This is a genomic window from Flavobacterium sp. NRK F10, from assembly GCF_024054235.1.
GTDB classification, from domain to species: domain Bacteria; phylum Bacteroidota; class Bacteroidia; order Flavobacteriales; family Flavobacteriaceae; genus Flavobacterium; species Flavobacterium sediminis.
This window is the reverse complement of record NZ_JAMXLC010000001.1, coordinates 1368911-1426581: the sequence shown is the minus strand read 5'-3', so window position 1 is coordinate 1426581 and position 57671 is coordinate 1368911. Positions and strand designations below refer to the sequence as shown.

General features: G+C 35.1%; 57 protein-coding genes (1 of these 57 cut by a window edge). 39 read left to right on the top strand and 18 right to left on the bottom strand.

Annotated elements, in window-relative coordinates; genetic code table 11:
• On the top strand, window positions 1–179 hold the 3' end of the coding sequence (locus NHF50_RS06480; protein ID WP_109568931.1) for an aldehyde dehydrogenase family protein. The gene continues 1390 nt to the left of window position 1, outside the view; only the last 179 of its 1569 coding nucleotides appear in the window; its start codon lies off the left edge, out of view; it ends in the stop codon at window positions 177–179.
• A gap of 85 nt (window positions 180–264) precedes the next feature.
• Here NHF50_RS06480 and NHF50_RS06475 read toward each other — a convergent pair whose 3' ends face one another.
• The 3 genes from NHF50_RS06475 to NHF50_RS06465 are packed head-to-tail and all read right to left on the bottom strand — an operon-like array spanning window position 265 to window position 2101.
• Window positions 265–837, bottom strand: a complete 573-nt coding sequence (locus NHF50_RS06475) for an alkylphosphonate utilization protein (protein ID WP_109568930.1) — start codon at window positions 835–837, stop codon at window positions 265–267.
• Between the two features lie 7 nt (window positions 838–844).
• Entirely contained in the window at window positions 845–1336 is a 492-nt protein-coding gene (locus NHF50_RS06470) for a DUF6646 family protein (protein WP_109568929.1), read from the bottom strand.
• A 39-nt stretch (window positions 1337–1375) separates the two neighbouring features.
• Window positions 1376–2101, bottom strand: a complete 726-nt coding sequence (locus NHF50_RS06465) for a metallophosphoesterase (protein ID WP_252775434.1) — start codon at window positions 2099–2101, stop codon at window positions 1376–1378.
• Between the two features lie 161 nt (window positions 2102–2262).
• Here NHF50_RS06465 and NHF50_RS06460 point away from each other — a divergent pair, with 161 nt between their 5' ends.
• The 5 genes from NHF50_RS06460 to NHF50_RS06440 all read left to right on the top strand — a co-directional run bounded on the left by NHF50_RS06460 (window position 2263) and on the right by NHF50_RS06440 (window position 5790).
• The gene (locus tag NHF50_RS06460) at window positions 2263–2502 is read left to right on the top strand and encodes a hypothetical protein (protein WP_252775433.1); all 240 of its coding nucleotides are present in this window, start codon (window positions 2263–2265) and stop codon (window positions 2500–2502) included.
• Between the two features lie 23 nt (window positions 2503–2525).
• A complete protein-coding gene (locus tag NHF50_RS06455; protein WP_252775432.1) occupies window positions 2526–2711 on the top strand; it encodes a hypothetical protein in 186 nt (61 codons plus the stop codon).
• Between the two features lie 40 nt (window positions 2712–2751).
• Complete coding sequence (locus NHF50_RS06450; protein ID WP_252775431.1) at window positions 2752–4779, top strand: sensor histidine kinase; 2028 nt, start codon at window positions 2752–2754, stop codon at window positions 4777–4779.
• Window positions 4772–5449: a response regulator gene (locus tag NHF50_RS06445; protein ID WP_252775430.1), complete on the top strand. Its 678-nt coding sequence runs from the start codon at window positions 4772–4774 to the stop codon at window positions 5447–5449. Before NHF50_RS06450 ends, NHF50_RS06445 begins: the two co-directional genes overlap by 8 nt.
• A gap of 113 nt (window positions 5450–5562) precedes the next feature.
• On the top strand, window positions 5563–5790 hold the full coding sequence (locus NHF50_RS06440; RefSeq protein WP_109568923.1) for a hypothetical protein: 228 nt from the start codon (window positions 5563–5565) through the stop codon (window positions 5788–5790).
• On the opposite strand, the gene NHF50_RS06435 is transcribed toward NHF50_RS06440, so the two are convergent.
• Both NHF50_RS06435 and NHF50_RS06430 read right to left on the bottom strand, forming a co-directional pair.
• Window positions 5787–6926, bottom strand: a complete 1140-nt coding sequence (locus tag NHF50_RS06435; RefSeq protein ID WP_252775429.1) for an ATP-binding protein — start codon at window positions 6924–6926, stop codon at window positions 5787–5789. The genes NHF50_RS06440 and NHF50_RS06435 overlap by 4 nt on opposite strands.
• Before the next feature lie 11 nt (window positions 6927–6937).
• Window positions 6938–7801: an aldo/keto reductase family oxidoreductase gene (locus NHF50_RS06430; protein WP_252775428.1), complete on the bottom strand. Its 864-nt coding sequence runs from the start codon at window positions 7799–7801 to the stop codon at window positions 6938–6940.
• A gap of 181 nt (window positions 7802–7982) precedes the next feature.
• Here NHF50_RS06430 and NHF50_RS06425 point away from each other — a divergent pair, with 181 nt between their 5' ends.
• The 8 genes from NHF50_RS06425 to NHF50_RS06390 all read left to right on the top strand — a co-directional run bounded on the left by NHF50_RS06425 (window position 7983) and on the right by NHF50_RS06390 (window position 17043).
• On the top strand, window positions 7983–8987 hold the full coding sequence (locus NHF50_RS06425) for a MoxR family ATPase (RefSeq protein WP_252775427.1): 1005 nt from the start codon (window positions 7983–7985) through the stop codon (window positions 8985–8987).
• Between the two features lie 88 nt (window positions 8988–9075).
• Window positions 9076–9942 (top strand): DUF58 domain-containing protein, encoded by an 867-nt coding sequence (locus NHF50_RS06420; RefSeq protein WP_109568919.1) that lies wholly within the window; start codon window positions 9076–9078, stop codon window positions 9940–9942.
• A gap of 41 nt (window positions 9943–9983) precedes the next feature.
• Entirely contained in the window at window positions 9984–11672 is a 1689-nt protein-coding gene (locus NHF50_RS06415) for a BatD family protein (protein WP_252775426.1), read from the top strand.
• A complete protein-coding gene (locus NHF50_RS06410) occupies window positions 11665–12672 on the top strand; it encodes a VWA domain-containing protein (RefSeq protein WP_252775425.1) in 1008 nt (335 codons plus the stop codon). Before NHF50_RS06415 ends, NHF50_RS06410 begins: the two co-directional genes overlap by 8 nt.
• Window positions 12673–12676: 4 nt before the next feature.
• Window positions 12677–13708, top strand: coding sequence for a VWA domain-containing protein (locus NHF50_RS06405; protein ID WP_109568916.1), 1032 nt, complete (start codon window positions 12677–12679; stop codon window positions 13706–13708).
• Between the two features lies 1 nt (window position 13709).
• Window positions 13710–14516: a tetratricopeptide repeat protein gene (locus NHF50_RS06400; RefSeq protein WP_252775424.1), complete on the top strand. Its 807-nt coding sequence runs from the start codon at window positions 13710–13712 to the stop codon at window positions 14514–14516.
• A 1-nt stretch (window position 14517) separates the two neighbouring features.
• Window positions 14518–16275 (top strand): BatD family protein, encoded by a 1758-nt coding sequence (locus NHF50_RS06395; RefSeq protein WP_252775423.1) that lies wholly within the window; start codon window positions 14518–14520, stop codon window positions 16273–16275.
• Window positions 16276–16278: 3 nt separating this feature from the next.
• Window positions 16279–17043: a tetratricopeptide repeat protein gene (locus NHF50_RS06390; RefSeq protein ID WP_252775422.1), complete on the top strand. Its 765-nt coding sequence runs from the start codon at window positions 16279–16281 to the stop codon at window positions 17041–17043.
• Here NHF50_RS06390 and NHF50_RS06385 read toward each other — a convergent pair.
• Window positions 17040–18242, bottom strand: coding sequence for an MFS transporter (locus NHF50_RS06385; RefSeq protein ID WP_252775421.1), 1203 nt, complete (start codon window positions 18240–18242; stop codon window positions 17040–17042). The two genes, NHF50_RS06390 and NHF50_RS06385, sit on opposite strands and share 4 nt — an antisense overlap.
• A gap of 162 nt (window positions 18243–18404) precedes the next feature.
• On the opposite strand from NHF50_RS06385, the gene NHF50_RS06380 reads away from it, so the two are divergent.
• A complete protein-coding gene (locus tag NHF50_RS06380; RefSeq protein WP_252775420.1) occupies window positions 18405–19781 on the top strand; it encodes a hypothetical protein in 1377 nt (458 codons plus the stop codon).
• A 240-nt stretch (window positions 19782–20021) separates the two neighbouring features.
• Window positions 20022–22589: an adenosylcobalamin-dependent ribonucleoside-diphosphate reductase gene (locus NHF50_RS06375; RefSeq protein WP_252775419.1), complete on the top strand. Its 2568-nt coding sequence runs from the start codon at window positions 20022–20024 to the stop codon at window positions 22587–22589.
• Between the two features lie 39 nt (window positions 22590–22628).
• On the opposite strand, the gene NHF50_RS06370 is transcribed toward NHF50_RS06375, so the two are convergent.
• Window positions 22629–23204 (bottom strand): CvpA family protein, encoded by a 576-nt coding sequence (locus NHF50_RS06370; RefSeq protein ID WP_252775418.1) that lies wholly within the window; start codon window positions 23202–23204, stop codon window positions 22629–22631.
• Window positions 23205–23350: 146 nt separating this feature from the next.
• Here NHF50_RS06370 and NHF50_RS06365 point away from each other — a divergent pair, with 146 nt between their 5' ends.
• From NHF50_RS06365 to NHF50_RS06340, 6 genes are all read left to right on the top strand, one after another.
• A complete protein-coding gene (locus tag NHF50_RS06365; protein WP_252775417.1) occupies window positions 23351–23707 on the top strand; it encodes a hypothetical protein in 357 nt (118 codons plus the stop codon).
• 13 nt (window positions 23708–23720) lie between these two features.
• Window positions 23721–24683: a bile acid:sodium symporter family protein gene (locus tag NHF50_RS06360; protein ID WP_252775416.1), complete on the top strand. Its 963-nt coding sequence runs from the start codon at window positions 23721–23723 to the stop codon at window positions 24681–24683.
• Window positions 24684–24772: 89 nt separating this feature from the next.
• Window positions 24773–25792 carry a phenylalanine--tRNA ligase subunit alpha gene (gene pheS, locus NHF50_RS06355; RefSeq protein ID WP_252775415.1) on the top strand — a complete coding sequence of 340 codons (1020 nt, stop codon included), beginning with the start codon at window positions 24773–24775 and terminating at the stop codon, window positions 25790–25792.
• An 87-nt stretch (window positions 25793–25879) separates the two neighbouring features.
• The gene (locus tag NHF50_RS06350; RefSeq protein ID WP_109568907.1) at window positions 25880–26287 is read left to right on the top strand and encodes a hypothetical protein; all 408 of its coding nucleotides are present in this window, start codon (window positions 25880–25882) and stop codon (window positions 26285–26287) included.
• Between the two features lie 46 nt (window positions 26288–26333).
• The gene (locus NHF50_RS06345) at window positions 26334–26645 is read left to right on the top strand and encodes a GIY-YIG nuclease family protein (protein ID WP_109568906.1); all 312 of its coding nucleotides are present in this window, start codon (window positions 26334–26336) and stop codon (window positions 26643–26645) included.
• Between the two features lie 214 nt (window positions 26646–26859).
• Window positions 26860–29664, top strand: coding sequence for a GH92 family glycosyl hydrolase (locus tag NHF50_RS06340; protein WP_252775414.1), 2805 nt, complete (start codon window positions 26860–26862; stop codon window positions 29662–29664).
• A gap of 20 nt (window positions 29665–29684) precedes the next feature.
• Here the strand turns inward: NHF50_RS06340 and NHF50_RS06335 are convergent, their stop codons facing one another.
• From NHF50_RS06335 to NHF50_RS06325, 3 genes are all read right to left on the bottom strand, one after another.
• Window positions 29685–30662: a TerC/Alx family metal homeostasis membrane protein gene (locus NHF50_RS06335; RefSeq protein ID WP_252775413.1), complete on the bottom strand. Its 978-nt coding sequence runs from the start codon at window positions 30660–30662 to the stop codon at window positions 29685–29687.
• 158 nt (window positions 30663–30820) lie between these two features.
• Window positions 30821–31816, bottom strand: a complete 996-nt coding sequence (locus NHF50_RS06330) for an NAD(P)H-dependent glycerol-3-phosphate dehydrogenase (RefSeq protein ID WP_109568904.1) — start codon at window positions 31814–31816, stop codon at window positions 30821–30823.
• Window positions 31817–32087: 271 nt separating this feature from the next.
• On the bottom strand, window positions 32088–33248 hold the full coding sequence (locus NHF50_RS06325; RefSeq protein WP_252775412.1) for an iron-containing alcohol dehydrogenase: 1161 nt from the start codon (window positions 33246–33248) through the stop codon (window positions 32088–32090).
• A 118-nt stretch (window positions 33249–33366) separates the two neighbouring features.
• Here NHF50_RS06325 and NHF50_RS06320 point away from each other — a divergent pair, with 118 nt between their 5' ends.
• The 8 genes from NHF50_RS06320 (at window position 33367) to NHF50_RS06285 (ending at window position 39731) form a co-directional block, all read left to right on the top strand.
• Window positions 33367–34050: an NUDIX domain-containing protein gene (locus NHF50_RS06320; protein WP_218925788.1), complete on the top strand. Its 684-nt coding sequence runs from the start codon at window positions 33367–33369 to the stop codon at window positions 34048–34050.
• Between the two features lie 68 nt (window positions 34051–34118).
• On the top strand, window positions 34119–34940 hold the full coding sequence (gene prs, locus NHF50_RS06315) for a ribose-phosphate diphosphokinase (protein ID WP_252775411.1): 822 nt from the start codon (window positions 34119–34121) through the stop codon (window positions 34938–34940).
• 3 nt (window positions 34941–34943) lie between these two features.
• Window positions 34944–35894: an ADP-ribosylglycohydrolase family protein gene (locus NHF50_RS06310; RefSeq protein ID WP_252775410.1), complete on the top strand. Its 951-nt coding sequence runs from the start codon at window positions 34944–34946 to the stop codon at window positions 35892–35894.
• A complete protein-coding gene (locus NHF50_RS06305) occupies window positions 35878–36408 on the top strand; it encodes an NADAR family protein (RefSeq protein ID WP_252775409.1) in 531 nt (176 codons plus the stop codon). The genes NHF50_RS06310 and NHF50_RS06305 overlap by 17 nt, the downstream gene beginning before the upstream one ends.
• Before the next feature lies 1 nt (window position 36409).
• Window positions 36410–36913 carry an O-acetyl-ADP-ribose deacetylase gene (locus NHF50_RS06300; RefSeq protein ID WP_252775408.1) on the top strand — a complete coding sequence of 168 codons (504 nt, stop codon included), beginning with the start codon at window positions 36410–36412 and terminating at the stop codon, window positions 36911–36913.
• 11 nt (window positions 36914–36924) lie between these two features.
• The gene (locus NHF50_RS06295) at window positions 36925–37569 is read left to right on the top strand and encodes a DUF4291 domain-containing protein (protein WP_252775407.1); all 645 of its coding nucleotides are present in this window, start codon (window positions 36925–36927) and stop codon (window positions 37567–37569) included.
• 1 nt (window position 37570) lies between these two features.
• Entirely contained in the window at window positions 37571–38113 is a 543-nt protein-coding gene (locus NHF50_RS06290; protein ID WP_252775406.1) for an RNA 2'-phosphotransferase, read from the top strand.
• Between the two features lie 169 nt (window positions 38114–38282).
• The gene (locus tag NHF50_RS06285) at window positions 38283–39731 is read left to right on the top strand and encodes a nicotinate phosphoribosyltransferase (RefSeq protein WP_252775405.1); all 1449 of its coding nucleotides are present in this window, start codon (window positions 38283–38285) and stop codon (window positions 39729–39731) included.
• A gap of 38 nt (window positions 39732–39769) precedes the next feature.
• Here the strand turns inward: NHF50_RS06285 and nadD are convergent, their stop codons facing one another.
• The 4 genes from nadD to NHF50_RS06265 all read right to left on the bottom strand — a co-directional run bounded on the left by nadD (window position 39770) and on the right by NHF50_RS06265 (window position 42497).
• Window positions 39770–40351 (bottom strand): nicotinate (nicotinamide) nucleotide adenylyltransferase, encoded by a 582-nt coding sequence (gene nadD / locus NHF50_RS06280; RefSeq protein WP_109568896.1) that lies wholly within the window; start codon window positions 40349–40351, stop codon window positions 39770–39772.
• A 68-nt stretch (window positions 40352–40419) separates the two neighbouring features.
• Window positions 40420–41001 (bottom strand): guanylate kinase, encoded by a 582-nt coding sequence (gene gmk / locus NHF50_RS06275; protein WP_109568895.1) that lies wholly within the window; start codon window positions 40999–41001, stop codon window positions 40420–40422.
• Between the two features lie 32 nt (window positions 41002–41033).
• Window positions 41034–41894: a YicC/YloC family endoribonuclease gene (locus NHF50_RS06270; RefSeq protein ID WP_109568894.1), complete on the bottom strand. Its 861-nt coding sequence runs from the start codon at window positions 41892–41894 to the stop codon at window positions 41034–41036.
• Window positions 41895–42146: 252 nt separating this feature from the next.
• Window positions 42147–42497: an arsenate reductase family protein gene (locus tag NHF50_RS06265; protein ID WP_109568893.1), complete on the bottom strand. Its 351-nt coding sequence runs from the start codon at window positions 42495–42497 to the stop codon at window positions 42147–42149.
• 98 nt (window positions 42498–42595) lie between these two features.
• On the opposite strand from NHF50_RS06265, the gene NHF50_RS06260 reads away from it, so the two are divergent.
• Genes NHF50_RS06260 through NHF50_RS06250 form a run of 3 tightly spaced genes read left to right on the top strand, consistent with a single transcriptional unit; the run spans window position 42596 to window position 44685 of the window.
• Complete coding sequence (locus NHF50_RS06260; RefSeq protein WP_252775404.1) at window positions 42596–43033, top strand: thioesterase family protein; 438 nt, start codon at window positions 42596–42598, stop codon at window positions 43031–43033.
• Between the two features lie 8 nt (window positions 43034–43041).
• Entirely contained in the window at window positions 43042–43503 is a 462-nt protein-coding gene (locus tag NHF50_RS06255; RefSeq protein WP_308219308.1) for a DinB family protein, read from the top strand.
• Between the two features lie 33 nt (window positions 43504–43536).
• Window positions 43537–44685 (top strand): cystathionine gamma-synthase, encoded by a 1149-nt coding sequence (locus NHF50_RS06250; RefSeq protein ID WP_252775403.1) that lies wholly within the window; start codon window positions 43537–43539, stop codon window positions 44683–44685.
• A gap of 76 nt (window positions 44686–44761) precedes the next feature.
• On the opposite strand, the gene NHF50_RS06245 is transcribed toward NHF50_RS06250, so the two are convergent.
• A complete protein-coding gene (locus NHF50_RS06245; protein WP_109568889.1) occupies window positions 44762–45541 on the bottom strand; it encodes a glutamate dehydrogenase in 780 nt (259 codons plus the stop codon).
• A gap of 224 nt (window positions 45542–45765) precedes the next feature.
• Between NHF50_RS06245 and gdhA the strand changes: the two genes are divergently transcribed.
• The 6 genes from gdhA to NHF50_RS06215 all read left to right on the top strand — a co-directional run bounded on the left by gdhA (window position 45766) and on the right by NHF50_RS06215 (window position 54991).
• The gene (gdhA, locus tag NHF50_RS06240; protein WP_252775402.1) at window positions 45766–47115 is read left to right on the top strand and encodes an NADP-specific glutamate dehydrogenase; all 1350 of its coding nucleotides are present in this window, start codon (window positions 45766–45768) and stop codon (window positions 47113–47115) included.
• 120 nt (window positions 47116–47235) lie between these two features.
• Window positions 47236–49521: a T9SS type A sorting domain-containing protein gene (locus tag NHF50_RS06235; protein WP_252775401.1), complete on the top strand. Its 2286-nt coding sequence runs from the start codon at window positions 47236–47238 to the stop codon at window positions 49519–49521.
• Between the two features lie 11 nt (window positions 49522–49532).
• Window positions 49533–50243: a DNA repair protein RecO gene (recO, locus tag NHF50_RS06230; protein WP_109568886.1), complete on the top strand. Its 711-nt coding sequence runs from the start codon at window positions 49533–49535 to the stop codon at window positions 50241–50243.
• Between the two features lie 145 nt (window positions 50244–50388).
• Window positions 50389–53790 (top strand): isoleucine--tRNA ligase, encoded by a 3402-nt coding sequence (ileS, locus tag NHF50_RS06225; protein ID WP_252775400.1) that lies wholly within the window; start codon window positions 50389–50391, stop codon window positions 53788–53790.
• An 8-nt stretch (window positions 53791–53798) separates the two neighbouring features.
• A complete protein-coding gene (locus NHF50_RS06220; protein WP_109570624.1) occupies window positions 53799–54179 on the top strand; it encodes a TraR/DksA C4-type zinc finger protein in 381 nt (126 codons plus the stop codon).
• 209 nt (window positions 54180–54388) lie between these two features.
• Window positions 54389–54991 (top strand): lipoprotein signal peptidase, encoded by a 603-nt coding sequence (locus NHF50_RS06215; RefSeq protein ID WP_252775399.1) that lies wholly within the window; start codon window positions 54389–54391, stop codon window positions 54989–54991.
• Window positions 54992–55161: 170 nt separating this feature from the next.
• Here NHF50_RS06215 and NHF50_RS06210 read toward each other — a convergent pair whose 3' ends face one another.
• From NHF50_RS06210 to NHF50_RS06200, 3 genes are all read right to left on the bottom strand, one after another.
• On the bottom strand, window positions 55162–55773 hold the full coding sequence (locus NHF50_RS06210) for a DUF6705 family protein (RefSeq protein WP_252775398.1): 612 nt from the start codon (window positions 55771–55773) through the stop codon (window positions 55162–55164).
• 31 nt (window positions 55774–55804) lie between these two features.
• Window positions 55805–56416, bottom strand: a complete 612-nt coding sequence (locus tag NHF50_RS06205; RefSeq protein ID WP_252775397.1) for a DUF6705 family protein — start codon at window positions 56414–56416, stop codon at window positions 55805–55807.
• A 10-nt stretch (window positions 56417–56426) separates the two neighbouring features.
• Window positions 56427–57671: hypothetical protein (locus tag NHF50_RS06200; RefSeq protein WP_252775396.1), on the bottom strand; the 1245-nt coding region annotated here is incomplete at its 5' end.

Genomic DNA, 57671 nt, shown 5'->3' with positions numbered 1-57671 from the left:
ATGTAAATATCGGAACATCAGGTGCGGAAATCGGAGGTGCTTTCGGAGGAGAGAAAGAAACCGGAGGCGGACGTGAATCAGGATCAGATGCTTGGAAAGTATATATGAGACGTCAGACAAATACAATTAACTATACCACTGATTTGCCTTTGGCGCAAGGGATTAAATTTGATTTGTAAGATCAAATTAAAGAATAAAAAATCCCTGTTCAATTTTCATGAACAGGGATTTTTATTTGTTTTTAAGCTCTAACTGAGCTTTTTTTTATTTTGTTTTCTTTACATATTGCGTTAAAATTACAATATGTTGTCCTTCTACCCGTCCTTCAATTTGCTCGGCATTATCCCAAACCAATTTGATGTTGTGAACCGGAGCACCGCGTTTAGCTGTAAAATTAGCCCCTTTTACATCCAGATCTTTAATCAAAACTACTGAATCACCATCTTGAAGAATGTTTCCATTACTGTCTTTGTGCACGATCTTGCCTTCTTCATCTTCACCTTCACCTGTTGCTTTGGCCCATTCCAAGGCTTCTTCGTCAAGGTACATCATGTCTAATAGATCATGATTCTTTAAGCGTGCCAGCATTCGCCAAGAAAGTACCTGAACCGGTAAAAATTCACTCCACATACTTTCGCTTAGTCCTCTCCAGTCTATTTCATTCATAATTTCCGGATTGTCAATTTGTTCGGCTAAATTTTTAGCAATTAAAACCGAATGCTCAAGACTTTCTGAAGTATACGGAGGTAAAGTGTAAACGATTAAATCATGTTCTGCGCCGCTAATTTCACATTTAGAGCCGCTTCTGTCCTTTAATTTTTTTTCAATAACGCTCATTTTCTATTTATAGATTAAAACTCATTCCGATTGAGAAGTTAAACTGATTGTTGTATTTTTCAAACCCTACAACATTTGAATCGTATTTTGCAATAGGGAACTGGATCTCACTATAAAGGCCGAAACCATCAGTGAAAAAATAACGTGCACCAACGTGTCCGCCGAAGTTTTTTAAACCTAAATCCAATCCGGGATAAAAATCAAAATGATCTTCAAGCCCGAAGACATCAGCAATATTAGCATTAAAACGCGCTTTAAGATCAAAACGATCTTTGAAATCGGGTTTTTCTCCTGAAATTTTATCTACTCCTAACAGGTAACTTGAAACACCACCAATGGAAAAGTTTTTTCCCAATCCATAATCATACATTAATATAATACCGCTTCCGTGTTCTTGGAGATTGGCACCTACCTGAAACTTTTGATCTCCTTCTCCTTTGAAAACCTGAGCATTCATTAATCCGCAAAAGAATAATGTAAAAAATACTATTTTTTTCATTTATAATAAAGTTTGAAGGAGCAAAGATAGAAATTTGAATTAATTACGGCCTTTTTCTGTCGGATACAATTGCGGTAAAGGATCACTTTGCCAGAATTCTTTAGTATCGATATCCATGAGCGTTAACCTGCCTTTAAAAGCAGCACCTGTATCTACGTTCCATACACAAGCAGCATTAACCGGAGTTTCTTTGGAAATACGGGTAACAGGAGTATGCCCTATGAAAATTTCACGGTATAGCTTTAATCGGTTAGGATATAGATCACTTTCAATCGGGATGGATGGGTCTAAAGCCAAAGCAGCCTCCCAAAGAGTTCTGTCCCAATAGAACATAGGTTTATAGAATTCTGCATGAACTCCCCGGATATTAGTAAAACCTGCATGAATAAAAAGTCTGTTTTGGCCATCCAGATGGTAATCGTTTAAATTTTCGAGGAATTCAATATGTTTTTGTTTTTGTTCAAAGGAAACTTTTTGATAGGCATTTATTGTTGATGCTCCGCCATGAATGAACCACTCGTCTTTATATTGTCCCGTTTTAAGATAATTCAGAAGCAGGTCGTCATGATTACCTTTTATGAAAATACAATTTTGAGAAGCCTGAATTTCTATTAAAAAATCTAAGACACCCGGAGATTCGCTCCATCCGTCTACATAGTCTCCCAAAAAGATCAAGGTGTCATTAGTTGTAACAGGAGCACTTAAAATGGTCTGTTGCAAGGCTTTTAGCCCTCCGTGGATGTCACCGATAACAAATTTCTTCATAATAAAATTTTAACAAAATATACAGAAAAACTGGATGGTCAGAATTTTTTAGCTTCTTACTTTTGGTAAAAACATTTGATAATCAATAGATTATATGTTTTTGTAAAAAAAATATTAAAAAAACAAACAAAAGTAAGCATTAACCTTTAAAAGTAAAAATTATGAAAAAATTAACCTTTATTTTGGCAATTTCAACGTTAAGCCTAATTGCAGTTTCATGTACGGCTGATGATTTAGACATTCAACAAGATGTGAATAACAAAGAAATTATCGTTGATGATTTTGATTATTCTTTAGCTGACCGTGATTCACAAACAACAACTCAGGATACAGTAGCAACTACATCAGCAGTTGGTGATTCGGATACAAATCCTATAGTAACTTTACCTAAAAAAGATTGATTAATTTAAGAAAATATATAGAAATGAAAAATACAACCATTTTATTCGGATTAGTAGTATTATATGCTTTATTATCAGTAGCTACAAAAAAATCTTTCAATAAGATCAATGAAAATAATAATATTGTAAAAAATGACCCATCGATAGGAACAAGTAATTCTATAATTTCTAACGAACAATTGCCAATTATCGATATAAAGAGAGATTGATATTTTTTTTGTTTAGATTTGCTATAAAAGCAATTTGATCTTGAAGTATTTTGTTGGTTTTTTAGCAAGTGTAATTTTTATCATTTCCTGTACAGGTAACGATAAGAGGGTTCGTTCTGATAGTAAGCTGGATTATTATTTTCAAGAAGTTTATAATAATGATTTAAGTAAAAATCAAAAGCTCAGCTATTTGGATTCGGCAAAAACCATTGTCGATCTGATGTCAGATAAGGATTCCCTTAAAGTTAAGAATGTTTTTAAAGTAGCAAATCGTTATTATGCTTTATTGGAATATGATAATTATTTAATAGAAAGTAGAAAAGCGCTATCTTTAAGTAAGCTGCAAGATGATTCTTTAGGTATTGCCAAAGGGAATTATTATATCGGAGATTATTATTTTTTTACATCAAAAAACGATAGCGCTTATTATTATTACTTAAAAGCAGAAAAAAAATATAATAAACTTAATGATAAATATAACCTAGCTAAAACAATGCTTCATATAGCCTACGTGCTATTGTATGAAAAAGATTTTCTCGGAAGTGAAGCACAGACTATTAAAGTCTTAAATATTGCAAAGGAGCTCCGTGACCAAGGTTTGATTTACGAATGCTATGTTAATTTGGGGAGTTCCTTAGCCGGGTTAAAAAATTATGAAAAATCTCTGGAGTATCACTTCAAAGCCTTAAAGCAAACAGATAACCTTCAGAAGGATATTTATATGCCACTGTATAAAGCACAAGTTCTTAATAATATTGGCTATGTTTATCTGATTCAGAATAAGTTTGATAAGGCACTTGAATATTATTCCGTAGCTTTAAAAAATGAAAAAATCAGGGAGATCCATCCGGTTCTTTATTCTTCAATATTAGATTATTATGCGTATTCTAACTTTAAACTGAATAATGACAATGCTCTGAAAGATTTTAATAATGCCTTAAAAATAAGAGATAGTATTAACGATACAGCCGGAAAGATCAAAAGCAGAACTCATCTTTCAGAATATTATTTAGGACAAAAAGACACTGTAAAAGCTTGGCAATTAAACGAAGAAGCTTACAAGTTAGCAAAAGCATCTCGTTATAATATAGAGGTACTGACCACTCTTGACTTTTTCACACAAATTGATCCTAAAAACGGGTTGAAATATGCTAAGGAGTATATCAGGTTAAGTGATAGCCTTCAGGATCTGGAACGAAATACCAGAAATAAATTAGCCAGAATAAAATATGAGACAGATGAAATATTAAGTGAAAAAGAAAAAATCTCATCAGAAAAAAACACTATTTTATACGGAGCATTAGCAATAACCTTTTTCGGAGTGTTGCTTTTTATTATCTTTTACCAGAGAAACAGGCAAAAACAATTACTATTGACCCAAGAGCAACAACAGGCAAATGAAGAAATTTACCAGTTAATGCTGGAACAACAGTCCAAATTAGATAATGTACGTAGTTTTGAAAAGAAAAGGATTGCCAGAGAATTACACGATGGTGTAATGAATAAACTGGCTAGCACCCGATTAAATCTTTTTATTTTAAACAAAAAAACAGACCCCGAAACTATTCAAAAATGCCTTACCTATATTAATGAGATCCAGAATATTGAAAAAGAAGTAAGAGGTATCTCCCATAAACTATCAAACGAATCTTTATTTCATAATCAGAATAATTTTAATGCGATTCTGGAGGAACTCTGCGAGGAACAGGAAACCGTATTCGGTACAAAATGTATTCGGGAAATTGATCAGAATATAACATGGGACACCATTAGTGCTTCTGTAAAAATGAACTTATATCGTATTATTCAGGAAGCAATGAATAATTGTAATAAGTATGCTAAAGCTAAAACTTTATTTATAAAGGTTTCATTAGTAGATAATGAACTGAAACTTCTGATAAAAGATGACGGTATTGGCTTTAATACAGATAAAGTTAAGAAAGGTATTGGACTTAAGAACATTAAGGAAAGAACAGATAACATTGATGGTCAATTCAAAATTTTTTCCGAAATTGGCACTGGAACAACACTTTTGATTAAAATTAATCTCGCCGCTAACCATGGATAAAAAAGTACTTAATATTTTAATGATTGACGACCACCCTTCCATGATTGAAGGATATAAAAGTATTTTGACTTTTAATGATTTAGGGTATGGGATCAATGTAACCCCGGCTTATAATTGTCAATCAGCCTATGAAATTATTACTAAAACTGAAGATTTGTATGCTTTTGATATGGCATTTATAGATCTAAGTTTGCCGCCTTATGAGCAAGAGAAAATTTTTTCAGGGCAGGATTTAGCCATGCTTATTAAAAAGAAGTTCCCAGTAATTAAGATTATGATCCTGACTTCTCATGCCGAAGCATTTACTTTATTTGACATAAAAAGGAATATTGAGCCTAAAGGATTGTTAGTCAAAAGTGATTTTACTGCTGATGAATTGCTCAATGCTTTTGAGAGTATAATGGAAAATGAAGTGTACTACACAAAAACGGTCGAGGAAAGTATCAACGAACTAATGGATAATAAAAATGCTATTTTTTTAGACGAACATAATCGTGAAATTATCCAGCTATTGGCAAAAGGAGTACTGACTAAAAACATGCCGAATTATATAAATCTGGGAATAAGTGCTATCGATAAAAGAAAAGCACAGATCAAAGAATACTTCTTAATTAAAGGCGGAACTGACGAAGATATCGTTAGGGAAGCAAAAAACTATGGATTTATCTAATCTAAAACTTTAACAAAATATACATTTTTTCTGTATCCAAGTAAAGGGTATATTCCCGTAACTTTAATTTTTGAAAAAGAGTAGTAAGTTATAGAATAAAAACACCCAGTAAAATGAAAATGTTCTCAAAAGTTGTTATGGTTTTAGTCTTTTTGGCTTTTCTTTGGGTTTATACCATCATGGATTTAGCTCTGTATTTCTTTGATTTTACAAGAGAGACTAAAAATTTGATTTTTAACGATGTAAATCTTGAATTTAAAGTAATCTATTTCTTTGGAATTATTTTGAACTTAGGATTTCTCGGAATGATCTTAATGAGAAAAAGAACACAGTTTTTTTAATTGTATTTCATTTTTCTCAAGACGCGCATAACCTCTTTAAAAGACTGATAAGCCTTAGGGTCTTGCCAGGATTTTAAAAGAGGTTTAGCGTTAATGAGCTTTTCTTTGGCTTCCTCAAACCCGTTTAAATAGCACAACATTAAAGTAGAAGGCAAATGCTCTAAGTCTAATCCTTCTCTTGTATTTAGAGTGATTCCATTTCCTAGTTTCTTCAGTAGCGTTAAATTCGAATTGTATATGTGATGCAATAATTTTCTATTGTACTGCGGAGGTTCAAACAACATTTCCGTTTCCATTTTATAGTAGCCATTATCAAAAAAAGTGATTACAAGTTTTTCTAACGGATAGTAACTTGTCCTGTCATTGATTCCCAAAGCAATATATTCCGTTATGATAAAAGTATGGTCGTCAAACTCTAAAGTTACCTCGTCCTGCGCGGAATAGAATAGTTTGATTTGTTCGTTAATAAGCTCAATATCAACGCGCGAAAGTAACTCTTTATTCCTTACTTTTTTCTGAATACCGGCCCAGCAAACTACAAATAACTCTTTAAAAACCTTATAACCGGATTCTAAGTCGCTATGCCGATTGTACAGAAAATCAATCACACCATCTAAAGTATGTTCAATACTATTTCTCGAATTGTTTTCGATGCTGATGACAGTCTCTGTGTTACTTTTCGAATACGGAATTCTATCTTCTGTAGGTATAGAATTACTGCCTCTTCTTACAAAAATAGTATTAGGTAAAATAGTATAAATCCCTTTCTTAAAAGAAGATACTTTACTTTTAGGTTTTATAGTGACCAATCCTACAACCCTGTCCTTATTCAGGTTAGGAAAATGAATGTTTTCATATTGAATTTTAGGAGGATTGTTCAAATAGGCATTGACTAAATTCTGAATTTTACTGTCATCAAAAAAATCATCTCCGGTAATTTCGTTGCTCTCATCTTCAACTCCCACAATAATATAAGAATTATTAGCCGGATTAGAGTTTGATAACGCACAAATATGTTTTAGGAACTTAGCTTTTCCTTCTTTAGTGTGCAGATTTAATTGTCGCTTTTTATCATAAAACGAACTCTCGTCATGATGAGCTAATAAATTCTTGATAAGTAAGCGTTTATTAATCATTCTCTAATTTTTTAAGGTACCCTATGTCCCATGCTCGCAGTCCAGATAGCGAACCAATCTTCTGTTTCTAATTCAAAATCCAGTAGTTTTTTTAAATTCAAAATACGATCTAAATTAGTAGTTCCTATGACCGGAATAATTTTAGACGGATGTCTTAATATCCATGTCAGCAAGATGATTTCGGCTGAAACCTCATATTTTAAAATAAGATCGGCCAATAACATTTTTAAGCGATTGGTTTGCTCATTTTCCTCTCTGAAAACCGAGCCCAGTGGATTCCATGCCATTGGCTGAATATCGTGGAGTTTCATATAATCAAGCTCACCATTTGTCATAGGATGGTAATGAGTTGCGGAAAATTGAATCTGGTTGTAGTCTACAGGAATGTAACGTTGCAAAAGTGCTGTTTGGTGTGGTAAAAAATTCGACACGCCAAACCCCAGTATTTTACCTTCCTTTTTCAACTGCGTAATAGTTTCAGCAACTTCTTCTGCTTGTAAAAGCGGACTTGGCCTATGGAGTAAAAGAATATCCAGATAATCTGTTTTCAGGTTTTTAAGAGATTGATGAACTGCTGCTGTAATATGCTCTTTTGAATAATCATAATGTTTGATAGTGTGAGGCTTAGCCTCACAAACATATTGAATACCACACTTTGTGATTAATTGGATTTTTTCTCTGGCAACATTTGCCTTTTGTAAGGCATTTCCAAAACTTTCTTCTGTAGAATAACCGCCGTAAATGTCAGCATGGTCAAAGCAGTAAATACCTTCGGAAATAAGACAATTTATTCGCTCCGCCATTTCTGAAATACTGAGATTTTTACCCCATACACCCCAGTTCATAACTCCGGCGATCACATTTGATTTTATCATGTTGAATATGAAACAATTTAAAATTTTCTTAAAAGTATAAAAAGAAATTCATAAAAAGCAGCTTTTATAGTGTTTAGCTGATTTTTTTTAACGCTATATTAACACCGTAGTCCTAAATAAATTTTGAATTTTGAAATGTTAAAAATATTTTCAATTTTTGACATGTTAAAAACAAATAAAGATGGAAGATAATACGGCTACTTTAGACATCAGGGCAATCAATGAGAAAATAGAAAGAGAAAGTGCATTTGTGGATTTGCTGACCTTGGAGATGAATAAGGTAATTGTGGGGCAAAAGCAAATGATTGAAAGGTTGCTGATCGGACTATTAGGTCAAGGACACATTCTACTGGAAGGTGTACCGGGATTAGCAAAAACGTTAGCGATTAATACGCTATCACAAGCAGTTCACGGTAGCTTTAGCAGAATTCAGTTTACACCGGATTTATTACCGGCAGATGTTGTAGGAACAATGATCTACAATATCAAGGAAAATGATTTCACAATAAAGAAAGGACCTATATTTGCTAACTTCGTTTTAGCCGATGAGATTAATCGTGCTCCGGCAAAAGTACAGTCTGCCTTGTTGGAAGCCATGCAGGAAAAACAGGTAACCATCGGAGATGAAACTTTTAAATTAGATAAGCCTTTTCTGGTAATGGCAACACAAAATCCGGTGGAACAAGAGGGAACATACCCGCTTCCGGAAGCGCAAGTGGACCGTTTTATGCTAAAAGTGGTAATTGATTACCCTAAAATGGAAGACGAACGTATTGTTATTCGCCAGAATTTAAGCGGTGGTTTCGAAAAAGTGAAACAAGTTATTTCAACAGAACAGATTTTGCGGGCTCAGGAAGCAGTTCGTGAAGTTTATATGGATGAAAAAATTGAAAAATATATTTTAGATATTATCTTCGCTACCCGTTATCCGGAAAAATACAAATTGGAAGAATTAAAACCTCTGATCAGTTTCGGAGCTTCTCCCCGTGGTAGTATCAATTTAGCTACGGCAGCCAAATGCTATGCATTTATTAAGCGTAGAGGCTATGTGATCCCGGAAGATGTGAGAGCAGTTGTTCATGATGTATTGCGCCACAGAATAGGAATAACCTACGAGGCAGAAGCAGAAAATATCACTTCCGTAGACATTATTAACAAAATTGTGAACGAAATAGAAGTGCCTTAATAGAAGTCTCAAGCCTGAAGTCCTGAGTTCAAAGAAAATAATTTTTAAGAGCCTAAGACTTTTGACTTTTCACTTTAAGACTTAAATTATGGATACCAAAGAAATTCTCAAAAAAGTTCGAAAAATAGAAATCAAAACCCGAAGATTGAGCGATCATGTCTTTTCGGGAGAATATCACACATCCTTTAAAGGACGAGGGATGACATTTTCTGAGGTGCGTCAATATCAGTTTGGAGATGATGTTCGGGCTATTGATTGGAATGTAACGGCACGCTACAATGAACCTTATGTGAAAGTTTTTGAAGAAGAACGGGAGTTGACCATGATGTTGATGGTAGATTGTAGTGGTTCGGAAAGTTTTGGTACCAAAAATCAATTGAAAAGCGAAATTATTACTGAAATTGCGGCAACATTAGCTTTTTCATCCACTCAGAACAACGATAAAGTAGGACTGATTTTATTTTCAGACGAAATAGAATTATTTATTCCGCCTAAAAAAGGAAAATCTCACGTTCTGAGAATTATCAGAGAGCTCATAGAGTTTACACCAAAAAGTAAAAAAACCGATCTGGCTCAGGCATTGCGTTTTTTGTCGAGCGTGCTTAAGAAAAAAGCAATTGTATTTTTGATCTCCGATTTTATGATAGGAGATTACGAGCATACATTAAAAATAGCCGCTAAAAAGCATGATGTAACCGGAATTCGGGTTTTTGACAGAAGAGAAGAAGCCTTGCCTAACATAGGGATGGTTAATATGCTGGACGCTGAAACAAGAGAAACACTTTGGGTAGATACTAATTCTAAGGCAGTACGCCAAAATTATGAGAAATACTATCATGATAACGTACACTATTTTACCAATACCTTTTCACGCTGTGGTGCCGGTAGTGTAAGTTCAAGAGTCGATGAAAGTTATGTGACCAAGCTTTTAGGCTATTTTAAATCGAGAAATTAGATTTTAGAGCATAGAAAGTAGAGAAAAGAAGAAAGATTAAAATGAAAACTAGTAAAAAATTTAATGTTAAAGACTTATTTTTTAAGATTTTGTCACATCGAGCAGAGTCGAGATGTCTCATTATCTTTTTCTTTTTCATCAGTTCAGTTTCCTTTTCTCAATCAATAACGTCTTCGGTTGATTCTACTCAGATAAAAATAGGCTCTCAGTTTAATTTAACAATAAAAGCCCAGGGGATCAAAAGTTCCGATAAAGTAGTCTTCCCTGAAGGTCAGTTCTTCGGACCGTTAGAAATAGTAGAATCATATCCGGTTGATACTGTCAGAAAAGAAGACAAGCTGGAATTAATTAAAAAATATGGTTTAACCCAATTCGATTCCGGTCGATACGTGGTACCGCCACTTCAGGTAGTAATTAATAATAAGATCACTAAAACCGATTCTTTTGCTGTTGTAGTAAACAATGTTGTCGTGGATACTTTGAAGCAACAGCTGTATGATATTAAACCGATTGTTTCAGTTGAAGAACCGTTCAACTACGAATGGTTGTATTGGATATTAGCTTTACTGGCAATTGCTGCTATTGGTTTCGGGTTGTATTATTTTATTAAAAATCGTCAGGATAAACAAAATAAGGTTGAAGAAGAATTATTTGCATCTCCTATTGAAAAAGCGTTAAATCAGCTACAGGTTTTAGAGAAAAAAGAACTTTGGCAAAAAGGAGAAACAAAAGCATACTATTCTGAATTGACCGATATTACACGAACTTACATTGAAGAAGCAGTTGAAGTTCCGGCAATGGAAAGTACTTCCGGAGAATTATACGAGTCTTTAATCGTCGCAGTTCGCCAAAAAAATATTAAGTTAAACAGAGAAACCCTAGAGCGGTTCAAAAGAGTAATGGCAACTGCTGATTTGGTTAAATTTGCCAAGTCAAAACCGTTAGACTTTGAGATCGAAAATGATAAAAGAATAATTGACAGTTTCTTAATGTCTTTGGATAAAGCAATTCCGAGAACAGATGAAGAAGCAGAAAATCAATTTGCAGAAGAACTCAAACGGAAAAAGGAAAAGAAACAAAAAGTGCAACGATTAGCGATCCCGTTAGGAGTGATGGCTTTCCTGATGATGATTGTTCTGACGTTCTTTTTTGTTTCCAAGGGAACAACCTATATTCGGGATAAATGGGTCGGACATTCTGCTAAGTCTTTATTAGAAGGAGAATGGGTTACATCGGATTACGGAGATCCGGCAATTATAGTGTCGACACCAAAAGTGTTGAAACGAATTGTGGATGAAAAAACCCAGAATAATCTTCCGGCGCACATAAAAGGAACAGCAATGTTCAGTTACGGAAGTTTAACAGATAATTTTTCAATAACGCTGAAAACGATAGCTTTCAAAGATACCACGCAATTAGATATAAGTCAGGCGGCAGAAAGAGAATTAAGACAAGCTGAGTTGTTAGGCGCACATAATATGGTTGTTCAGACTGATGATTATGAAGATCCGAAAGGGATAACCGGCAAGAGAGCACAAGGAACATTTACCGCTTTGAATCAGGTTACTAAAGAAGAGGAAAAAATGAAGTACATGCTATTGGTTTTTGCTCAAAAAGGAGGAGCTCAAATCTTATGGCTTATATCGAGAGAAGACGACCAATACGCTACAGAGGTAATGGATAAAGTCTTAGACTCAGTAGAACTAAAAAAAGCAATACCAAATGACTAATGTAACGTTTTTACATCCGGAGTTCTTTTGGTTGTTTTTGGCTTTGCCATTAGCAATAGCCTGGTATTTTTTTAAACGAAAAGAACAAACCGCAACGTTAAAGATAAGTTCAATCCGACCTTTTCAAAATAGCGGTACACTTTTAGCCAAACTTAGACCGCTTTTATTAGTGATGAGGTTGCTGGCACTGAGCGCTATCATTGTTGCTTTAGCACGGCCAAGAAGCGTGGATGTTTCGGCAAAATCAAGAGTAACTAAAGGAATTGATATTGTAATGGCAATTGACGTTTCCGGAAGTATGCTGGCCAGAGATTTAAAACCAAACCGTTTAGAAGCGTTAAAAAGAGTAGCTTCAAAATTTATTGAAGACCGGGTAAATGACCGAATCGGTTTAGTGGTCTACGCCGGAGAAAGTTATACCAGAACTCCGGTAACATCAGACAAAGCAATGGTACAACAATCATTAAATACCATTGAATATGACGATACGGTTTTAGCTGACGGAACAGGTATTGGTGTAGGTTTGGCTACGGCTATCAATCGTTTGAAAGACAGCAAGGCAAAAAGCAGAATCATAATCCTTTTAACAGACGGAGTAAACAATGCCGGAACTATAGATCCGCGAATGGCGGCAGATATTGCTAAGGAGTATGGAATAAAAGTATATACCATTGGTATAGGGACTAATGGAACAGCGCCTTTTCCTTATGCAAAGGATCCGAGAAACGGACAGTTCTTATTCCGGAACATGCCTGTTGAAATCGATGAGAATCTGATGAAAGAGATTGCTAAAACTACTGAAGGAAAATATTTCAGAGCAACCAGTAATAAAAAATTAGAAGAAATTTATACAGAGATCAATAAGTTGGAAACTACAGAGGTTGAAGAAAAAAAATACTTCAATTACGATGAAAAATTTAAACCCTATGTGCTTTTTGCTTTGATCCTGTTAGGATTAGAAATGTTATTAAAAAACACCGTTTTTAGAGGTTTCTTATAAAATTATGCAATTAGAAGAACCAAAATATTTATATTTTTTAGTGTTACTGGCATTGGTGACCGTTTTGTTCATGCTTCAGTTGTTCTGGGGAAGAAAAAAACGTCGTGAATTTGCCGATGATGAACTGTTAAAACAATTAGCACCCGATAGCTCCGTTTTTAAACCGATTCTGAAATTTGTTACGCTAGCATTAGTACTTGTAGCTTTGATTATTGCTTTGGTAAATCCTAAAATAGGAACCAAAATGGAAACGGTAAAACGTCAGGGAATTGATATTGTTTTTGCTTTGGACGTGTCCAAGAGTATGCTGGCTGAAGATGTGGCTCCTAATCGTCTTGAAAAATCAAAACAGCTAATCAGTCAGATCATCAATAGTTTAGGGAGTGACAGGATTGGTATTGTAGGTTATGCGGGAAGTGCATATCCGGTTTTACCCATGACAACGGATTATAGTATTGCAAAAATGTATCTTCAGAACATGAATACCGATATGGTTTCATCGCAAGGAACAGCTCTGAATGATGCGATCAATATGGCAACAAATTACTTTGATGCTGTTGACACCAGTAAACTGATTATTTTAGTTTCTGACGGAGAAGATCATGGTGACGGAGCCGATCAGGCGAGTGAAATAGCCAAAGAAAAAGGAATTAAGATCATTACGATCGGAGTAGGAACTGAAAAAGGAGGTCCTATACCTATTAAAGATCGAAACGGTCGGGTTGAAGAATATAAGAAAGATAGCAACGGAGAGACTGTAATTACTCAGATGCATCCGGAAACACTCGAAACTATCGCAGAAAATGCAGACGGAGGCTATATTCCGGGGAATTCAACCAAAGAAGTAGTAGAGCAAATCAAAAATGCTTTAGACAATATTGAAAAAACTGAATTTGAAACACAACAAATAGCTGAATACCAAACACAATACCAATGGTTTGTAGGAATAGCATTTGTCCTGTTATTATTAGATATTTTCTTTTTGGAACGCAAAACAAAATGGTTGCAAAAATTGAATTTATTTAACGAAAGATAGTATGGAAAGGATTATAGTAGCTTTAACGGTTTTTGTATCATCAATCATCTTTGCACAAAACAAAGACCAAAACCTCTATGACGGTACAGTAGCATTTGACCAGAAAAAATACATTGATGCTGAGGCTGATTTTAGAGTTTCGCAATCTAATAATGCTGATAAAAAAGCCGTTGCAGAGTACAATCTCGGGAATAGTATTTATCGTCAGAATAATCCCGGCGAAGCCAAATATAAATTCTATAATGCAGTCGAAACGGCTAAAACAAAGGAACAAAAACATAAAGCATTTCATAATCTTGGGAATGCCTTTATGAAAGAAGAGAATTATCAGGCTGCTGTTGAAGCCTATAAAAATGCGTTGCGAAATAATCCTTATGACGAAGAAACACGCTACAATTATGCGTTGGCCAAACAAAAATTAAAAGATAACCCGTCGCAAGGAGATAACAATAAAGATAAAAACGGCGGGGATAACAATAAAGATCAGCAAAACCAGCAGAATCAGCAAAACAAAGAGCAAGGCGACAACAAAGAGAACAAAGATAAGGGCGACAACAAGGATAAGAACGATCAGGATAAAGGAGATCAAAAAGATAATAGTGATAAAGGCGACGATAAAAAGGACAAAGGTGACGGCAAGGACAAAGAGGAGGAGCAAAATAAGCCACAACCTAAACCTTCCGGAGCTAATAAACAACAAATTGAAAACCTTTTAGAAGCGGTAAATAACGCCGAAAAGAAAATTCAGGATAAGATCAATGCTAAGAAAGTAAAGGCTCAGCCTGCTTCAAATGACAAAGATTGGTAAAATGAAAAAACTGCTATTTTACATATTGATTTTATTTCAAATGACAGCCTTAGCCCAAGAAGTGAAATTTGAGGCTAAACTGAGTAAGTCCTCCCTTGGATTAAATGAAAAACTTCAGGTTACTTTTTCTATTAATCAGGATGGCGATAATTTTCAAGCGCCTTCTTTTGATGGTTTTAATGTTGTAGGCGGTCCGTTTCAGTCCACTAATTTTTCCTGGGTAAACGGAGTAAAATCTTTTAACCGAAGTTATTCTTTTGTGTTGCAACCTAAGCAAAAAGGAACGTTGACAATCAAATCGGCGACCATTGAATACGGAGGAGAGGTCTACAAAACCCAACCGGTTAAAGTGAAGGTTACAAATGCAGTTGAATTACCGAAAGACCCTAATAGTCCTGATTACAAGGCAGGAGAAGGTATTCATCTTGTAGCTGAAGTGTCTAAAGGAAATCCTTATTTGAATGAGCCTATTACGGTAGTTTACAAACTCTATTTTGATCCGCGCTTTTCAGTTCGGAATGTTCGCGAAATAGAAAATCCTAAATACAACGGTTTCTGGAGTCAGCATATAGATATCGACAAGTTACGGGCTGTTCAGGGAACGTACAACGGGCAGGATTATGCTATGGTAGTATGGAGAAAAGTACTGTTGTATCCGCAAGAAACCGGAGTGAAACAATTAGAACCTTTAAAAATAGAGCTGGATGTAGACGTTCCGGTTCGGAAGAGGATGGGTGGTTTCTTTGAAATGATGGATTATGAAACGACCTCTAAAACTGTTTCGGCAGGAGCCAAAAGTATTACGGTAAAACCATTGCCGGAAGACGGAAAACCGGCTGATTTTACAGGAGCGGTAGGGAGTTTTGATTTTCAGGTGAAACCGTCTAAAAATGAATTAAAAAGCGGAGAATCGCTTGATCTCGAGATTAGTGTTACGGGTAACGGTAACTTAAAATTATTCAATTTGCCGAAACCGGAGTTTCCTAGTGCGTTTGAAGCGTTTGAACCGCAACATCAGGAAAATGTCAATACCCCTTTGAGTGGTATGACCGGAAAGATCTCGGACACATACACCATTGTGCCACAATACAAAGGGAAATATACGATTAAACCGATCTCTTTCTCCTATTTTGATTTGGACACACAGAAATATAAAACCATTACTTCAAAAGAAGTTGATATCAATGTAACACAGGGAGCAGAAAATACTGCCGGAGGAAACAATGCCGCTGTTGCTAAGCAAGAAGTGGTAAAAAACAATACATTCCAGTTTATAAAATTAAACACAGTTTTTACACCATTAGTTAAAGAAGACTTTTTCGGAACAACACGTTATTACCTGTATCTGCTTTTGCCTTTTGCTTTAATTCCGTTTATCATATTAGGCAGAAAGAAAAAAGAAGCCATAGATGCTGATGTAGTAGGAAACAGAATCAGAAGAAACAACAAATTAGCTAAAAAATACCTTTCAGAAGCTAAGAAACAAATGAAGAGCAAGGTGTCGTTCTATATGGCAATGGAGAAGGCTTTGCATAATTTCTTAAAAGCTAAATTACATTTAGAAACATCTGAAATGAGTAAAGAGAATATTCAGGAATTATTGTTGGACAGAAATGCGAATACCAATACGGTTTCTGACTTTATCCAATTGATGAACGATTGCGAATTTGCTCGTTATACACCATCTTCAGATGTAGCTATGCAAAAAGATTACGATAAAGCAGTAAGTTTAATTTCGGAACTGGAAAAACAATTATAGGTCATGAACAAAGTAATCGTTTATATCGTATTTTTTATTTCCAATATAGTTTTGGCTCAAGATGCGGCACAAGTAATTTTTGAAAAAGCCAATGAAAATTACCGGAAAGAACAATACCAAGCGGCAGCAGAGCAATACGAATCGATTTTAGAAAAGCAGAAAGTAGCTTCAGCGGAACTGTACTACAATCTGGGGAATTGTTATTATAAATTGGGGGAAATAGCACCTTCTGTTTATAATTACGAAAAAGCACTATTAGTAAAGCCTAATGACGAAACCATAGAGACTAATTTACATTTTGCTCAAAAGCGGGCTATAGACGACATCAAAGTAGTACCGGAAGTCGGGTTCTCAAAATGGGTCTATAACTTTACTTCATTGCTTACCTATAACAGTTGGGCTTGGTTTGCAGTTGTTTGTTCCATAGTTTTTTTATTGTTTTTTGTAGGCTATTATTTTTCAGCGATTACCAATGTAAAACGAACATTCTTTGTGGGAATGTTTGTTGTTTTAGGACTTCTCGGAATGACAGTGCTTTCTGCGTTTTTGCAAAAACGTTTTGATAGAAAAATTAGACCGGCTATTGTTTTTGCAGAAAGTGTTTTTGTGAAATCAGAACCTAAAAATAGTGCCGAAAATGCTTTTGAACTTCACGAAGGTACTAAAGTATTCGTAAAAGAAACATTAGATAACTGGAAACGAATTCAGTTGACGGATAAAACGGAAGGTTGGATTAAAAAAGATGCAATTAAAGAGCTAAAACCTTAAATACGTTCTTTTTTAAGTTTTTTGTTTGTTAATTTCAATACGATAAAAATACTTATAGCGACCATAATAGCGCAGAACAAGAATAAATATTTCATTCCGAAGAGGTTGATCACGGTTCCTTCCAGAGGACCGGTAGCACCTAGAGAAAGGTCAATAAAAAGACCATAGCATGCCAGTGCTGCTCCCGCATTTGAAGGTGGTGCCAGCCGAACGGCTTCAACACCTAAGGCCGGGAAAATAAGAGAAAATCCTAAGCCGGTTATTGCAGCACCTACCAGAGCAAAACCAGGATTCGTAGCTAAAAATAAGAGGAGTAAGCCTATCGTTTCGGTGATTAGACAAATCAGAGATACTTTTAATCCGCCACGAATAGTGATCTGATTCGCAAAAAATACGCGACCAAGGATAAATAAGGTGCTAAAAATACTCAAACATAAAGCGGCATTCGTCCAGTTAAAATAGTCATAGTATAATGTAATAAAATTTGACAATCCCCCGAATCCTAATCCGGCCAGACTTAGACAGATTCCGTAAGGAGTAACCAAACCTAAGACTTTTAAAAAGGGAATAGGTTCTGATTTAGAATTTCCTACGACAGATTTCTGAAAAAGCGTATACATCAATCCTAATAAGGCCACAATCGAGATGCAGATCGAAATTGTAGTTATTCCGAAATTTTTACTGATAATAACCCCGAGAGGAGCGCCTAAGGCTAAAGCACCATAACTGGCAATTCCGTTGTATGAGATAGCTGTTGCCGTATGTTGGTCGCCTACAACTAACATGGCCCAGTTGATAGGGCTTGCTCCTACCATACCTTCAGCACATCCGGTGATTAATCGAGTAATGGCTAAAAGAGTTAAACTTAACATTCGGTTTTCTTCGTAATGAAAAGCAATGAACAGTAAGATACCACTGAGTAAAAAATTGCTCATACTGATAATAACTGCTAGTTTAGGGCCTTTGGTATCTACAATTTTACCGGCAATTCCTCTTACTAAAAAAGTAGTAACATATTGCAAGCTTATGATAACCCCTGCAATAATTTCGCTAAATCCAAGTGTTTTATGGATGTAAACGGGTAAAACTGCTAAAGGAAGACCTATGCACAAATAACCCCAGAAAGTCAGTGAAACAAAACTGACGATTTGCAATTTAGGGTTGTTAAACGACAAAGGTAAAAGTGTTTTGGGGAACATGTTATAGAAAAAGGATTTTAAAAGTGCAAATTTAAGCTGATTTTACCATAGCAAACCTTAAAAATAAGTTAAGTTCTTTTTTAAGTCTAGGATAAAAAGCAAATTTCTGATACATAAAAGAGACTAATTTTTTTACTTTTGAAAAAAAGGAAAATTGTCTATATGAATCATGAGATTTGGGATCCGATTGAACGTTTTGAGTTTGATCAGGCGGTATCCGGTTACGGATTTATTACTCGTTTAGCTTTTGAAAATAACTGGACTGCATTTTTTACTTTAAAAGCAATAGAGGAATACAAAAAGTTTATGTATCTGGCGGCAGTTGAAAATGTAATGGTTTCACCTTCAAAGATCGTAGATGTGGTTTGGCACCAGCATTTGATCTTTACCCGATCGTATAATGATTTTTGTAGCATTTTAGGAAAAAGAATTGAACATATCCCTTCAACACACAATCCGCAAGAAAAAGAAAAGTTTGATAAAGCAGCAATCAAAACAAAAGAACTTTATGAGAGAAATTTTGGTGAGCAGCCAAAAGAATTTTGGTTCGATCAATCATTCGAAGACTCATTTACGTTTAAGCCTTCAAAGGTCAATGTGGTTTTGCAGGTAGTAATAGCTATTGGTATAATGGTAACAGGAGTGTTTCTATTCAGTCGTTATTTATATGATTTCTATATTGGAATTAATACCCCTGAATTTTTGTTTGATTTTCTCCTTTTAATAACAATTAGTTTTTTAGGACTGACAATTTACAATCGTATCAAGCTAAAAAAAATAGCTAAAGTTCTTTTTACCCATCCTGCTATTCGGAATCTGAATGCAAGCGAATTAATCTACATTAAAACAAATCGTCTTAGAAATGTAATTCATGGGTATCTGAATAATTTGGTTGTTAGTAGAGATCTGAGAATTGTGTCCGGAAATAGTTTTGAAGCTGAAGAAGAGTATGAGCAACATGAGCAAACAGAATTTAATGTGATTATGGATGTTTGCAACGAAAGAACGTCATGGAGATATGAATACTTATTAACAAACTTAGAACAAAAGCCTATATTTCTAAAAGTGAAAAACGCTGTAGATATCATAAAATCAACAGTGTCAAATTCAGTGTCTTTCAAAAGACAGTTTTTCGTTAATCTTTTGGTTCTTTCTATTGTTTCGACTGTTGGTTTAACCAGAGCCTTCATTGGTTTTACAAGAGAAAAACCGATATTCTTTATTGTGCTGATAAATATTGTGTTGATCGTAATTAGTGCCATCTATTTGCAATACTTATATAACAACGTCTTAAAAGAAGTCTCAGGTCATTATGAAAAAGAAATTATCCCCAAAGACAGAACTCACTTTGACGGTTGGGAATGGAATTATTTTTTAATTGGATCGTCTTTATTATCTGTTTCATTTAGTTATTTGTTAGAATCTCAGGGAGGTCAAAGTACATTTACCTCTAATCATGATAATTTTTCTTGCGGTAGTTCTTGTGGTAGCTCATGTGGCAGTTCCTGCGGAGGAGGCTGCGGAGGTTGTGGGAATTAATTAAATCAAAAAGAGTAAACAATTAATCTGTTCTTTTAGCGTTTTTACTTTGTAAAAAATGGATACTGTTTTAAATTTGATATTTTATTGTTTTTTAAAAATTGTAAACTTTTTTAATTTTCAAAAAAATTAATTATCTATAAAACAGTAATTTAGTTATTTTTATTTGTAAACTTTTTAAAATTAACTGTTTTTAAAAATTTTATTTTTTACTTTTACAGAGTTAAAAAATCTGAAGTTATGGATACAAGTTTAGAAGTTCAAAAAAAGCAAATCTATTCTAATGAGGAAGCCTATCAGGCATCATTAGAGTACTTTAAAGGAGATGATTTAGCAGCCAGAGTTTGGTTGAATAAATATGCCTTAAAGGATTCAGAGGGTAATGTCTATGAAAAATCGCCTGATGATATGCATTATAGGATTGCTAAAGAAATTGCCCGAATAGAAGCCAGATATCCAAACCCGCTTTCAGAAACGAAAGTATATGATTTGATTAAAAATTTTACCTACATTATTCCGCAAGGAAGCCCGATGACAGGAATCGGAAATCCATATCAGGTGGCTTCATTGTCTAATTGTTTTGTGATCGGAAACAAAGGGCAAAGTGATTCCTACGGTGGAATCATGAAAATTGATCAGGAACAAGTGCAACTTATGAAGCGTCGGGGTGGAGTAGGACACGACTTGTCACACGTTCGTCCTAAAGGTTCTCCGGTAAAAAATTCTGCGTTAACGTCAACCGGATTAGTTCCTTTCATGGAACGCTATTCTAATTCAACACGGGAAGTAGCACAAGACGGAAGACGAGGTGCCTTAATGTTATCGGTTTCCATTAATCATCCAGATGCGGAAGATTTTATTGATGCCAAGTTAGAACAAGGAAAAATTACAGGGGCAAATGTTTCCGTTCGAATAGACGACGGTTTTATGCAGGCTGTAAAAAGTGGCGAAGCATATACCCAAAAATATCCGACTTTCAGTCCGAGTCCGGTGGTGTCCAAAAAAATAAATGCAGTAGATTTATGGAAGAAAATTGTTCACAACGCTTGGCAATCGGCTGAACCCGGGATTTTATTTTGGGATACCATTATTCGTGAATCTTTACCGGATTGTTATGCAGATTTAGGATATGAAACCATTTCTACAAATCCGTGTGGTGAAATTCCATTGTGTCCGTACGATTCTTGTCGTTTGTTAGCAATTAACTTATTTTCTTATGTAAAGAATCCTTTTACAAAACAAGCATATTTCGATTTTGAATTATTCAAAGAGCATGTAGGCTACGCACAAAGAATGATGGATGATATCATCGATCTGGAATTAGAGAAAGTAGATACTATTTTAGCTAAAATTGATAAAGATCCGGAAGATGATGAAATCAAGCGAACTGAACGTAACCTTTGGTTAGAAATCCGTAAAAAAGCAAAAGAAGGCCGCAGAACCGGTGTTGGGATCACAGCAGAAGGTGATATGTTAGCGGCTCTGGGAATTCGTTACGGAAGTAAAGAAGGTAATGCGTTTTCAATTGATGTTCATAAAACATTGGCTTTAGCGGCCTATCGTTCGTCGGTAGAAATGGCTAAAGAACGTGGCGCTTTTACCATTTTTGAGGCGCAAAGAGAAGTGAATAATCCATTCGTACAACGAATTAAAGAAGCTGATGAAGCTTTGTTCCGGGACATGCAAAAGTATGGTCGTAGAAATATTGCTTTATTGACGATTGCACCAACGGGTACAACTTCGTTAATGGCACAAACAACTTCAGGAATTGAGCCTGTGTTTATGCCGGTTTATAAAAGAAGAAGAAAAGTAAATCCAAATGATAAAGATGTTCGTGTAGATTTTGTAGATGAGGTAGGTGATTCATGGGAAGAATATATTGTTTTTCACCATAAATTCAAACAATGGATGGAAGTGAATGGAATCGACACTTCTGTAAATTATTCCAACGAAGAACTAGATAAGATCATTGAACAATCGCCTTATTATAAAGCCACTTCAAACGATGTGGATTGGTTGAGCAAAGTAGAAATGCAGGGTGCTATACAAAAATGGGTAGACCATTCTATTTCGGTAACCATTAATATTCCGAATGATGCTACAGAAGAATTGGTAAACCAACTGTATTTGAAAGCTTGGGAAGTAGGTTGTAAAGGCGTAACGGTTTATCGTGATGGTTCGCGTTCAGGCGTTTTAATTGCTAAAGACGAGAAAAAAGAAAAAGAAGTTGAAGATATTGATGTAACATTCAAACGCGTTTTCCCGACTAAACGTCCGCAGATTCTTGAAGCTGATGTTGTTCGTTTCCAGAATAATAAAGAAAAATGGATTGCTTTTATCGGAAAAATTGATGGTCAGCCGTATGAGATCTTTACCGGTCTGGCCGATGATGAAGACGGAATCTTACTACCACGTTGGGTAAATGATGGTTTTATTATTAAAAACAGAGATGACAAAGGAAATTCACGTTACGATTTCCAATATGTGAATACCAGAGGTTATAAAACGACTATTGAAGGCTTATCCTTCCGCTTTAATCCGGAGTTCTGGAATTATGCTAAATTTATTTCGGGAACTTTACGTCACGGATTAGAGATCGATAATGTAGTAGAATTAATCAACGGATTACAGTTAGATAACGAATCGATCAATACCTGGAAAAACGGAGTGGCTCGTGCGTTAAAACGCTATATTCCGGACGGTACAACTGCAAGCGGACAAAAATGCGGCAATTGCGGCGGAACCCATTTAATGTATCAGGAAGGTTGTTTAACCTGTAAAGATTGTGGTTCGTCTAAATGTGGATAAATAAAAAAAGGAGCTTAAAAGCTCCTTTTTTTATTTGATTTATTCTGTTTTTTGTTCATTATCAGGTCCAACATCTTCGTTCTCTAAGTCAATTGCATTTTCATTGTCAGTTGAAGGCTGAACGCTATTTTCATACCATTCTTCAATTTTTGGATACAAAAAAGCTGAGATTTCCTTGGTTGGATTGTAAAAAATAGATTCGTCTAACGTTTCTTGTTCAACCAACATATTATTCACATTCATTTTTTCGAAAAGTAAAATTACCACGCTTAACATCAAAATGGTTTTTAAAGCACTGAAAAAAGCTCCGGCTAATTTGTTCATCCAACCTAAATAAGCAAAATCGGCTATTTTGGTCAATAATTTTGCCGAAAGATGGATAACAACTACCACAAAAATAAAAGTCAGCGCAAATGCTGCAATTTCTATGTATTTCGGTTCCCAACTCACTTTGGTTTCTAAAACTGATTTTAAAACATACGAAAATTTTATAGCTACAAAAATTCCGGCCACTAAGGCGATAAGCGAAGCCAATTCCACAAAAAGCCCGTTTTTAATACCTTTATACAAAGCATAACTCAAGAATACGGCGAATACAATATCAATAAAGCTCATTTTTTCAAGAAAATAGATGAAAGAATAAAGAACAAAGACGACAGATTACGTAAAAACCAAAACCATCTTTTATCTTTGCAAAACAAATATAGAAAAACGAGAAGAATCTTTTTTCTTTTCTCTTTTTTCTTTCATCTTTAAAAAAAATGTCCAGAGACGAACAATTAAAAGCACGTTGGGAACGTGTGGTCACAATATTATCTGAAAAATTTGCCGATGGCGACGAACTTGATCTAGATGGAATTATCTATTTGATTGGAATTCAGGAATTAGGTAAATTTAAGCAAACTTTCAAGAAAGACGAAAAAGTAAACCTAATGCACATTGCCATTTGTCGTTTACTAGAACCTTATGGGTATTATGAATTTGAACATTTCGATAACGAAGGTTGGCCACATTACAAAGTAAAAGAACAATTACCAACGCTTAAAGCCGGAGAACAAGCCGTTTTAATGAAAGAAGCTGTCGTGAATTATTTTTTAGAGAAAGAACTGATCGATTAAATTATTGCGGCTGATGAAAATCGACAAATTTGTTTTAGCAATAATAACTACGGTTTTTCTGGCGTATCTATTTCCGCAGTGGGGAGCCAAAAGCAGTCCCATCCCTTTAGGTTTGATAGGAAGTTTAGGAATTGCACTGATTTTCTTTTTCTATGGGTTAAAATTACATCCGGATAAAATCAAAAGCGGACTCAAAAACTGGAAATTGCACGTTGTAGTTCAATTATCTACGTTTTTATTGTTTCCTTTAGTTATTTTAATAGTTAAACCATTAATTCACTCGGAACATACCGAAATGATCTGGTTAGCCTTTTTATTTTTAGCTGCGCTACCTTCTACTGTTTCATCTTCAGTGGTAATGGTTTCTATCGCTAATGGAAATATTCCGGCAGCCATTTTCAACGCCAGTATTTCCGGATTGATCGGTATTGCGATAACACCACTTTGGATGGGATTATTTTTGCAGCAATCAACAAGTGATTTCGATTTAGGTGCAATCTATATCAAATTGTTGACAGAGATTCTTCTACCGGTTGTTTTAGGGTTGTTATTGCAACGATTTTTAGGAAAATACGCTGCAAAGTACAACAAACAATTGACCTTGTTTGATAAATCAGTTATTCTGTTGATTATTTATAAAAGCTTTTCGGAATCTTTCGAAGAAAAAGTCTTTACTTCTGTGAAGTTAATAGATTTACTCTTCATTTTTGCAGCAGATATTTTATTGTTTTTCGGGGTCTATTATCTAATTGGATTTCTTGCGAAGAAACTAAAATTTAACCGTGAAGATCAGATTACAGCTCAATTTTGCGGAACCAAAAAATCATTGGTACACGGAACTGTTTTTTCAAAAATTCTGTTTCCGACCACGATGGCTACCGGAGTGATTTTATTACCCCTAATGTTGTTTCATGCCACACAAATTTTTATTATCAGCGTCATAGCTTCCAAACTCGGGGTTGAAGAAAACAAATAGTTTTTCTTCTTAAAATGAGAAACTTTACAATTAAATCAGACCAAAAAAAATTTAATTTGTAAATTTGCGATCTATTTTTAAGATTTGCAATGATTGACAAGATAAAAGAGCACATTGAAGAAGTAAAAGCTTTTCATGCTGACAATAAGGAGAAAATTGAAGAATTCCGTATCAAATATTTGGGAAGCAAAGGATTGCTAAGAGATCTGTTTGCTGATTTAAAAACGGTTCCGAATGAAATGAAGAAAGATTTCGGGCAAGTGATCAATCAGTTAAGAACCATTGCTGAAGAAAAAGTAGCTACTTTACAAGAACAAATTGAAAGTAAAGAAGTAACAAAAAATATTTATGGCGATTTAACACGTCCCGGCGAACCTGTAACTTTAGGTTCCCGTCATCCGATATCCATCGTAAAAAATCAAATTATTGATATATTTTCCAGTGTAGGTTTCAATGTGTCCGAAGGGCCTGAAATTGAAGACGACTGGCATAATTTTACGGCATTAAACCTGCCGGAATACCATCCGGCAAGAGACATGCAGGATACCTTTTTTATTCAGACAAATCCGGATGTTTTGTTGCGCACGCACACGTCATCGGTACAGGTGCGTTATATGGAGAACAATCAACCGCCTATTCGTACGATTTCTCCGGGTAGAGTGTTTCGTAATGAGGATATTTCAGCTCGTTCGCATTGTATCTTCCACCAAGTAGAAGGTTTGTATATTGATAAAGACGTTTCTTTTGCCGATCTAAAACAAACGTTGTTATATTTCACCAAAGAAATGTTCGGTAAGTCAAAAATTCGTTTGAGACCTTCTTATTTCCCGTTTACGGAACCAAGTGCTGAAATCGATATTTATTGGGGACTTAAAACAGAAACCGATTATCGCATTACGAAAGGAACCGGTTGGTTAGAAATCGGAGGTTGTGGTATGGTCGATCCGAATGTGTTGAAAAATTGCGGCATTGATGCTGATGAATATACCGGTTTTGCTTTTGGTATGGGAGTAGAGCGTATTGCTATGTTGTTGTACCAAATCGGAGATATTCGTATGTTTTACGAAAATGACGTACGTTTCTTAGAGCAATTCAAATCAAGTTTGTAATCAAGTGGTTTGTCATTCCGAGCGAAGTCGAGGAATTTCATAATCTTAATAAAATAAGGAACGAAATATTCGTTCCTTTTAATTATCATGAAAAAAGACATTATCATCCCAAAAGTAGAAGGCGTTCAAATCGTAGCGATTCAAGAATGGAACGATGATTTTCAGGAACATTCTTGGTACGCTTATTTATTGAATGAAACTGACCAAAAGTTAGAAATGGCAATTGTAGTTTCAAGAGCTTATGGACTAATTAATGGTGAAAATAGAAAAACCGGGACTTTCCGTCATGCTTTCAAAGAAGTGGAGCCTAAATCGGCGGTAAAAGTTGAGTTCTTAGAGAATAATGTGTTGCAGTTGAACAATGAATTTATGCTGAGTTATTTTTTAGAGGGCAAATTGTACGATAAAAAATTCATTTTCAAAACAAACAGTATCAACGAAAAAGCACAAACCGACTTACCGGTTATTGGACGTAGAGGTGTTTTAGCTGTGTAAATGTATATTATTGTCATGCTGAACTTGTTTCAGCATCTTTTTAATTATGTCTTTTAGAAATTATCATAATTATTGGGTCTATATATTGACTAACAAGCCAAAAGGGACTTTGTATATTGGAGTTACCGGAGGAATTGATGATAGAATGGAAAGACATATTAGTGGACAAGGAAGTAAATTTACAGCAAAATATAAATTGAAAATATTAGTTTATTGTGAAGAATTTCAGTTTATTAATGACGCGATTGCGAGAGAAAAACAGTTAAAAAACTGGCATCGAAATTGGAAAATCAATTTGATAGAAGAGCACAATCCAAATTGGGAAAATTTATGGAATTTTTCAGAATCTGAAAAATGAGTAAGTTACTGACTTAGTAAATAAGTTTAGATTGATTTTTAGATCCCGAAACAAGTTCGGGATGACAAGATCGCCTGTCATGCTGAACTTGTTTCAGCATCTTAAAACGCTATAATTCAGAAATCTTTTTTACCACAATTACTGTTATTTTATTTCAGATAATTGTAAAGTTTATATAAAATTCTCAAATTTACGATTCTAAACAAACTGTAAAATGAGGATTTTTCTTTTTAGTATACTTTTGATTGTCAATTCTGTTTTAGCGCAAGGGGTTGCACAATACGTAAATCCGTTTATCGGAACGGGTGGTCACGGACATACGTTTCCTGGTGCAACAGTTCCTTACGGAATGGTGCAATTATCGCCGGATACCCGTATTGATGGTAGTTGGGATGGTTGTTCCGGTTATCATTATTCTGATGCTGTAATTTATGGTTTTTCGCATACACATTTGAACGGAACTGGTGTTTCTGATTATGGCGATATGATGCTGATGCCAACTATGGGTGAGCCTTCTTTTGATCATAAAGTGTATTCTTCGTCTTTTTCACATACTAATGAAAAAGCTTCAGCCGGATTTTACAGCGTAAAATTAGACAAACACAATATCGATGTACGTTTAACAACGTCTACTCGTGTGGGCTTTCATGAATATACGTTTAATAAAGCCGGACAAGCCAATATTATTTTGGATTTAAACCATCGTGATAAATTATTAGAAGGAAGAATTAGAGTTATTGACAATAAAACAATTGAAGTTTTAAGAAGAAGTGAAGCTTGGGCACAAAATCAATATGTTTTCGCACGAATAGAATTCAATGTTCCTATGATTATTAACAAGGAAAAAACGAGGTATAAAAGTGACGGGAAAATTTACGAAGGTGTTGAATTAGCTTTAAGTTTTTCAAAACAAGTCAAAAAAGGTGAAAAAATTCTAATAAAAGTATCGCTTTCACCAACCAGTTATGAAGGCGCCGAATTGAATAGTTCCGAAATCAAACATTGGGATTTTGAAAAAGCACATCAGGATGCAGTAGCACTTTGGAACAATGAGTTATCAAAGATTGAAATCACTTCTAAAGATAAAGACAAGTTAGCTATTTTCTACACCGCTTTGTATCACACCATGATGCAACCCAATATTGCACAAGATTTGGATGGAAAATATCGCGGTCGCGACAACCAAATTCATCAAGCGGAAGGATTTGATTATTATACGGTTTTTTCACTTTGGGACACCTTTAGAGCAGCACATCCTTTATATACATTAATTGACAAAAAGCGAACTTCAGATTATATCAATACGTTCATCAAACAATACGAACAAGGCGGAAGATTACCGGTTTGGGAATTGGCTTCAAATGAAACCGATTGTATGATTGGCTATCATTCCGTTTCTGTGATAGCTGATGCAATGGCAAAAGGCATTAAAGGTTTCGATTACGAAAAGGCTTTTGAAGCTAGTAAAGCTTCCGCTATGCGAGATGTTTTAGGTTTAGAAGCTTATAAGAACAACGGATTTATAGCAATTGACGATGAACACGAAAGTGTTTCTAAAACGGTAGAATATGCCTATGATGATTGGTGCATTGCCCAAATGGCAATGTTGTTAGACAAGCAAGACGACTATCAATATTTCATGAAGCGTTCCCAAAATTGGAAAAACGTATTCGATTGGGAGATCGGATTTATTCGTCCGAAGAAAAATGGCGGTTGGGACGTGCCATTCGACCCCAAAGAGATCAATAATAATTTTACGGAAGGGAATGGTTGGCAGTATACTTTTTTCGTGCCTCAGGATATTCACGGTATGATTGAGGCGTACGGCGGACCGTCAATCTTTGAAGCCAAGTTAGACGAAATGTTTAACAGCGAAAGTAAAACGACTGGAAGAGAGCAGGTAGATGTTACAGGTTTGATCGGACAATATGCTCATGGAAACGAGCCAAGTCACCACATGGCATATTTATATAATTACATTGGTAAACCCCAAAAGACAAATGAAAAAGTAACATATATTTTAGATAATTTCTACAAGAATACACCAGATGGTTTGATTGGGAATGAAGATTGTGGTCAAATGAGTGCCTGGTATGTATTGAGTTCGATGGGAATTTATCAAGTGACACCAGGACAACAATACTTTAACACTTGTAAATCAACTTATCCTAATGCAAAAATCAGAATCAATGAAAATAAAATTGTAGTTCCTAATACTGATGAAAGTGAGAATAAGTTTGTAAACTATAATTTGAATTATTTTCTTAAAGGACCAGATACTTTAGTTGCTCCTCCAGATGGTTTAGTTTCTATATTTCCAACTGTCCCTGTAATTGTAGCGAAAAGTAAATCATTTAAGGAAGAATTGCCAATACAGTTTAAAACATGGAATAAAAGGGCAAAAGTGTTTTACAGTATAAATCAATCAACTTTTACCCATTACCAAAAACCTTTTACCTTAAAAGAATCTGCCACTATTCATTTTTATTCAGATGATGAAAAAGGAAATAGAAGTGATACGATTACAGCTCAGTATTTCAAAAAGCCAAACAATTATACGATCGACATTAAATCGGAATATAACCCACAATACCATGCCGGAGGACCGGAAGGTTTGATCGACGGAATTTTCGGTTCTGTCAACTGGAGAAAAGGCGATTGGCAAGGGTATCAAAATAAGGATTTTGAAGCTGTTATTGATTTAAAGAAGAAAACAAAAATAGAAACAGTTTCAGTTGATTTTTTACAAGATACTCGTGCTTGGATTTTAATGCCGACTCAAGTTGAACTCTATGTTTCTGATGATAATGTGAATTTTGAAAAGATTGCCGTAGTTAAAAATACTCTTGATCCTAAGGATTATGAAGTGCAAACTCAAAAATTGACAACAAAAGTATCTGCAAAAGCACGTTATGTAAAAGTCATTGCACGAAACTTCGGAAAACTCCCTGAATGGCATCAGGGTTATCCTTTCGACGGTTTTGCATTTATCTTTATAGATGAAATAGAAGTGAACTAATCTCTGTGTTTAAAAAAGAATTATTTTTTATAAGGAAATAATATGGACCAGAAAATCGAGATAACCAAAATGCTCCCTACAACAGCTAAAGAAGTAGGAGAAGATATATGAACAAAAGGAGCAATAATCATTTTTGTACCGATAAAAGCTAAAATTAACGCCAATCCGTAATGTAAACGCCCGAACATATACATGAAGTTAGCTAAAAGAAAATAAAGCGATCTAAGCCCTAAAATAGCAAAGATATTAGAGGTGTATAAAATAAAAGGATCGTCCGGAGCAATTGCAAAAATGGCTGGAATACTATCAACGGCAAATAACAGATCGGTAAATTCCACAATAGCTAATACAACTAAAAGAGGCGTAGCCATTTTAATTCCGTTCTGAACAGTAAAGAATTTATCACCGTCAAATCGGTCGCTTACTTTAAAGAATCTATGAATAATTCGGGCTCCTGGACTTTTAGAAAAGTCTTTATCTCCTTCGTCCTCTCCGTGACTAAACCAAGATTTGATCCCTGCTACAATCAGGATGAATCCGAAAATAGTTAATAGATAATTGATCCTTACATGATGCCCGAAAAGCTCCATTTCAGGTAAATACGTATAATTTAAGATCCAAACCCCTGAAAAAATAAATATGGCTCTGAAAAATAAAGCTCCTAAAACCCCCCAAAATAAAACTTTGTGTTGTAATTCACGACCTACATTAAAATAACCGAAAACCAAGATAAAAACAAAGAGATTATCGACAGATAATGCTTTTTCGATCCAATAGGCTCCTTGAAATTGTGAGAATTTCTCGATTCCCATATAATGGTAAATGATACCGCTGAATCCCATAGCCAACGAGATCCAGATGGCAGACCATATTGCAGCTTCTCTACTGGATATTGCATGACTTTTTTTATTTAAAATACCTAAGTCTAAAAGAAGCATGACAAAAATAGTGATCGCAAAAACAGTAATTATAACCGGATGATTAATTAAATGGTCCATGTAGAAAGTTTTTGCAAAGATATGAGGTGTTTTTTAAACCAAGGGATTTGTAATTACTTTTCTGAAAATCAATTTATTATAAAAATATAAAAACCATTAAAAAAATAGATAAATACTTGTTTTTTAATGGTTTATGTTTGTTTTTTTAAGAAACGGCTTTAATCCAGTTTTTCTGTTAATTTTTTAAAGACAGTTTTCGGATCCTTATTTTCATATAAAATGCTGTAAACAGCATCAATAATAGGTGTTTTTGCACCGTACTTTTGGTTCAGCAAATAAGCGCTTTTAGTGGCGTAATATCCTTCAGCGACCATGCTCATCTCCATTTGTGCTGATTTTACAGTATACCCTTTGCCTATCATGTTCCCGAACATACGATTTCTTGAAAAAACTGAATAACCGGTTACTAACAAGTCACCTAAATAAGCTGAATTGTTAATGTTACGTTTCATTTTGTGTACTTTTCGGATGAATTTTTTCATTTCCCGAATAGCATTACTCATCAAAACTGATTGAAAGTTGTCACCATAACCTAAGCCATGAGCAATACCGGCTGCAATAGCATAGATGTTCTTAAGCATGGCAGCATATTCCGTTCCTACAATATCGTCAGAAGTTTTAGCAGTAATGTAATTACTACTCAGGTTTTTAGCCATTATTTTAGCTTTTTTCAGGTCGCCGCAAGCAATCGTCAGATAAGAAAGCCTTTCTAAAGCTACTTCTTCAGCATGGCATGGTCCGGTAATAACGCCTATGTTTTCATACGGAATATTATAGTGGTCGTGAAAATGCTGACCGACGATCAGGCTGGTTTCCGGAACAATGCCTTTAATAGCGGAAAAGATAACTTTATCGTCAAGACTTTCCGTTAATTTTTCAAGTTCCCCGTTTAAAAAAGCTGAAGGAATAGCAAAAATGATATAATCCGCAAATTTTACGGCTTCATTGATGTCATTAGTGAGGTGTAACTGTTTGATATCAAATTCAACAGAACTTAAATAATTAGGGTTGTGTTTTTGGTGTTTTAAATGTTCAACAGCATAAGTACTTCTCATATACCAAGCGATCTCACTTTGATTTTCGCATAACATTTTGGCTATTGCTGTAGCCCAACTTCCTCCGCCTATAACGGCAAATTTGGGTTTTTCTTCCATTCGTTTACAAATTAAGGAAATTCAAAGGTAAACATTCTGTTGAGAAATAAAAAACGTTTTCGTTGGCCGGGATTTGCCGTTCGATAAAACTTTAACAAATTTTTAAAACAGTAGGAGGCAATTAAAAAAAGGATAAGGGCGTTATCTTGGTAATTCATGTTTATAGCTTTGCTACCGTTAAATAGTTTTTGGGTTAAGTCTATTTAAGTTTAGGTTGGTAAAAAAGCGGCTTGGTTTTAAGACCAAGCCGCTTTTATTTTTTTAAAGAGAATTAATAACTCATCTCTACGATTTCGCGAACTTTTTCCGGAGTCACATTTTGTTTTTCTCCTAAGCCTTTCCATCCGCGTTCTTCAAAACGTTTTACAATGATATTAGCTGTTTCTTCATAGCTATCAGTGTTTTCCGAAATTTTGGTTTTCATTCCCATAGTGTGGAAAAAATCTACTGTTTTTTCAATGGACTGATGTGCTATCTCTTCATCCGTTCCGGTTAAATTCCAAACGCGTTTTCCGTACTGCGTTAGTTTTTCTTTTTTACTTTCAAACATTACTTTGTACAAATTCGGTCCAATAATGGCTAAAGTACGAGCATGATCAATTTCATATAGAGCTGTTAATTCGTGACCAATCATGTGTGTAGCCCAATCAGTAGGAACACCTTTGCTGATTAAGCCATTCAAAGCCATTGTACAGCTCCACATATAATTTGAAGCTAAACTATAATCGGTGGGATTTTCAACAACTTTAGGTCCGATCTCAATTAAAGTTTGTAAAATTCCTTCGGCAATTCGATCTTGTAGAATAGCGTCATGAGAATAAGTTAAATATTGTTCCATGACATGAGTAAAAGCGTCTACTACGCCGTTTTGTAGTTGACGCTTAGGAAGTGATTCAATAACTGTCGGATCACAAATAGAGAATTTAGGGAACAAAGCACTTCCGCCCAAAGTTAGTTTCTCATGAGTAGCTTCAATTGTAACGACAGCTCCAGAATTCATTTCAGAACCGGTTGCCGGCAGAGTTAGAACTGTTCCGAAAGGAACTACGTCATTGAGATCCTTGAAAAGAATTCGTTTTCTCAGAATATCAGCTTCGTCACCTTCAAACTGAACGGCAGCCGAAATAAATTTTGTCCCGTCAATAACACTTCCTCCTCCAACAGCTAAAATGAAATCTATTTTTTCTTGACGAATGATCTCAACAGCTTTCATTAGTGTTTCAAAACGAGGATTGGGTTCAATTCCTCCGAATTCAATTACTTCTACATCTTGTAAAGCATTTTTAACTTGTTCATAAATACCGTTTTTAAAAATACTTCCCCCTCCATAGGTCAAAAGTATTTTTTGTGAAGGAATTAATTCTGAAAGTTTTGCAATTTGTCCTTTTCCAAAGACATAATTTACCGGATTGTATAACTCAAAATTGTTCATAGCGTTTGTTTTATAAATTGTGCCTAACAAAGTTACAAAAAGGAAAAGAGAACAATTGGTAATAGAATGTTAAGCTTATTTCGTTATTTTTGTGTATCAGTTACACAAAATAGAGAATATGCAACAAATAAGACTGGCGGTTGATGCAATTATATTCGGATATAGAGATACGGAACTCTATGTATTGTTGATCCAGCAGAAGTTCGGGAGTCAAAATTCATATTGGGCAGTTCCGGGAGGTTTAGTCAAGGAAGATGAGTCGTTGATAGATGCTGTAAAAAGAGAGTTGAGAGAAGAGACCAATGTACGAGTGAATTATTTAGAGCAACTGTACACTTTTGGTGATGATATCACCAGAGATCCGAGAAACCGAGTGGTTTCTGTTGCTTATTTTGGTTTGGTTGATCCTGCAAAGCTGGTTTTGAAAGCTGATACGGATGCAGATCATGTTGCCTGGGTAAAGATTAAAGATATTCCGAATCTGGCATTTGACCACAATGAAATGATTATTAAGGCTATTCAGCGTTTAAAAGATAAGCTGACCTATAAACCGATCGGGTTTGATTTACTTCCTGAAAAATTCTTATTTTCAGAATTGGAGAATCTCTATGCAACAATTTTAGAGAAAGAGATTGATAGAAGAAACTTTAGAAAAAAAATGTTGAGTTTCGGAATTATAGAAGAAACTGAAGAATTTGCCAATAAAAAAAGCGGAAGACCGGCTAAATTATATAAGTTTAAAAGTGCCGAATATCAGAAACTTGAAAAAGAAGGTTTTCACTTTGAAATTAAATTTGCGTAACTTTTACACAAATTATTTTGTGATAAAAGAAATATAATTTACATTTGTGTAAAATAAACGCAAATATTATGTTTCTCAATTTAGATCCACACTTTATTCCTTTCGGAAAACAAAATGAAATAGAGTTCAAAAGTTTTATTTTTTCCGGAGGGGAGCCACATATCAAAATCCTGGCTGATTTTGATACCAATCACATTGTTACGGTTACCCATCGTATAAATTCATTTAATGATCTGGGTTTGTTTTGTTTGGCTGTAGATGCTCTAAGAAGAATGGGGGTAAAAACAATTAATGGATTTATTCCTTATTTTCCGGCGGCGAGGCAAGATCGGTTAATGGTGGCAGGAGAACCTTTGTCTGTAAAAGTTTATACGGATATTGTAAATGGTTTAAATCTAAATAAAATACAGGTTTTTGATCCACATTCAGAAGTAACTCCGGCTTTGTTGAATAATTGTGAAGTTATTAGCAATCATGAGTTTATTAAAGAAGTCAAGAGAAGAGCAGGACAGGATGTTTTGTTGATTTCTCCTGATGGTGGTGCTTTGAAGAAAATTTATAAAGTGTCGGAATATCTTGGAGGTGTTGAAGTAGTGGAATGCAGTAAAAGCAGAGATGTGAAAACAGGAAAGCTTTCCGGATTTAAGGTTTATGCAGAAGATTTACAAGGTAAACCTTGCTTGATTGTTGATGATATTTGTGACGGAGGAGGAACTTTTGTCGGTTTGGCTGAAGAATTGAAAAATAAAAATGCAGGCCAATTGTATCTGGCTGTGAGCCATGGTATTTTTAGTAAAGGATTTGATAGTCTGAATGATTTTGAACGAATCTTTACAACCAATTCATTTAAGGATATAGAAGATGATAAAGTAGAAATCATACATCTTTAAAAAATGGAGAAAGATAAATTATATGGTGCATTATTCGGATTGGCAATAGGCGATGCTTTAGGTGTTCCGGTAGAATTTAAAAGCAGAGAGTTTTTAAAAAAATATCCGGTACAGGACATGCAGGAAAATGGTTCGCATGGACAGCCAAAAGGAACATGGAGTGATGATAGTTCATTAGCCTTTTGTTTAGCTGAAAGCTTGTGCGAAGGATTTGATATAGATAAAATAGCATTGCTTTTTTTGCAATGGTATAATGAAGAAATATGGACACCTCACGGAACAGTGTTTGATATCGGTATTGCTACAAGGAAAGCTATTCATAGAATCTCTCAAGGGGAATCACCCGTTTTATGCGGAGGTTTTAATATAGGAGATAATGGTAACGGGTCATTAATGAGAATATTACCATTAGTATTTTGTTTAAAGAAAGAGAAAGATTATCATGTTGTGTATCAAAGAGTAAAAGACGTTTCATCTATTACTCATGCCCATTTTCGTTCTGTTTTTTCATGCTTTATTTATATTGTTTATGCTTTGGAAATAATGAAAGGATTAAATAAAAAAGAAGCTTATCATAAAATGAAAGAGGTTGTCAGTGACTTTATATCGGATAAAAGCTTTAATAAAATGGAGTTGCAATTATTTGATCGGGTACTCAGAACAGATATTTCTAATTTAAAAGAGAATGAGATACGTTCAGGCGGTTATGTTTTGGATAGTTTAGAGGCAGGTTTATGGTGTGTACTCAATTCAGACAACTATGAGGAAACAGTACTGAAAGCTGTAAATCTGGGAGAGGATACTGATACTACCGGTGCCATAGCTGGAGGTTTAGCGGGATTGATCTATGGATATAAAATTATCCCGGAAAAATGGATAAGCCAATTGGTTCGAAAAGATGATATTACAAAATTATGTGATAGGTTAAGTGAAAAATATGAAATACCCAGTTGAAACTATAAATACAGAGAACAAATTTCTTTTCTTTTGGGGGCATCAACCGGTCAAAGATGGACGAATAATCAAAACGTGTCTGAGCCAGTGGTGGGAAAGTAGTTTTAGTGTAGATGAGGTGGAATATAAAACAGCAGAGCACTGGATGATGGCTAAAAAAGCTGATTTGTTCGGAGATCAGGAAATTTTAGAAAAGATATTGGCTTGTAAGTCTCCTGCTGAAGCAAAGAAATTAGGAAGAGAAGTTAAAAATTATGAGGATTCTGTTTGGAATGAAAACCAATTCAGAATAGTGAAAGAAGGTAATTATCATAAATTTAATCAAAACCAGTTACTTAAAGAGTTCCTTTTGAACACTAAGAATAGAATACTTGTAGAGGCAAGTCCGGTTGATACTATTTGGGGGATTGGATTGGCAAGTGACCATAAAGATGTTTACAATCCGGAAAAGTGGAATGGATTGAACTTATTAGGGTTTGCTTTAATGGAAGTTAGAGATGAAATAAAACTGTAGCATGGAAATTAAGCTTATTCAGGGAGATATAACTCAAATTAAAGCCGAAGGTATTGTAAATGCAGCGAATACTTCATTATTAGGTGGAGGCGGAGTAGACGGGGCTATTCATAAAGCAGGAGGAAAACTGATTTTAGAAGAATGTATAGCTATCAGAAACAGACAAGGCGGTTGTAATGTAGGCGAAGCAGTTATAACAACGGCAGGTAATTTACCGGCAAAATACGTGATTCATACAGTGGGTCCGGTTTGGAATGGAAATAAAACAGAGAAAGAACAATTATTAGCTAGTTGTTATAGCAATTGTTTACGGATTGCAGAAGAGTATCAGTTAAAAACGATAGTTTTTCCTAATATAAGTACCGGAATTTACAGGTTTCCAAAAGATAGAGCTGCAAAAATTGCAATAGATACTATAAAACAGTTTCAAACACAAAGCATACAAGAAATAACCTTTGTTTGTTTTGATGAAGAAAACTATAAGTTGTACCAACAACTTTTATAAAGAAGAGAAAAATGAAATTAGAATTAGAGAGATATACAGAACAAATTGAAAGATGGCCACAAACTGGCTATCATATTATGGCACAATATGGCGATAAAGAAATTGTAGTCTATCAGTCCTATAATAGAGAAATAGGAAATTTTGCGGTTCAAAACCAATTTTTTGGTGGCGCATTTAGCTTTGAAAGGATGACATGGATAAAACCCAACTTTCTTTGGATGATGTATAGGAACGGATGGGGAACGAAAGATAACGGACAGGAAGTTGTTCTGGCTATTCATTTAAGAAAAGAATCTTTTGAAAAATATTTAAATAATGCAGTCTATTCTTCTTATAATCAGGTAGACGGGGAAATTACTCATGAAGAATGGAAAGAAGCTGTAAAAAAATCTGATGTGCGTTTGCAATGGGATCCGGATCATGACCCTTATGGCGTTAACCTAGAGAGAAGAGCTATTCAAATCGGGCTTCGAAATGAATTTATAAGAGCATTCGCTACAGAGGATATTCTTTTAATAGAGGATATAAGTGATTTTGTGGCTGAGCAATATACGCATGTTAAAAACAATTCATTAGAGCTTTTGATGGTTCCTAAAGAAAAGCCTTTAGTTTTTGAAGACGAAATGTTGAATAAAAAACTAAAAATATCAAATTAAAATGAACGGGAAAGACGCAAAAGAGACCAGCAAATTCCTTAGCTTAATTCTAAGACACGCTCCACAAACAATACAATTGCAATTAGATGAAAACGGTTGGGCTAGTGTAAATGAGCTTATCACAAAAAGCAATCAGTTTGGTAAAGAATTGGACGAGGAAATACTAGATTATGTTGTTAAAAATAATGATAAAAAGAGATTTGTTTTTAATGAAGACAAGACAAAGATAAGAGCAAGTCAAGGACATTCTATTGAAGTAGAGTTAGATTTAAAAGAAGCTCATCCTGAACATTTTTTATACCATGGAACAGTGACAAAATTTCTGGAAGCTATTCAAAAAGAAGGTTTGCAAAAAATGAGTCGCCAACATGTGCATTTAAGTAGGGATAAAGAAACGGCTACTAAAGTCGGAAGCAGGAGAGGTAAGCCTATCATTTTAAGTATTGATGCACCAAAAATGATAGCAGACGGTTATTCTTTTTACCTTTCAGAAAATGGTGTTTGGCTTACAGAGCACGTACTTGTTGAATATATTAAATTTTAATGTAATGTTACAAATCAAATTAGTTTATAGAGGGAAGGTCAAAAACAAAAATCATTAAATTTTTGAGATACCCAAAAATTTCAATATAGGTTAAATGAAAAAGGACTGATCTGGGACTATTAAAAACGAAGTAAAAGGAAATAGTTTAATTATTATAAAAACAAAAAACATGAACCCCATATTATTAACAGACGGATACAAAGTCGACCACAGAAGACAGTATCCGATGGGAACCAGTTTAGTATATTCGAACTGGACACCAAGAAAATCAAGAATTCAAAATGTAGATGAAGTAGTCTTCTTCGGCTTACAGTATTTCATTAAAAAATATATTTTAGAAGATTTTCAAACCCATTTTTTCAGCAAACCGAAAGAAGAAGTTACTCAAAAGTACGCGCGTCGTATCAATAATTATTTAGGAGAAAATCAGGTTGGTGTAAAACACATCGAAGCATTACACGATCTGGGCTATATCCCGATGGTCTTCAAAGCATTGCCGGAGGGTGCCACTGTTCCGGTTCGTATACCTATGTTTACGATGTACAATACCTTGCCGGACTTTTTTTGGCTGACAAATTATTTTGAGACCTTATTGTCTGCTGTTGTTTGGTTGCCTTGTAATTCTGCTACTATAGCAAAACAGTACCGAAAAGTGTTAGACAAATATGCAGAAGAAACTTCCTCTGCTCCTGAATTTGTGGATTGGCAGGCACATGATTTTTCCATGAGAGGGATGGCAGGTATTGAAGCGGCAGTTAGTTCTGCAGCCGGACATTTATTGAGTTTTACCGGAACTGATACAATTCCCGCTATCGAGTTTTTGGAAGAATATTATAATGCAGATTCGGATGAGGAATTAATCGGAGGATCAGTTGCTGCTACAGAACATTCTGTAATGTGTATGGGGACGACAGAAGGGGAATACGACACTTTTAAACGGTTGATTTGCGAAGTTTATCCGAAAGGTATTGTCTCTATAGTTTCTGATACATGGAATTTATGGAAAGTACTGACGGATTATTTACCACGTTTGAAAGATGAAATAGTAAATCGTGAAGGAAAAGTAGTAATTCGTCCTGATAGTGGCGATCCTGTTCATATTTTATGCGGGAATCCGAACGGTAAGACGGATGAGGAAAGAAAAGGAGTAGTAGCATTACTTTGGGAAATATTCGGAGGAACAGTAAATGAAAAAGGCTATAAAGAGTTGATTCCGCAAATCGGAGCTATCTATGGTGATAGTATTACAATCGATAGAGCGACTCAAATATGTGAGATGCTGAAAGAGAAAGGATATGCTTCTACAAATGTAGTTCTGGGAATAGGGTCCTTTACTTATCAGTACAATACCCGGGATACTTTCGGTTTTGCCATGAAAGCCACCTATGGAGAGGTTAATGGCGAAGGAAGAGCTATTTTTAAAGATCCGATTACTGATGACGGGACTAAAAAATCGGCTAAAGGATTGATAAAAATTGAAAGGGAGAACGAAAAGTATAAACTGGTGGATGAGGTTTCTTGGGAAGAAGAGAGAACAGGAGAATTACAAGAAGTTTTCCGAGACGGAAAATTATTGATCAACCACTCTTTAAAAGATATCCGTAAAAGAATGCGATAGAATGTAAAAGGCTGAATAATTTCAGCCTTTTCTTTTTTTTATTTCTTGTAAAATAAATTGTGTGCTACATATTCCAATACACCCTGAGGAAGCATAGGTCTCACATTTTTGCCGTCTTTAATGCTTTTGCGGATAAATGTAGAAGAAAGTTCAATGACAGGAGCACCTACACGGTGTATTTTAGGATGATCGATAAATTGTTCATCAATCTCTCCCGAATTCACTCTCGGATAAACATATACCTCATGATGCTGTAAAATGACCTCATAATTCTTCCATTTATGTAACGAATTGAGATTGTCCTCTCCCATGATGAGACAAAATTCATGTTTAGGGAATTTTTCCTGTAAATGGGCTAAGGTATTAACCGTGTAATTCGGTTGAGGTAGTTTGAATTCAATATCGCTAGGCTGTATTTTTTCGTAAGCTTCTGTTGCTAGATGTACCATGTGTAAACGATGGTAATCGTCCAGCAACGTGTTTTTCTTCTTATGCGGATTATGAGGAGTTACCACCATCCAGATCTGATCTAAATCGGAATATTCGGCAAAATGATTAGCAATAATCACATGCCCGATATGTATAGGGTTAAACGTTCCGAAATATAATCCGATTTTCATGTTCTTAATTTTGAGTAACAGTTCAGCTTAGCCAAATTAGGGCATCGAGAATCATTAATAAATGCTGATTATTTAGAAATAAAATCTTTAACCAATTGATAAGATTCCTCTTTAGCAGTGTCTAGATCATAATTTTTAATAATTCTGTCAAATTGCGGAGCAGTAGCTAATTCAACGTGTGCTTTGGCAATCCGCATATTGATCTTATCCTCACTTTCGGTTGAGCGTTCTTTTAAACGGCGTTTTAGTTCGTCAACACTAGGAGGTTTGACGAAAACGGCCAAAGTTTCTTCCGGAAATTTGCGTTTTATACGCAGTCCTCCGGCTACATCAATATCAAAGATCACGTGTTTTCCTTTTGCCCAAATGCGCTCCACTTCTGTTTTTAAAGTTCCGTAGAAGTTATCGGTGTAAACCTCTTCCCATTCAACAAAATCCTCTGCTTTAATATGCTTCTTAAAATCTTCCCAGGAAATGAAATAATAATCTTTTCCATCTATTTCTTCACCACGAGGAGCGCGGGTAGTACAAGAAATGGAGAATTCTAAGTTTAAATCTTCTTTACCTAATAAATACCTGACAATTGTTGTTTTTCCGGAGCCTGAAGGAGCTGAGAAAACAATTAGTTTGCCTTTATGTGTTGAACTCATTTTAGTATCGTTGTGTTGTTTTTCTATTTTTCTTAAAGGACATTCAAAACCTGTTCTTTAATTTTTTCAAGTTCGTCTTTCATCATAACCACCAGTTTTTGCATTCCGGCATGATTGGATTTGGATCCCATCGTATTGATTTCACGTCCCATTTCCTGTGAGATGAATCCTAATTTTCTTCCATTAGCATCTTTACTATCCATAGTTTGAAGAAAATACTCTAAATGATTGCCTAAACGTACTTTTTCTTCTGTAATATCCAGTTTCTCAAGGTAATAAATCAATTCCTGTTCGAATCGGTTTTCATCGATTTCCGTTTTTAATTCAGAAATGGCATTTTGCAGACGATTCTTAACATTTTCAATGCGTTCTGCGTCCAATGCAACAACTTGTTCCATCAGGTTCTGAATATTTCCGATGCGCAATCTGAAGTCTTTTTCTAAGGAAGCTCCTTCAGAAGATCTGAACTGATTGATGTTGGTTAACGCTTCATGTACAATGGTTTCAATTTGTTTCCATTCATTTTCATCAATTTCCTCGCGTTCCGTTTTTAAGGCATCCGGCATTCTGACCGCCATCTTCATCAATTCAGTTAGGTCAGCACCTGGGATAACTTCTTGCATCTGGTGGATGTAACTTTTAACGATAGGGACATTTATTCTTGAAGTGGTTTCTTCCCCTGTGATCTCAATATAAAGTGAAAAATCTATTTTTCCTCTTTCAAGGCTTTGAGAAATAGTATTACGTAGTGAAAGTTCCATTTCTCTGTATGCAGCAGGCATTCTTACGTTTAAATCCAACCCTTTGCTATTCAGGGATTTTATTTCAACGGTAATTTTTTTGGTTGGCAATTGCAAATAAGCTTTGCCGAAACCGGTCATAGATTGTATCATATATATATTAAATAGTCTACAAAAGTAATTAATTGTGGTGGATAACCCAAAATATCAGGTAGTATCATTTATAAAAGTAAAAAGCCAGATTCGTTAGAATCTGACTTTTATATAACGCTTTATAATTATAGTAAGGATTTACAAAACCTTTTGAAAATGATCTCGATCTTCGGTTAAAAAGATACGGATGTTAAGCGAATTTAAGAAAAATTATCTTTTTTAAAAGAAAAATAGGTATAATTTTTGACGAATTTAATTAAAAAACGCAGCCAAGGCCTTTAAATTTTTCGGACTGTTACCAATAAATATCTGTTCGTCAATAATGATTACCGGTCGTGCTAAGAAAGTGTAATGTTCAAGAATGTAGCGTTTAAAATCATTTTCGGAAAGCTTTTCGTCTTTTAGTCCCATTTCTTTGTATAACTTAGCTCTTTTGCTGAATAAAGCTTCATAACTTTTAGAAAGTGAGTGCATGTCTTCTAATTGCTTAACTGTTATAGGCTGTTCTTTGATGTCCTGAAGTTCAAAAGAATCTAAATTAGGGATCGATTGTAAAATTCTTTTACAAGTGTCACAAGTCTTTAAGTAATAAATTTTACGCATAGGATTGAAGTTTTTGCAAAAATAAGCTTTTCGTTAAAATAAACGTTATTTCAATTCAGACAAAAAAATCTGATTACATTTGATAAACTTTAAGAAGAATGAGTGTTTTTACAAAAGAAATTTCGATTCGCTGGTCAGATTTAGATCCTAATTTTCATTTACGGCATAGTGCTTACTATGACTTCGGAGCTCAGCATCGTATAGAGATTTTAGACAGTCAGGGATTGACTTTACGAGTGATGCAAAAGGAACATTTTGGTCCTGTTCTTTTTCGGGAAGAGTGTATTTTCAGGAAAGAAATTCACTTAGGAAATCGTATAACTATAAGTACTAAGATCGGAAAAATGAAACCCGATGCTTCCCGTTGGACTATTGTACATGAATTAAAGAATGAAAAAGAGGAATTGTGTGCAGTGATATCAGTCGAAGGAGCATGGCTCGATACGAAGTTACGTAAATTAGCTAACCCTGTTCCGGAAATTGTACAGAAAGTAATGAATACATTTCCGAAAGCAGACGATTTTATAATGTTATAAATAAAAATATGATGGAAACAACGTTTAGAATTAATCAAACCAGTAGAAACTTTTCAGAAAGTTTTTTAAAAAATTTAAGCTTAGACCAACTTAATAAAATTCCGGACAATTTTAAAAATAATATTATCTGGAATATAGGGCATATTATAGTAACACAGCAACTTTTAGTTTATAAATTATCGGGACTTCCAATGAAGATTTCGGATGAGTTGATTGCTAAATATCAAAAAGGGACAAAACCGGAAAAGCCGGCTTCTCAGGAAGAAGTCGATGAAATAAGGTCTTTATTGTTTTCAACGATTGAAAAAACAAAAGAAGATTATGAAAATGGTGTGTTTAAAAATTTTATGCAATATACTACTCAAACCGGAAACTTTGATATACACAATGTTGAAGATGCCTTAGAGTTTAATAATTATCATGAAGCATTACATGTTGGTGTTATGTTACAACTTAAAAAGTTTGTATAATTAGCTAACTTTGTACCCTAAAATTTTGAAAATATGAAATTCAACACAAAAGCGATACATGGTGGACAACATCATGAAAAGGTTACAGGCTCAGTAATGCCGCCTGTTTTTCAAACATCAACATTTGCACAGGTTTCTCCGGGCAAACCGGTTGGGGAATATGAATACAGTAGAGCCGCAAATCCAACCAGAACAGCGTTAGAAGAAGCTTTGGCAAGTATTGAGAACGGAACGAAAGGTTTGGCTTTTTCTTCCGGTTTGGCAGCTACTGATTCGGTTTTAAAATTGTTAAAACCCGGAGATGAAGTAATAGCGATGGATGATCTATATGGCGGAACGTATAGAATGTTCAGCCGTATCTATAGCGAATTCGGGATCAAGTTTCACTTTGTAGATATGACGAATTTGGAAGCTTTAGAGTCTTTAATAAACGAGAATACAAAATTAGTGTGGGTTGAAACACCAACGAATCCGTTAATGAAGTTGGCAGATATTGAGGAAATAGCTAAGATTACTAAAAAATATCCTAATGTATTATTTGCGGTAGATAACACCTTTGCTACGCCGTATTTACAACGTCCTTTAGATCTTGGTGCGGATATTGTGATGCATTCCGCAACAAAATATTTGGGAGGACATTCAGATGTCATTGCGGGAGCTCTTGTAGTAAAAGATAAAGAGTTAGGCGAAAAATTACATTTTGCACAATTTGCAACTGGAGGAACTTTAGGGCCTATGGATAGTTATTTAGTATTAAGAGGTATTAAGACATTGCATTTGCGTGTGCAACGCCATTGTGAAAACGGACAAAAAGTAGCAGAGTATTTGAATGCTCATCCTGCTGTTGCAAGAGTGTATTATCCGGGTTTAGAATCTCACCCGAACCATGCCATTGCAGCAAAACAAATGAAAGGTGGCTTTGGCGGAATGGTAAGTTTTACCTTTGTTTCCGGAAAAAAAGAAGATGCGATCCATTTTCTTGAAAAAGTAAAGGTTTTTACACTTGCAGAGTCATTAGGGGGAGTAGAGTCGTTAGCTAATCATCCGGCGTTAATGACACACGCTTCAATTCCGGCAGATAAAAGAGCTGAGGTTGGAATTACAGATGATATGGTTCGTCTAAGTGTCGGAGTAGAAGATATCGAGGATTTATTGAAAGATTTAGAACAAGCTTTAAGATAAAGAAAAATAATATCATAAAAAATGCCTTGATTTCTCAAGGCATTTTTTATTTATGTAAAGTCAATTTTTTATCTTTTTAATCTAAGTAATAAATGTATCCGAAATTAAGCCACAAGTTCCAGTCGTTAGATTTATTCTCACTGTAGATATCCGGATCTTTTCGTAAACCGTCAACCCAGTCAGAGAAGTAGTATTGCCAACGTAACTCAACAAATAAATCGGATAACTCAGTTAATTTGTAACGAGTACCTACAGATGATACAACAGACCAAGTTGTTCCTCCTTCAGTTGACCAGCCATCCGGTAAATAATCAGGATAGGTAGTTAACGGAGAACCTAAAGGGCCTAGTTCAGAATACGTGTTGTTTTGGAAAATAGAGAAATGAGCACCTAAAGCAACGAATGGAGCCCATGAACCTTCAGTAGCTGTAAACTCTCTGATGCTCAAAGGAAAATATTCTAATTGCATACCGATATCGGTTACTTTCGCTTCACCTTTCATAGCCGCCAATTGCGTTCCGAAAATACTGTTTTTATCAGCCCATTTACCAAAGTGTTCTAACTTAGTGCTGTTGTAAGATAACTCCGAACGAAGTTTAAAGTGGTCATTAAAATAAGTGTCCGGTGTGTAACAGTTACATTCAGCACGATAAGAAAAGTTCATATAATGAACTAATCCGATTGCAAAACCGGTATTACCGGCATTTGTCTTAAAGTCGTGACGAACCCCAAAGTCAGACTGAAAAGCCACTCCTCCAACGAATGCTCCAATCTCATGTGAAAAACCAAACTGGGCTTGAATGGTAAGGGGAGCCAAAAATAACAATAACAGTAGGTGTTTTATTTTTTTAGTCATCACTAAAAGTTTTCTATTATCTGACAAATATATAAAAACAATGCACACTTCAAAAAAAAATATTAAAATTCTCTTTAAAAAATATTAAAAAAAAACTGAGTATCAGGGTAATTAGCAATTTGATAAAATTTTGCCAAAAAAATAACTACTTTTATAATTAGATGTATATTTGTTGGACAAAAACAAACTGTGATTTATTATAAAAACTAAACCAAAAAAGAGTGATGAAAGAAAGTGTAAAATCTTTTGTTGAAACGGTTGCTAAGCGTAATGCAAACGAACCTGAATTTTTGCAAGCAGTGCAAGAAGTTGCAGAAACTGTAATTCCATTTATTGAGGCTAATCCTAAATACCAAGGCAAAATGCTGTTGGAGCGTATGGTGGAGCCGGAAAGAGTGGTTATGTTTAGAGTAGCATGGGTTGATGATGCAGGGCAAACACAAGTAAACAGAGGATACAGAATTCAGATGAATTCAGCTATTGGACCATACAAAGGAGGGCTTCGTTTTCACCCTTCGGTAAATTTAAGCATTCTTAAATTTCTAGCTTTTGAACAAGTGTTCAAAAATTCATTAACAACTTTACCAATGGGCGGTGGTAAAGGAGGATCAGATTTTGATCCGAAAGGCAAATCAGATAATGAAATTATGAAATTTTGCCAAGCTTTTATGACTGAGTTAAGCCGTCATATCGGAGCAGATACAGATGTGCCTGCCGGAGATATAGGTGTCGGAGGACGTGAAGTAGGATATATGTTCGGGCAATATAAAAAATTACGTAACGAGTTTACAGGAGTTCTGACCGGAAAAGGAATCACTTTCGGAGGGTCGTTAATCCGTCCGGAAGCAACAGGCTACGGAGCTGTTTATTTTGCTGAAGAAATGCTTAAAAGAAAAGGAGATACGATTCATGGTAAAATCGTAGCGGTTTCCGGTTCTGGAAATGTGGCACAATTTGCAATAGAAAAAGTACTGCAAATGGGAGGAAAAGTAGTCACAGCTTCTGATTCTTCAGGATATATTTATGCACCTAACGGTATCCATACTGAGAAGTTAGATTTCTTAAAGGAACTTAAAAATGAAAGAAGAGGTAGAATTGAGGAAATGGCAGATAAATTTGAAGATGTACAGTTTTTTCCTAATGAAAGAGCATGGAATGTACCGGTTGAAGTTCATGTAGCCTTACCTTGTGCAACCCAAAATGAGCTAAACGGAGAAGAAGCAAAAGCATTAGTAGCTAACGGATGTATCTGTGTGGCAGAGGGAGCAAATATGCCATCAACTCCGGAAGCAATTGAAGTGTTCCATACTGCGAAGATATTATTCTCTCCGGGTAAAGCATCTAATGCCGGTGGTGTAGCGACATCAGGGCTTGAAATGTCTCAAAATTCATTGCGTTTAAGCTGGACAAGAGAAGAAGTAGACGAAAGATTAAAAGCTATTATGGCAGATATACATGAAGCTTGTGTAAAATACGGAAAACAAGAAGACGGTTTTGTAGATTATGTAAAAGGAGCTAACATTGCCGGATTCGTTAAAGTTGCTGACGCTATGTTAGCACAAGGAGTTGTATAGTTTTCTTAAAGAAAACTGATAATATATAAAAGGTTCTCGATAGAGAACCTTTTTTTATGTTTTATATACCGAAATTATTATTCCTTCGTTTATACTATATTTGTAAAAAGTAGTTGAAAAATGAAAAATATCTTTTTTGCCTTTGCACTATTAATTTCCGTTACGGTTTCTTTTTCACAGAACAATCAGTTGTGGAAAGGATATTTTTCTTATAATGAAATTGTTGATGTGGCTTCTGCTACAAATAAAATATATGCGACCACTGAAGTTTCGGCTTTTTATAAAGATCTCCTACTATCAAACGTTGAGCAGATAAATTCTGTCAATGGATTTAAACCTGAAGATATCACGACAATCTATTACTCTGATAGTTTTAAAAAGTTTATTGCAGGAAACTCAAACGGTTTGTTGCTGATCGTTAACAATGATGGGACAGTTGTAACGAAGGTCGATATAATAGAGGAAGTTCCGGTAGCGCCTAATGTTAAAAGAGTGAACAGCTTTTACGAATACGACGGTAAATTATATATTTCATGTGATTACGGAATTTCAGTACTCAATCTGGCAACCAATGAATTTGTTTCCACCTATTTTATCGGTACTTCAGGAGAAGAAACCAAAGTATACCAGACAACCGTTTACAATAATGAGTTGTATGCGGCAACACAGGAATTCGGAATACGAAAAGCAACAGTAACCAATCCCTTTATTTATGACTTTTCACAATGGCAAACTTTTGATACAGGCTATTGGAATGGCATAGCAACATTTAACAATCAATTGGTGGCTATGAATACAAATTCCAGAACCTATAGATATAATGGAAGTAGCTTTGTAGAAATACTCAATCATAATCAGGCAGGATTAACTTTAAAAGTAAACGAGGGATATTTGACCGTCACGACTCAAAATAATGTCTATGTTTTAGACGATTCGTTTTTGCAAGTAGCACATGTTACAAACATTCCTGACTATTCAGTGATTTTTACAGCGGCAACAGTTGTAAACGATCATGTTTTTATAGGAACAGCGACAAACGGGCTTTTTTCGGCTTCTTTGTCTAATCTTTTTTCGTTTGAGAACTTATCACCGGACGGGCCGGTAAGAAACTATATTTTTCGACTAAAAAAAGCACCAAATTATCTTTGGGCAGTTTACGGAGATTACACCCGATTATATAACCCTTATCCGTTAGATGAATTCGGTGTAAGCAAATATTCCGGAGAGGACGGCTGGGAGTTACTACCATACGATGATGTTTATCAGGCAAAATCGTTAAGCGATATCATTTTAAACCCGAACAATGCAAATGAGGTTTACATCGCGTCATATTTCTCGGGACTATTAAAAATTAACGGCGATAACATTACACTGTATAACGATCAGAATACAGGGTCAAACGGATTAGAATCACTTGTGTTAAGCGGGAATCCTAATTATGTAGACATCAGGATCAATAGTTTAGCCTTTGACAGAGAAGGAAATTTATGGATGAGCAATGCCTTTGTCGACAGAGGACTCAAAGTGTTGAGAGCCGGTGGACAATGGCAGTCATATAATTTGTCAAATGTATTGACAAATATTGCTACCGGTCGTTACGGAAGTATGGCGATAGATAATAATTTAACCAAATGGCTTCCTACGTTGAATGATGGTTTGCTGGCTTATAATGAAATACTCAATAAATATATTGTTTTAGATACGGAAACAGCAAATTTACCGGATAACGATGTTAGAAAGGTCGTGATTGATAATAATAACCAGCTGTGGATCATTACGTATAGAGGATTAAGGATTTTGTACAATGTCAGTACATTTTTGCAGCAAGAAGAACTGACCACTAATAATATCGTGATACAAGAAGGAGATCTGGCACAAGAACTTTTTTATCAGCAATCATTAATCGATATCGAGGTAGACGGAGCCAATAGAAAATGGATTTCTGTAGCTGACGGAGGAGTGTTCTTGGTGTCTTCAAACGGACAACAAACCATATATCAGTTTAATAAGAACAATTCGCCATTGCCAAGTAATAATGTAAATGATATTGAAATTGACGGAGTTACCGGTGAGATATTTTTCGCAACCGATAAAGGAATGGTATCCTTTTTAGGGACATCTACTAAACCAAGTGACGATCTGGAAAATGTATATGTTTACCCTAATCCGGTGCGACCTAATTATGTAGGAACTATAAAAATAGCCGGTTTGACCGATAAAGCAAATGTAAAAATAACTGATATAGAAGGAAATCTGGTTTTTGAAACTACTTCTGCCGGAGGAACAATAGAGTGGGACGGAACAGCCTTCGGGAAACACAGAGTAGCATCGGGAGTATACATGATTTTTGTAGCAACCGAAGACGGAATGGATACTACAGTTAAAAAAGTAATGATCATCAGGTAGTTAGTTGTTGTATGCTGGTCAAAACGAAAGCAATAGTTATCTCATCCCTAAAGTATCAGGAAAAAAGCTTAATTGTAAAATGCCTGACGGTTTCCGATGGCTTGAAATCGTATTTCATAGCCAACGCTTTCACCGGAAAGAAAAACCAGCAAAAAAGCTCATTTTTCCAGCCTTTGACTATCTTAGGAATAGAAGCCTATCATAAAAACAAAGGAACACTGGAGCGATTTAAAGAAATTCAGATAGAAACACCGTACCAAACGATCCATCAGGATATTTATAAAACGACCATCACACTTTTTCTTTCAGACATGCTGCACCATGCGCTGAAAGAAGACGGAAAAAATGAAACCTTATTTACGTTTTTAGAAACAGCCTTAACATGGCTTGATTCGCATGATGAAGTCTCTAATTTCCATTTGATCACCTTGCTGCAATTAACGCGCTATTTAGGATTTTATCCGCAATCAGACGTTGATTTACCTTTTTTCGAAATGACAGAAGGCATTTTTGTGCCTTTCCAGTCCCTTACCTGCTTGTCAGAAGAAGAAACCAAACTCTTTAAAACACTGCTTCAGCTGAGATTTTCAGACGATCAAAAAGTATTTTCAGGAAGTCAAAGACAAAAGTTACTTAAAATGATCGTAGACTATTACAGTTTTAATATCGAAGGCTTCCGGAAACCCAAATCTTTAGAAGTTCTAAAAGAAGTTTTCGGATAACATTTAAAGAAACAAACTTTTTAAATTTTTAAAAAAGACTTAAAATTTCCTGTTTTCAGATAAAAATCAGCTCTCTTTAGCCTATTTTTTGTTCTCTTTTATTAAAAATCCTTACTTTCGCAAATCGATTTAAGCAAACGACAAAATGAGTACAAAATTTACTGAATACAAAGGACTTGACTTGCCTAATCTGGCAACGGAAGTCTTAGATTTTTGGAAACAAAACGATATCTTTCAAAAAAGTGTGACGTCACGCGAGGGAAATCCGCATTATGTGTTTTTCGAAGGACCGCCATCCGCAAACGGATTGCCGGGAATACACCACGTAATGGCACGCTCTATTAAAGATATTTTCTGTCGTTACAAAACACAAAAAGGATTCCAGGTTAAACGTAAAGCAGGTTGGGATACCCACGGACTTCCGGTAGAATTAGGAACCGAAAAAGAATTGGGTATAACCAAAGAAGATATCGGAACAAAAATATCAGTAACCGAATACAACGAAGCCTGTAAACGTACAGTGATGCGTTATACAGATGTTTGGAACGATTTGACCGAAAAAATGGGCTATTGGGTAGATATGAAAGATCCGTATGTGACCTATAAACCCAAATATATGGAAAGCGTTTGGTGGTTGCTAAAACAGATTTATGATAAAAACCTATTGTATAAAGGATATACCATTCAGCCGTATTCGCCAAAAGCCGGAACCGGATTGTCTTCGCATGAAGTAAACCAACCGGGAACGTATCGTGATGTAAGTGATACAACAGTTGTCGCTCAGTTTAAAGCAAAAGAAGAAACATTGCCAAGCTTTTTACAAGGTTTTGGAGTTGTTCATTTCTTAGCATGGACAACTACGCCTTGGACGTTGCCAAGTAATACAGCATTAACCGTTGGACCAAAAATTGATTATGTTTTAGTAAAAACCTTCAATCAATATACTTTTGAGCCAATCAATGTAGTTTTAGCGAAACCATTAGTTGGAAAACAATTCGGAGGAAAATTCTTTGTGGCTGAAAGTGAGGAAAATTTTGCAAGCTATAAGCCGGAAGACAAAAAAATACCTTATCAAATTATTGCTGAAGCTAAAGGTGCTGATCTGGTTGGTATCAAATACGAACAATTATTACCTTATGCTTTACCATACCAAAATCCTGAAAATGCGTTCCGCGTAATTTCTGGTGATTTTGTTACTACAGAAGATGGTACAGGTATTGTTCACACGGCGCCAACTTTTGGTGCAGATGATGCTAAAGTAGCCAAAGAAGCTACTCCGGAAGTGCCGCCAATGTTGGTTTTAGACGAAAATGGCAACCCCGTTCCGCTAGTTAACTTACAAGGTAAGTTTGTAGCTGGGTTAGGGGATCTGTCCGGTAAATATGTAAAAAACGAATATTATATTGATGGTGAAGCTCCTGAGAAGTCAGTTGATGTTGAAATAGCGATTCGTTTAAAAGAAGAAAATAAAGCGTTCAAAGTTGAAAAATACGTACACAGTTATCCGCATTGCTGGAGAACCGATAAACCTATTTTATATTATCCGTTAGATTCTTGGTTCATTAAAGTAACTGAGGTAAAAGACAGAATGTTCGAATTGAACGAAACGATCAATTGGAAGCCTAAGGCAACCGGAGAAGGACGTTTCGGAAACTGGTTGAAAAATGCAAACGACTGGAACTTATCACGCTCTCGTTATTGGGGAATTCCGTTACCGATCTGGAGAACGGAAGATAAAACAGAAGAAGTTTGTATCGGTTCGGTAGAAGAATTGTTCAATGCTATTGAAAAAGCGGTTGAAGCCGGTTTCATGACCGAGAATCCATATAAAGGATTTGAAATCGGAAATATGGAGGAAACCAATTATGATCTTGTGGATCTGCATAAAAATGTGGTTGATAATATTGTGTTAGTTTCACCTTCAGGAAAACCAATGAAGCGTGAATCTGATCTGATCGATGTTTGGTTTGATTCCGGTTCTATGCCTTATGCACAATGGCACTATCCTTTTGAAAATAAAGAGTATATAGACAAGCACGAAACCTATCCGGCTGATTTTATTGCAGAAGGTGTCGATCAAACTCGTGGATGGTTCTATACGTTACACGCTATCGGAACGTTGGTTTTTGACAGTGTAGCCTATAAAAATGTGGTGTCAAATGGTTTAGTGTTAGACAAAAACGGACAAAAGATGTCGAAGCGTTTAGGAAATGCGATCGATCCGTTCACTACTTTAGCCGAATACGGACCGGATGCTACACGTTGGTATATGATCTCCAATGCTAACCCGTGGGATAATTTAAAATTTGATCTGGAGGGCGTAGGAGAAGTACGTCGTAAGTTCTTCGGAACCCTGTATAATACCTATTCATTCTTTGCGTTATATGCTAATATCGATGGGTTTAAATATGCTGAGGCAGAAGTACCGTTAGAAGAAAGACCGGAAATCGATCGTTGGATCTTATCAGAGTTACACACGTTGATCCGATTTGTAGATGAATGTTATGCGGATTACGAGCCTACAAAAGCCACTCGAGCTATTTCTGACTTCGTTCAGGAGAATTTGAGTAACTGGTACGTTCGTTTATGTCGTCGTCGTTTCTGGAAAGGTGAATATGCACAGGATAAAATAGCAGCATACCAAACGCTATATACATGTTTAGTAACGGTAGCGAAGCTTTCAGCTCCGGTGGCTCCGTTCTTTATGGATAAACTTTACAGAGACTTAACTTTAACGACACAAACTGAAGCTTTTGAAAGTGTACATTTGGCGGAATTTCCGAAATATGTTGAAAAGTTTGTTGATAAATCTTTGGAAAGCAGAATGTTGAAAGCGCAAACTGTTTCGTCGTTAGTTTTGTCATTGCGTAAAAAAGAGATGATAAAAGTACGTCAGCCGTTGAAAAGGGTTATGATTCCTGTGCTTGACGCTGCTTTTAAAGCTGAAATTGAAGCTGTTTCAGACTTGATTAAAGCGGAGGTAAACGTTAAGGAAGTGGAATTAATGGATGATGCTTCAGGGGTTTTAGTAAAACAGATAAAACCTAATTTTAAAGCACTCGGACCACGTTTCGGTAAAGATATGGGGTTGATTTCCAAAGAAATACAGAATTTTTCTCAGGAGCAGATCAATACATTAGAGCGACAAGGTGAAATAACGCTTGACATTTCAGGAAAAAGTATTAACTTAACAACCGAAGATGTAGAGATTTCGTCACAAGATATTCCGGGATGGTTAGTAGCCAATGCAAATGGTATCACAGTAGCACTTGACATCACTATTACGGATGCTCTGCGCAATGAGGGTATAGCAAGAGAGCTGGTGAACAGAATTCAAAATATCAGAAAAGATTCTGGTTTTGAAGTTACCGATAAGATTAAAGTTCAATTGCTAAAAAACGATCAGATTGAACAAGCTGTTAAAGCAAATGAAGGTTACATCAAGTCCGAAACTTTAACAAACGAACTTGTTTTTGTGGGCCAAATAGAAAATGGTACGGAAATTGAGTTTGATGATTTGAAAACAATAGTATTAATTTCTAAATGATCGAAATTATGGTAGACGAGAAAGTAAGATATTCCGATGCTGAACTTGCGGAATTTAAGGAGTTGATTTTAGCCAAAATCGAAAAAGCGAAAGCAGATTTAGATTTGATTAAGAGTGCTTACATGAATGATTTGAATAACGGAACAGACGATACGTCTCCTACATTCAAAGCATTTGAAGAAGGAAGCGAAACCATGTCTAAAGAAGCCAATTCTCAGTTAGCCATACGTCAGGAAAAGTTTATCCGCGATTTAAAGAATGCCTTGATTCGAATTGAGAACAAGACTTATGGTGTTTGTAAAGTAACAGGGAAATTAATTGGTAAGGAGCGTTTGAAAATTGTTCCTCATGCCACTATGAGTATCGAAGCAAAAAATTTGCAACGATAAAATACAAACAAATTCCCGATTTAGGGGAAAGATTCCAGACTCCCAATGACTTAACCGAGGTTGAGCAGGAAGAGTTTGGAATTTTTTTTAGTAAATAGAAAAGTTAAAATTAGGCTAAAATAAGTGGTTAATTCAATAAAATTACTTTTTTTCGTTTTTAAAATAGGAATGTAGAAATTTCAGTACTTTTGCAGCTCAAATTCAAGAATATGTCATTAAAGAAAGCTTATATTTTAGTTTTTTTAGTCCTTATAATCGATCAAGTATCCAAAATATATATCAAGACCCATTTTTATTTAGGAGAATCCGTTAAAGTATTAGGTTGGGAATGGTTCCAGATTCATTTTATTGAGAATGAAGGAATGGCTTGGGGAGCCGTAATTCCCGGAGATTACGGAAAGTTGGCATTAACAGTTTTTCGTATAATAGCCGTTTTTGGTATCGGTTGGTGGTTATGGGATTCTGTGAAAAAGAAAGCTTCAAATTACTTAGTTGTCGCTATTGCATTGATCTTGGCAGGAGCTGTAGGAAACATCATTGATTCTGTTTTTTACGGTGTCATTTTTAACGATAGTTACCATCAGGTAGCAACACTGTTTTCTGAAGATCCTTACGGTAAATGGTTTTACGGAGAAGTGGTAGACATGTTCTATTTTCCTATTTGGGAAGGCAATTTGCCGGAATGGTTGCCCATCTGGGGCGGTAAATATTTTACATTTTTCAATGCTATTTTCAACGTAGCAGATATTGCTATTTCTGTGGGCGTTGGAATTTTGATCGTTTTTAACAAAAGAGCTTTTGGAGGAAAATAAATTAAACAGTAGTGTTTTTTACTAAAATACCCCTTATTTAAAGGGGTATTTTAATAAATATGAATAAGTTTCTACAGTATGTACCCAATTAGGTATTTACATCAATAAGTGTTAGTTGTTGAAAAATAATTATTATTCAGTAAGTCAATTAAAAATATAGTCTTGATGAATTATTGCTTAATAAGGGTTAACTCTGTAAATGGGAGAACAAAATCCAAGCTTAGATTAGGGTTGTCAGAAAAGCTACGTGAAATATTTGCAATTTTTATTTTTATAATTTCTTGCCCTGCCAGATCAGTAGTTCCTCTTAAAATTAAAAACGCATATCTTTGAGATAAATCATCATTAATTGTGAGCAATAATCTAATTTCATTAGGGATACAATCGTCACATTTAGCTCTTCTATAATTGTTGTCATTTATCAATACATTACCTACAATATTGTGCCTGTTCGGGTTTGAATAGTTTAGAGTTAACTCATTAAGAGTATTCGCTTTTTCTACCCCGTTTTCAATATATTGGTATTCCCCGATGATAATATCTTCATAATAACGTCCGTTAAACTGCAATGTTTTTTTTACCAACACTACTTTAAAACTGGTATTAGTAGTAATGTCAGAATAAATATAAGTTCCCTCAAAAGGATCCAATAAGTTGTTTACATCTTTATAATAAGCATTAGCTGTAGAAAAGCCATCATTGTTCAGTAAGTCAATTACAGGAGTCTGGCTAAAACTATAAGTTGAAATAAAAAAAACGAATATTAAAATATATCTTTTCATAAAATTAAGATACTGATAGTGTTTTGATGAATTATTGCTTAATAAGGGTTAACTCTGTAAATGGGAGAACAAAATCCAAGCTTAGATTAGGGTTGTCGGAAAAGCTATGTGAAATATTTACAATTTTTATTTTTATAATTTCTTGCCCTGCCAGATCAGTAGCTCTTCTTAAAATTAAATATGCAAATCTTTGGGATAAATCATCATTAATTGTGAGCATCAATCTAATTTCATTGGAAATACAATCAAAACATCTCCAATACCTAAAGTTGTTATTGTTAATTAAGATATTCCCAACAATATTGTATTTGTTATAATTACTATAATTTTGATTTAACTCGTCTATGGTGCTCACCTTTTCTACTCCGTTTTCAATATATTGGTATTCCCCGATGATAACATCTTCATAATAACGTCCGTTAAACTGCAATGTTTTTTTTACCAACACTACTTTAAAACTGGTATTAGTAGTAATGTCAGAATAAATATAAGTTCCCACAAAAGGATCCAATAAGTTGTTCACATCTTTATAATAAGCATTAGGAATTGCTGATCCGTCATCGTCTAATAAATCGATTATAGGAGTTTGGCAAAAAATAAATGATGGAAATGATAAAGCTATAATTAAAATGATTTTTTTCATAAAGTTAAATTTAGTTACAAGGAGTATCTTGTACGTTATTAGTTGATTGATTTAAGTCTAATCTGGTCCATGAGGTTAGACCTGCATTAGCTCTGTATAACGAGACATTTGTGTTTAACATTTGTTCTAAAAATGCTTTTTCATAATTTTTTGTATTTAACTCTTCTTTTTTAAATTTTTTCTTTAGCTCTTTATCAAAATCAGCTGCAATTTGTTGTTTGGACATTCCATTATTAAAAGGGTTATTTAAAACCATATCTATAATATTTGCAGTAGCGTTATTAAACACAATTGCATACGTTTGAGGGGTATTGTTATCATCTAAACAAGTGAGCAAAAAGCTTGCCATACCTTGATTATGTGAATCTAAATTAGAATGCAATGTATACAGTACAAAAACATCAGACCAAGAAAACATAGGGAAAGTATCTGTAGGATGTGTATGAATTGCAGAAAAGATGTTAGCAATAATTGAGGCATCAGGTATTCCTATAACATTTGTAATGGTAGGCGGAATAATTGAAGCGTTCAATCGGTTTGCATTATCTTTTAAAAAATAAGCCCCTTTTTCTCCATGTGGATTATTAGGAATATCTGTTTGCAGGTGGTTATCAACTATATTTTTTAATCCGGGTCTCGGAGTAGTGAATAATATATTTAAAATACAACATGGATCACTGTTGCAATCAACCGGAGGGGATGATGGACTTCCTGATATAGGTGAAGTATTGACGGAACCACTACCTCCGTTACTACCGGAATAAGTAGAATTGTCAGTATTTGTCGTCGTTGTAGTTCCCGAATCTCCGGTACCTCCCCCGCCCTCGACATAAACCATGGTACAACTGGCTCCTTGGTAGATCCAGCCGTATTCATATAAAGGACCTCCCGTTAAGTCTCCTTCATGGTATTCAACAACACCCCACACATAGTTATCTGTACAAACATATTCGTAATGAGGCGCTTCCATTTTAGCATCCGGATTGGTATAAAGTGCCGGATCTAAATCGAGTAAATAGAATCTTTCATTAAGTTGCTGTACTTCGCTTAATGACATGTTTTTCATGGAATCTATGGGAACGCCGTAATCTACCAATATAGCTACTGTGCTTACAGAATCGATCTTAATCACTAAGTTTTCAGAAGTGTAATTTTGGCTGTCACGAATAACCGGAAAAGTATAGGTCTGTGACAAACCGTCGTCTATGAAAACAGCAAAATCTGTATTGATCGTAAAGTCATAAATGGTATCGTG

Bases quoted from the DNA above. Each gene is read 5' to 3' on its own strand.
- NHF50_RS06305 (WP_252775409.1), top strand. From the start codon at position 35,878: ATGAAATACCCAGTTGAAACTATAAATACAGAGAACAAATTTCTTTTC.
- NHF50_RS06220 (WP_109570624.1), top strand. From the start codon at position 53,799: ATGGTAGACGAGAAAGTAAGATATTCCGATGCTGAACTTGCGGAATTT.
- NHF50_RS06330 (WP_109568904.1), bottom strand. From the start codon at position 31,816: ATGGAAGAAAAACCCAAATTTGCCGTTATAGGCGGAGGAAGTTGGGCT.
- NHF50_RS06215 (WP_252775399.1), top strand. From the start codon at position 54,389: ATGTCATTAAAGAAAGCTTATATTTTAGTTTTTTTAGTCCTTATAATC.
- NHF50_RS06470 (WP_109568929.1), bottom strand. From the start codon at position 1,336: ATGAAAAAAATAGTATTTTTTACATTATTCTTTTGCGGATTAATGAAT.
- NHF50_RS06285 (WP_252775405.1), top strand. From the start codon at position 38,283: ATGAACCCCATATTATTAACAGACGGATACAAAGTCGACCACAGAAGA.
- NHF50_RS06405 (WP_109568916.1), top strand. From the start codon at position 12,677: ATGCAATTAGAAGAACCAAAATATTTATATTTTTTAGTGTTACTGGCA.
- NHF50_RS06435 (WP_252775429.1), bottom strand. From the start codon at position 6,926: ATGATTAATAAACGCTTACTTATCAAGAATTTATTAGCTCATCATGAC.
- NHF50_RS06380 (WP_252775420.1), top strand. From the start codon at position 18,405: ATGAATCATGAGATTTGGGATCCGATTGAACGTTTTGAGTTTGATCAG.
- NHF50_RS06270 (WP_109568894.1), bottom strand. From the start codon at position 41,894: ATGATACAATCTATGACCGGTTTCGGCAAAGCTTATTTGCAATTGCCA.
- NHF50_RS06365 (WP_252775417.1), top strand. From the start codon at position 23,351: ATGTCCAGAGACGAACAATTAAAAGCACGTTGGGAACGTGTGGTCACA.
- NHF50_RS06390 (WP_252775422.1), top strand. From the start codon at position 16,279: ATGAACAAAGTAATCGTTTATATCGTATTTTTTATTTCCAATATAGTT.
- NHF50_RS06400 (WP_252775424.1), top strand. From the start codon at position 13,710: ATGGAAAGGATTATAGTAGCTTTAACGGTTTTTGTATCATCAATCATC.
- pheS (WP_252775415.1), top strand. From the start codon at position 24,773: ATGATTGACAAGATAAAAGAGCACATTGAAGAAGTAAAAGCTTTTCAT.
- NHF50_RS06475 (WP_109568930.1), bottom strand. From the start codon at position 837: ATGAGCGTTATTGAAAAAAAATTAAAGGACAGAAGCGGCTCTAAATGT.
- NHF50_RS06460 (WP_252775433.1), top strand. From the start codon at position 2,263: ATGAAAAAATTAACCTTTATTTTGGCAATTTCAACGTTAAGCCTAATT.
- NHF50_RS06250 (WP_252775403.1), top strand. From the start codon at position 43,537: ATGAAATTCAACACAAAAGCGATACATGGTGGACAACATCATGAAAAG.
- NHF50_RS06375 (WP_252775419.1), top strand. From the start codon at position 20,022: ATGGATACAAGTTTAGAAGTTCAAAAAAAGCAAATCTATTCTAATGAG.
- NHF50_RS06430 (WP_252775428.1), bottom strand. From the start codon at position 7,801: ATGATAAAATCAAATGTGATCGCCGGAGTTATGAACTGGGGTGTATGG.
- NHF50_RS06260 (WP_252775404.1), top strand. From the start codon at position 42,596: ATGAGTGTTTTTACAAAAGAAATTTCGATTCGCTGGTCAGATTTAGAT.
- NHF50_RS06300 (WP_252775408.1), top strand. From the start codon at position 36,410: ATGGAAATTAAGCTTATTCAGGGAGATATAACTCAAATTAAAGCCGAA.
- NHF50_RS06415 (WP_252775426.1), top strand. From the start codon at position 9,984: ATGAAAACTAGTAAAAAATTTAATGTTAAAGACTTATTTTTTAAGATT.
- NHF50_RS06245 (WP_109568889.1), bottom strand. From the start codon at position 45,541: ATGACTAAAAAAATAAAACACCTACTGTTATTGTTATTTTTGGCTCCC.
- NHF50_RS06385 (WP_252775421.1), bottom strand. From the start codon at position 18,242: ATGTTCCCCAAAACACTTTTACCTTTGTCGTTTAACAACCCTAAATTG.
- NHF50_RS06320 (WP_218925788.1), top strand. From the start codon at position 33,367: ATGCAACAAATAAGACTGGCGGTTGATGCAATTATATTCGGATATAGA.
- prs (WP_252775411.1), top strand. From the start codon at position 34,119: ATGTTTCTCAATTTAGATCCACACTTTATTCCTTTCGGAAAACAAAAT.
- NHF50_RS06265 (WP_109568893.1), bottom strand. From the start codon at position 42,497: ATGCGTAAAATTTATTACTTAAAGACTTGTGACACTTGTAAAAGAATT.
- NHF50_RS06420 (WP_109568919.1), top strand. From the start codon at position 9,076: ATGGATACCAAAGAAATTCTCAAAAAAGTTCGAAAAATAGAAATCAAA.
- NHF50_RS06210 (WP_252775398.1), bottom strand. From the start codon at position 55,773: ATGAAAAGATATATTTTAATATTCGTTTTTTTTATTTCAACTTATAGT.
- NHF50_RS06335 (WP_252775413.1), bottom strand. From the start codon at position 30,662: ATGGACCATTTAATTAATCATCCGGTTATAATTACTGTTTTTGCGATC.
- NHF50_RS06325 (WP_252775412.1), bottom strand. From the start codon at position 33,248: ATGAACAATTTTGAGTTATACAATCCGGTAAATTATGTCTTTGGAAAA.
- NHF50_RS06410 (WP_252775425.1), top strand. From the start codon at position 11,665: ATGACTAATGTAACGTTTTTACATCCGGAGTTCTTTTGGTTGTTTTTG.
- nadD (WP_109568896.1), bottom strand. From the start codon at position 40,351: ATGAAAATCGGATTATATTTCGGAACGTTTAACCCTATACATATCGGG.
- NHF50_RS06235 (WP_252775401.1), top strand. From the start codon at position 47,236: ATGAAAAATATCTTTTTTGCCTTTGCACTATTAATTTCCGTTACGGTT.
- recO (WP_109568886.1), top strand. From the start codon at position 49,533: ATGCTGGTCAAAACGAAAGCAATAGTTATCTCATCCCTAAAGTATCAG.
- NHF50_RS06360 (WP_252775416.1), top strand. From the start codon at position 23,721: ATGAAAATCGACAAATTTGTTTTAGCAATAATAACTACGGTTTTTCTG.
- NHF50_RS06295 (WP_252775407.1), top strand. From the start codon at position 36,925: ATGAAATTAGAATTAGAGAGATATACAGAACAAATTGAAAGATGGCCA.
- NHF50_RS06345 (WP_109568906.1), top strand. From the start codon at position 26,334: ATGTCTTTTAGAAATTATCATAATTATTGGGTCTATATATTGACTAAC.
- NHF50_RS06310 (WP_252775410.1), top strand. From the start codon at position 34,944: ATGGAGAAAGATAAATTATATGGTGCATTATTCGGATTGGCAATAGGC.
- NHF50_RS06455 (WP_252775432.1), top strand. From the start codon at position 2,526: ATGAAAAATACAACCATTTTATTCGGATTAGTAGTATTATATGCTTTA.
- NHF50_RS06290 (WP_252775406.1), top strand. From the start codon at position 37,571: ATGAACGGGAAAGACGCAAAAGAGACCAGCAAATTCCTTAGCTTAATT.
- NHF50_RS06350 (WP_109568907.1), top strand. From the start codon at position 25,880: ATGAAAAAAGACATTATCATCCCAAAAGTAGAAGGCGTTCAAATCGTA.
- NHF50_RS06425 (WP_252775427.1), top strand. From the start codon at position 7,983: ATGGAAGATAATACGGCTACTTTAGACATCAGGGCAATCAATGAGAAA.
- NHF50_RS06440 (WP_109568923.1), top strand. From the start codon at position 5,563: ATGAAAATGTTCTCAAAAGTTGTTATGGTTTTAGTCTTTTTGGCTTTT.
- NHF50_RS06340 (WP_252775414.1), top strand. From the start codon at position 26,860: ATGAGGATTTTTCTTTTTAGTATACTTTTGATTGTCAATTCTGTTTTA.
- NHF50_RS06255 (WP_308219308.1), top strand. From the start codon at position 43,042: ATGATGGAAACAACGTTTAGAATTAATCAAACCAGTAGAAACTTTTCA.
- NHF50_RS06445 (WP_252775430.1), top strand. From the start codon at position 4,772: ATGGATAAAAAAGTACTTAATATTTTAATGATTGACGACCACCCTTCC.
- NHF50_RS06395 (WP_252775423.1), top strand. From the start codon at position 14,518: ATGAAAAAACTGCTATTTTACATATTGATTTTATTTCAAATGACAGCC.
- gdhA (WP_252775402.1), top strand. From the start codon at position 45,766: ATGAAAGAAAGTGTAAAATCTTTTGTTGAAACGGTTGCTAAGCGTAAT.
- NHF50_RS06465 (WP_252775434.1), bottom strand. From the start codon at position 2,101: ATGAAGAAATTTGTTATCGGTGACATCCACGGAGGGCTAAAAGCCTTG.
- NHF50_RS06370 (WP_252775418.1), bottom strand. From the start codon at position 23,204: ATGAGCTTTATTGATATTGTATTCGCCGTATTCTTGAGTTATGCTTTG.
- ileS (WP_252775400.1), top strand. From the start codon at position 50,389: ATGAGTACAAAATTTACTGAATACAAAGGACTTGACTTGCCTAATCTG.
- NHF50_RS06205 (WP_252775397.1), bottom strand. From the start codon at position 56,416: ATGAAAAAAATCATTTTAATTATAGCTTTATCATTTCCATCATTTATT.
- gmk (WP_109568895.1), bottom strand. From the start codon at position 41,001: ATGAGTTCAACACATAAAGGCAAACTAATTGTTTTCTCAGCTCCTTCA.